Consider the following 57,671-nt stretch of genomic DNA (forward strand, 5'->3'; position numbering starts at 1 on the left):
CTCCTGCGCAGGCATCGGCGAACACTCGGGCGAAACGTTCGGCGGTTTGGCTCCAGACCCGATGCGCGCCGATCATCGCGGCGTGCTCGGCCCAGCGTTCCACCAGCTCCGGGCTGGCACACAGGTGGCTGATCTCGGCGGCCAGGGCCGCGACGTTGCCCTGGGGAAAGATCACGCCATTATCCTGCGCGACTTCCTCGGCGAACGAACGGGCATCGGAGGTGATGGCCCCGCGGCCGCAGGCCACGGCCCAGGACAGCGCTCCGCTGGTGCCGCGCAACTGCCCCAGGAGCTTGAGCTTGCTCGATTCGCGATAGGGCAGGACCATCACATGGTGGTCCTGGATGACTCGGGGGATATCACCGGCCGGCAGGTCCAGCTGCCAGTCGATGCTGTCCTGCAGGTTCAGGCGCTGGATGTGCTGACGTAGCTGGTCCAGGTAGCTGCCGGCAGTGCCGAAGGCCATTTCCGGCTCGCTGCCTCCGGCCAGGGTCAAGCGCAGGCGTTGGCGCAGGTCCGGTTGCTGGGTGAAGACCATGGCCAGGGCATCCAGCAGGTCCTCGATACCCTTGCCGCGATAGATGAAGCCGAAGTACAGCAATCGAAGTGGCGTCAGCGGCGGCAGCGGCCGGGCGGGGATCGCCAGGTTGCCATGGGGAATCACCACCATCTGCTCGGCGCGCAGCCCCATGCGCTGGCGCAGGCACTCACCGCCGGCACGGGTCAGGGTGATCAGCCGGTTCAGGCTGCGGGCCAGCTGTTTTTCCTCGTGCAGGCAGATCGGGTCGGCCAGCACCGTGGCCAGCTGAGGCATCGGTGAAGGCAGGCGTGCCGCCAGCGACAATGGCCAGGGCAGGGCGGCCCGGCGCCAGACCAGGCGCTCGGGGTCATGCACGGTGGCGCTCAGGGGCAGGCTGGGGAAGCGCTGGCGCAAGGCTCTCAAGGCATGGAACTCGGCCAGCCGGCCGCCGCCGAGCTCGGCGTGTACCAGGTCGATATCCTGCCAGTCGATCTGGGCCACGCGCTCGGTGGCCCGCTGCGGATCGTTGCCCAGGCCTTGCAGTGGTGTGCTGATCCGTATCCCTCGTTCCTGCAGGGCCGTGCGCAAATGCGCGGCATAGTCGGCGATGCCGTTCTGCTCGGGAGGCATGGGGGCCAGCACGGCGATATGCATCAGTGTGGGCTCCTGATCCGCGCCATGAAGCTGAGCACGCTTTCCGGAATACCGAAGCGCCGGCGGTTGAGGATGATGCCGTCGACGCGCTTGAAGGCGGTGTTGAGGATCGACAGGGCGTTTTGCAGGACCGGCACGGTGGTGGTCTCGGCCTCGATGATCAGGGCGATCAGGTCGGCTTCGCGCAGGCTGACGAAGGCCTCCTGGTTGGAGAAGAAGCCCGAGGCCTCCAGCAGTACGATTTCACCGGGCTGTGCGGTGGGGGCGCCGTTGACTCGCACGCCGTGGCCGCGCTCCTGCAACAGGTCGCGCAGGTGGCCGGTCACGAAGCTCACGCCTTCTCCGTGGCGGGCCGAGGTCAGGCCGATCACCAGGCCGCGCTCGGCCACCTGTTTCAGCGGCAGTACGCCATACAACCGGTACAGGCTGGCGGTGAAGGCGCTGTTGCGCTGCGGCAGGTGGCTGTCCAGGTCCTGCAGGCTGGTCCAGACCTTGACCCCGAAGCGCTCCTCCAGCTGGTCGGCGTCGTGGATGCGCTGGTCCAGCAGGTAGAAGAAGTACAGGGCCAGCAGACCCACCGCCAGGCTCAGGGGAATGGCCGCCAGCAGCATGGTCAGGCTCTTGGGGAAGATCCGGCTGGGCTGGAAGGTGGCGTCCTCGATGACCGCGATGTTGCTGATCTGGCTCTGGTCCAGCTCGCGGTCGATCCGCGCCTTCTCGGTGCTGTCGCTGTACAGGGCGAAGCTTTTCTCGGCGGCGCTGAGTTCGCGCTGCAAACGGGCCAGTTCAGGTTCCAGGTCCAGGGCATGGCGCCGGTCCTGTTCCAGCTTGAGCAGCTGGCTTTCCTGTTGGGCGGACTGGGTTTGCAGACGGCTGAGGCTGGCTTGCTGGTCGGCGAAGCTGTTCTGCAGGCGGGTGTAGACCGGGTTCGGCGCCAAGTTTTCGCTGCGCTGGACCGTGGCGTTTTCCGCCCGTAGCAGGGCCTGCAGGTTGGCGATCGCCGCATCCATGGCCCGGACCGGCGGGGCGCCCTCCTTGAAGGTACGGAGCATCTCCTGGCGCTCGATCTGCTTGGCGTTGATCCGCTGTTGCAGGTCCTGGCGGTCGGGGTTGAGACTCATCTGGCGCCCGATGCTGATTTCTTTCTTCATGCTGTTGAGCTGCTGCTGGATGGTGTCCAGGCCGCTCTTGGTGGAGGCCACCGCACGAGTGGTATTGAGGTGTTCGCCGCGCAAGTTGTTGAGGTTGCGCGAGATATCGTTCAGCCGCTCGTCGATGCTCACCGCGCCAAGCTGGTTGAGGTAGTCGGCGATCTGCTTCTTGTAGCCGAGGATGCGCTGGTTGGTGCTGGTGCTCTCGGTTTCATAGAAGGCGTACAGGCTCTTGCGCCCCAGGGTCTGTGCACGCTCTTGCTGGTACTGTTCGATCCAGCTCTTGACCACGGTCTGCGCCACTTGCGGATCGTTCCAGGTGAAGCTCACTTCGATCACCGAAGAGCCGGCGGCGTGGGTCACGCTGAAGTTCTTCAGCATGCGCTCGGTCAGGCGTTCGACCGGGGTTTGCTTCTCCACCAGGCCCACCAGTTGCAGCAGCCCGCGAAACAGGTCGGCGATACCTTCGACCGCGCCCTTGAGCGCGTTCTTGATGGTGCCCAGTACGCCGCCGGGCTGGGGCTGGCGCGACAGGTCGTCGAGGTACTGCTGCGCCACTTTGCGGGCGATCGGGGCGCCGGTGAGGATGCGCTCCTCGTCGAGGATCGGATCACGCTGGGCGCTGGGGATCACCACTGCCTGGCGGTCGGAAATCTCGATGGGCAGGGTGCTGGTGTCGCGACCCGGCTTGACCAGCAGCAGGGCGGTGGACTCGAAGCGGTTGGGCAGCAGGAAGGCGCCCAGCACGATGATGATGAACGTCACCAGGACGGTGATCTTGACCTCGCGCTTGAAGATGAAGAACAGCCGCAGCAAATCGCGAAAGGAACGGATATTGATCATATGGGCAGTCCTTGGCGATCAATTGGATTGGCGGTTGATTTCGTAGCTGGCCCCGATACCGATCGACTTGGTGAACGGAATCAGCTGGTTGAGGTACACGTCCACCCATTCGATGCCGTTGCCGACGCTGGACTTGGGCACGAACACCACGTCGCCGCGTTGCAGCAGTACCGGCGCCGCCCCGGCGTTCCCGGCGATCATGAACTTGCGGTAGTCGAAGAAGTAGGTCTTGTAGCGCCCGTCCTCGCCTTCGCGCAGCAGGGCGATGTTGCGGCTGTCGCCCACTGACAGCAGTCCCCCGGCACCGACGATGGCCTGTTCCAGGGTGGTGGTGACGGTCACCGGCAGGGACGCCGGGTTACGCACCGATCCACCGACGAACACTGTGTTGCCTGGTGCCTGGTTGATGTTCACGGTCAGCGCCGAGTCCTGGTAGACGTTCTTCAGCTTGCTTTCCAGGACCTGGGTCAGCTGTTGCGGGGTGAGCCCCGCCGCCTTGACCTGGCCGGCATAGGGATAGGAGAAGGTGCCGTCGTTGAGCACGGTGAACAACGTCAGTTCGTAGATCGAGTTGGCGGTGAAGGCCGAGATCGACGGTGCCTCGCCGGTATTGCGAACGATGCGCAGGGTGTCTCCCGGGCGGATTCGCTGCGGCGGCAGCGGCTTGCCAGCCAGGGCCTCGCCAGCCCGGTGGCCTTGTTCGAGGTCCTGCCCGGGAGGCAGTTCCACCTTGGCCGGTATGGAACAGGCGCACAGCATGAGAACACTGGAAATCAGCAGCAGTCTTTTCATCGAGCGGTCTTCCTGGCGTGCATAGTCACAACTCCCTGTCGGGCCAGATTCGGGGGCAGAGTGCGGTTTCAAGTCTTGGCAGGTTCGGCGGGAACCCGTCCATAAATATCGTTGAAGCGCACGATGTCGTCTTCGCCGAGGTACTCCCCGCTCTGTACTTCGATCATCACCAGGTCGATCACCCCGGGATTGACCAGGCGGTGGGTGCGGCCAGGCTTGATGAAGGTCGACTCGTTGGTGTTGAGCAGGAACTCGTCCTCGCCATTGGTCACCCGGGCCATGCCGCTGACGACGATCCAGTGCTCGCTGCGGTGGTGGTGCATCTGCAGCGACAACGAGGCGTCGGGCTTGACCATGATGCGCTTGATCTTGAAGCGCGGTCCTTCCTCGAGCACGGTGTAGGTGCCCCAGGGCCGGGTCACGGTGCGGTGCAGCTTGTAGGCGTCGTGGCCCAGGCGCTTGAGCTCCTGGGCGATCAGCTTGACGTCCTGGCTGCGCTTGCCATCGGCCACCAGCAGGGCGTCCGGAGTGTCGATGATGATCAGGTCGTTCAGGCCGACCCCGCCCACCAGGCGCTTGCGCGAGTCGATGTAGCAGTTGTGAACATCATGCAGCACGGTCTCGCCATTGCACTGGTTGCCGTGTTCGTCCGCCGGAGTCAGTTCCCGCACCGCCTGCCAGGAGCCGATATCGCTCCAGCCGAGCTGGCAGGGCACCACGGCGACTTTCTTCGAACGTTCCATCACGGCGTAGTCGATGGATATGTCCGCAGCCTGGGCGAAGCTGTCGCCGTCCAGTTCCACTTGCAGTTCGTGCTTGCCCTCCTTGCGATGGCTCAGCTCCAGGCAGCGTTCCACGGCACTGACCACTTCGGGCACGAATTCCCGCAGTTCCTGGAGGATTGCATCGGCGCGCATGCAGAACATGCCGCCGTTCCACAGGTGCAGGCCGCCATCGACATAGCGCTGGGCGGTGGCGGCGTCAGGTTTCTCGACGAAGCGGCTGACCTGGAAGCCATCGTTGTTCAGACCCTGGCCCTTTTCTATATAGCCGAAGCCGGTTTCGGCATGGGTCGGCACTATGCCGAAAGTCACCAGCCAGCCTTGCTCGGCCAGTTGCCGGGCACTGCCCACCGCAGCGGCGAAAGCGGCCAGGTCCTTGATCAGGTGATCGGCCGGTAGCACCAGCAACTGCGCGTCCTCGCCATACAGGCGGCTGACGTGCAGGGCCGCGGCGGCGATGGCGGGCGCGGTGTTGCGGCCGAAGGGTTCGAGGATGAAGTCCAGGTCGACCCGCTTCTTGTTCAGCAGGCGGTAGTCATCCAGGGTACGGAAGAACACGTCGCGGTTGGTCACGGTCAACAGGCGGCCGACGTCGTCCAGGGCCGTCGCTCGCTCGAAGGTCTTCTGCAGCAGGCTTTCGCCATCGGGCAGGCGCATGAAGGGTTTGGGCATTGCCTCGCGGGATACCGGCCACAGACGGGTGCCGGCACCGCCAGCGATGATGCAGGGAATGAGTGTGCTCATTCAGAAGGCCTCGCGGGTCATGATCACTGATGGAACGGTGCGGAACAGGATGTACAGATCGAACCAGACCGACCAGTTTTCGATGTATTCCAGGTCGAATTCGACACGTTTCTCGATTTTCTCCAGGGTATCGGTTTCGCCCCGGTATCCGTTGATTTGCGCCAGCCCGGTGATTCCCGGCTTGACCCGGTGGCGCGAAGTGTATTCCTTGACCGCCTCCTCGAAGAGAATGCCGGCGGCCTTGGTGGCCGTGGCGTGGGGGCGTGGACCGACCATGGACATGCTGCCGCCGAACACGTTGAACAACTGCGGCAGCTCGTCGAGGCTGGTCTTGCGGATGAAGCGCCCGACCCGAGTGATGCGTGGATCGCCACGGGTGGTCTGCTTCTCGGCGTTGGCATCGCTCATGTGCTGGTGCATGGAGCGGAACTTGTAGACCTGGATCAGCCGGTTGTTGTAGCCGTAGCGCTTCTGCTTGAACAGCACCGGGCCCCTGGAGTCGAGCTTGATGGCCAGGGCCACCAGCAGCATCACCGGGGACAGCAGCACCAGGGCGATGCTCGAGAGGATCATGTCCTCCAGGCGCTTGAAGAACGGCGACCAGCCTCGCAGCGGTACTTCGGAGGCGTTGAACATCGGCAGGTTGGCGACTTCGGTGATGCGGTTGTGCGCATGCCGGAAGGCCACCATGTCGGGTACCAGCAGCACGTTCACCGGCAGCCTGCGCAGTTCGCGGATCACGTAGGCCATGCGGTTCTCCGCCGACCAGGGCAGCGCCACCAGGACCTGAGTGACCTTTTCCTCGCGGATCAGGCGCTCCAGATCGCTGGAGTTGCCCAGCAGCGGCAGGTTGCACAGCACCTTGGGCAGGCGGCCGATGCGGTCGTCGATGAAGCCGGTGACCCCGGAGCGGATGTCCTGGTGCTGGGCCAGGTACTCGGCCAGGCGCTGGCCGTTCTCCGTGGCGCCGAGGATCACCGCGTTCTGCAGGAACACGCCGCGCTGCATCAGTTGCTGGAACAGGGTCAGGAGGATCAGGCGCTCGATGCCGAACAGCACGAAGCTGCCGAAGAACCACGCCAGCAGCCCGCGGTTGTCGATGGTATGGAACATCAACATCGAGTAATGCATGAACAGCAGCACGCAAAAGGATGCCGACCAGGCGAACAAGGTCAGTTGGAAGCGCAGCTGGTTGCTGAAGATGGATTCGGCATAGACCCCCAGGGCCTGGAAGATCAGCACGCTGATGATGCCGAAGAACACCAGGATGGTCAGGTCGCTCTTGAGCGCCGGGAGCTCGGGGTTCGCCAGCAGCAGGAGCAGGATCCCCGGAAGGATCGCAGTCAGTCCATGGACCACGCGGATGCCGAACAGGAAGTACTCGACCATGCTGGGTCGAGTCAGTAACAGGCTGTCTACAGGTTGCAACCGCATAAGATCAATTCCCTCGACCCAAGGCAAACCGGCGCCTCTGGAGGTTGGCCACCGGTCAAAAAATGCACCTTCGCATCGCGCAGTCCCGATACCGCACGAAACCAGGCAAACCAGCCCTGGTCTCGATCGCAAGCCATTGGGCAGGCAGGTGCACGCATCTGGGTGGGGCTCCTGGTACCGATCGACCCGATGGCTGCACTTGCTCATCTAAACGACTTGGCTGAGTAAAGCTCATGAAGCAGCGGCTGGCGAATCGAAAACCGACTGGCGATGAAAGATCTTTTGCGCTGTACCTTTAATCCCCTGCCAGCCCCTGGGAAGGGGGGCACCAGGGCGCTTGGAGGCAAAAAAAAACGATCCGGCAGATCTTTTCCGGCCGCAGGAGAGTCAACATCTCATCAGAACCCTATGACCGATGGGAGTCATCGTGATGAGTGAACGCAAGGCGCTCTTGATACTGCACGGCAAGCAGGCCCTGAACGAGCAGGTACGGGCCGCGGTGGAGGCCAGGCGCGCCGCCGGCTGGGAGCTGGCGGTACGCCTGACCTGGGAGGCAGGGGATGCCCAGCGCCTGGTTGGCGAGGCATTGGCCGCCGGTTACCGGCGGCTGGTCGCCGGCGGTGGCGACGGCACCCTGCGCGATGTCGCCCAGGCCCTGGCCGATGCCCAGAGCCCATGCAGCCTGGTGCTATTGCCCCTGGGCACCGCCAACGATTTTGCCCGCGCCGCCGGGGTGCCGCTGGAACCCGCAGCTGCCCTGGACCTGCTGGATGTGCCGGCCCGGCCGATCGATCTTGGGGAAGTGGACGGGGAGGTCTTCCTCAACATGGCCACCGGCGGTTTCGGCAGCCAGGTCACGGCCAATACTTCGGAGGACCTGAAGAAGGTCCTGGGCGGAGTCGCCTATCTGTTCACCGGGTTATCACGGTTTGCCGAGCTGAGTGCCGCCTACGGTGAGTTGCAGGGGCCGGATTTTCATTGGCATGGTGAGCTCCTGGCCCTGGGCATCGGCAACGGTCGCCGGGCAGGGGGCGGTCATGAGCTCTGTCCCCAGGCGCTGGCCGATGACGGCTTGCTCGATGTCAGCATCCTGCCGGCGCCCCAGGAACTGGTGGGAACCCTGAAGAACCTGCTGGCCGGGGGGATGGCGATCGACAAACTGTTCGTTCGCACCCGCCTGCCCTGGGTCGAGATAAAGGCCTCGCGAGGGCTGGATATCAACCTCGACGGCGAGCCCCTGCAAGGCGACCGGCTGCGTTTCGAAGTCCGGCCCGCGGCCTTGCAGGTGCATCTGCCTGCCGATTCACCGCTGTTGGGCGGCGCTGGTTGACTCAGTCGTCGAGGCTGATGATGCGCTCGCGTACGGCGAACAGCACCAGCCCGGCGACGTCGAAGATCTGCAGGCGCTTCATGATCTGGGAGCGATGGGTTTCCACGGTCTTGATGCTCAGGCCCAGCCCCTGGGCGATTTCCCGGGTGGACTTGCCGCGCACGATCAGGCGCAGGATTTCCAACTGACGGGCTGTGAGGTTGTGGTTGTCCGCCGGCGGCGGCTGGGTCTTCTGGGTGCGGGTCAGGGCCTGGGTGATCACGGTGTGGGCGATGGCCGGGCTCAGGTAGCGCTCGTCGTTGCGCAGTGCTTCGAGGGCGTGTTCCAGTTCGGTGGCGGTGGTGTCCTTGAGCAGGTAGCCATGGGCTCCGGATTCCAGCGCTTGCATGATCAGCGCCGGATCGGTGTGCATCGACAAGATCAGCACCTTGCTGTGTGGATGGGTGGCCTTGAGCTGTCGCAGGGCCTCCAGGCCGCCGGTGTGCTTCATCGACAGGTCCAGCAGGACGATGTTCGGCCGCAGCTTCTCGACCATTTCCAGCAGGTGCACGCCATCGTCGGCTTCACCGATCACGGCGTATCCGGGAATGTCCATGACCAGGGCACGCACGCCAGCCCTGATGAGCGAGTGGTCATCCACCAAAAGTAAATTACAGGTCAATGTAGAACCTTATTTGTACTGGCCCGCTCCAGGGTGCGAGGGGCCCAGGGAAAAAGTGCTTCGATCTGGGTGCCCTGGCCGGTCTCGCTGGTGACCTTGAGCAAACCGCCCAGTTGATTGATCCGCTCTTGCATCCCGGCCATGCCGCGCTGGCCTTGGGCGCCGGGGTTGGCGGCGGGGGAAAACCCCTGGCCGTCATCGCTGATGAACAGCGACAGGCCTTCGGGCAGGCGTTGCAGGCGCACCAGCAGGTTGTCCGCCCGGGCATGCCGAAGCGTGTTGGTCACCGCCTCCTGGGTGATGCGGAATGCGGCGACGGCCATTTCTTCCGGGATGCCCGACAGGCGCTGGTGGCATTCCAGGCTCCAGTGCACCGAGGTGTTCTCCAGAGTCTTGAGCAGGTGGGCGCGCAGGCTGGCCTCCAGGCCCAGGCTGGTCAATTGCCGGGGGTTGAGAATGGCGGAAACGTCGCGCACCTTGGTCAGGGTCTCTTCCAGGGTGGTGCCGAGCAGGGCGAAATGCTCCTGCAGGTCTTCCGGCAGGCGCCGCTTGAGCCAGTCGGCCTGCAACTTGGCGGCCGTCAGCAGTTGGCCGATGTCATCGTGCAATTCGCGGCTGAGCCGATGACGTTCGTTTTCCTTGACTTGCAGCAGGCGTTCGGCGAGCTCCTGGGGCTGGAAGCGGATGGACTTGCGCGAGTAGCCATACTGCCCCCAGATGCAGGCCAGTGCCGCAATGTTGAGAAGTACCAGTGGCAGGGGCAGGGAGTCCCCGAGGCAATAGACCAGCACGGTGCCCAGCGCCGAGCCTGAGCACAGCAACAGGCTGAGCCAGCGCAGGTGATCATGGGAGAGCGGCCAGGAGAAGAGTGACTTGAGACTGGCGTACATGACGGATGGAGCCAATGAATGTTCGCTGCGAAGAGCCAGGTCAGGAATGGATGGCCAGGCTTGTTTGAGAAACGGTGCTATTTGAATATCCGGCTTCAATCAACTCTGCCTGTATTTCTGCTAGAGGCTCGATAGTGATTGTCGACATTGGAATCAATGTGCCATTAAGTATGACCATTAGTGCGCCGCATAATACCACCGAAGATACTGCTGGTCGCGCCCAAGTGCCTTGGCATATATGTCCTGAAGGTCAGGAAAACCATGGTCGATCATTCCTGTCCCGGGTTGCCGGGGGGCTGTTGCAAGCAATGAATCCGGGGGAATCCGCTGCTGCAGGTACACGCAACTCCCCGTGACGATCAGTGCCGGGTTGGACGCAAGTTGAAATTGTTTTAGTGGCTGATGTCGTTCTTGGGTATGTGCTGTTCAATAACGACAGTAGATTGGATAGTTAGCCGCCTACTTATTTATCTTGTGCGGCTGGCCATCGTCGTTCGATGTTCTCTATCCGGCAGCTTGGCGGTTATTGCAACTTCAATGGCTGCAAGATGGGTGCGAGCAGGTGCAGTTCTGCGAGACCTTGTCGGCCAATTCCTCGATCAGCATCACTTGTTCGCTGTCATCCATGTTGAGCTGGCCGTCGCGCGGGTCGATCAGTTCCAGTTGCCAGGCCATCAGGGTCAGGCAGCTCTTGAGCGCTGCGAGGATCTGGTCGTTGAGGTCCAGTGGATGCTCTGGCCGCTTGAGCAGGCCGTGGATGTGCAGGGAAAACTCCGATAGCGGGCTGATGGCATGGCGTGCCGCGCACTGCGCCAGGCGCTGCAGGGTCACTAACAGGCAACTGATGGCCTCCTCGTCGTTCCTGATCAGGTGCAGGTGGCTCAGGCAGTCTTCCGATTTGGCCAGCAGTGTCTGGGCTTCAAGCAGGAATTCGGGCAGGGGCGTGGTGCACTCATGGCCGTCCTTTAGCATGCTTATCTCCATGACTTCGTTTCCGATGGCGGGATAGGGCGTTGGCTGAACGGGTTCGATTTGGGAGGCGTTTGGGGAATTTGAATATTAGACAAGTCTGGTGTTTTTTCAGCAGTCGCAACCGGGTGCGATGAACGGATTTCATCGTTTGCCGCTGGCAGCCGGATACCGCCCACAGCAAAGCAGCGCATGGACGCTGGGGTTCTGTGAGCAGCGGTATTTAGGCTTGAAAGGGGGCCGGGCCACCCTTTTGCGATCAAAAACAAAAGCCTGACTCCATTCATGCAATGAGAATGGCGTCACATTAATGGCTATTGGATATTGCGAATATCAGGCTGGTCCTGATTGTTGATAGGGGAATCCCCTAGACACGGGAACCTTCCGCCGAGATAGAGGTCTCGGCGGCGCAGCAGCAGTACTGCTGAATTGACCGCCGCAGTAAAGCATGATGTTAATGTGACATCAATGGCTTTGTGTGGCAATTTGCATACGGGTCAAGATACGGCGTACCTGGCCGATATCTGTCTTTAGTGAATTCATCAGTACAGCCCAGGAGTCATTAATGGCCGGCATTCTCGACACGGTAGATCAACGCACGCAACTGGTGGGTGAGAATCGACTGGAAATCCTCATGTTCCGCCTGGCCGGTCGGCAGCTGTTCGCGATCAACGTCTTCAAGGTCCAGGAAGTCCTGCAACTGCCGAAACTGACCCTGATGCCCCAGCGCCACCCCTTCGTCTGCGGCGTGGTCAACCTGCGTGGCCAGACCCTGCCGGTGATCGACCTGTCCCAGGCCATCGGCATGCGTCCGCTGGTTCCCGGGCCCAACAGCACCATCATCGTCACCGAGTACAACCGCTCGGTGCAGGCGTTCCTGGTGGGCGGCGTGGATCGCATCGTCAATATGAACTGGGAAGCCATCATGCCGCCGCCCTCCAGCGCCGGCCGCCAGCACTACCTGACCGCCATCAGCAAGGTCGATGACCAGTTGGTGGAAGTCATCGACGTCGAGAAGGTGCTGGCCGAGATCGTGCCGTACAACGCCAAGGTTTCCCGCGACAAGCTCGACGACCCGCTGTTGGCCCGTGCCCGCGGTCGCGAGGTGCTGCTGGTGGACGACTCCAACGTGGCCCTGTCGCAACTGCGCGATACCCTGGGCCAGTTGGGGGTGAAGATGCACATCGCCAGCGACGGCCTCAAGGCCCTGAAGATGCTCAAGGCCTGGGCCGACACCGGGGTCGACATGACCGAGAAGCTGCTGATGGTGTTCACCGATGCCGAGATGCCGGAGATGGACGGCTATCGCCTGACCACCGAGATCCGCAACGACCCACGCCTGCGCGGGCTCTACGTGGTGCTGCATACCTCGTTGTCGGGCAGCTTCAACGAATCCATGGTCAAGAAGGTCGGCTGCGATAACTTCCTCTCCAAGTTCCAGCCCGACAAGCTGGTGGATGTAGTGCGCCAGCGCCTGCTACTGGATGAAGCCGGCGCCTGAGCGCGGCGAGCCAGCGTCATGGATCTTTGTTTCACCGGGGCGCTGGTATAGGGTGGGCGTTTTTCCCCCGTAGGGAGCAGGACATGCGTCTTAGCGCGCTTTATCGGTATCCGTTGAAATCCGCCAGGGGCGAAACCCTGCAACATATCGGCCTGGACAAGCTCGGCCTCGAGGGGGATCGCCGCTGGATGCTGGTGGATGAGGCCAGCGGGCGCTTCCTGACCCAGCGTGCCGTAGGACGGATGAGCCAGCTCTCGGCGCTGTGGAATGCCCGGGGCGGCCTGACCCTCAGCGCCCCGGGCCATGCCACGCTGGAGGTGGCACTGCCGGATGAAACTGCGGCCCTGCGTGGCGTGACCATCTGGCAGGACAGCTTGCGAGTGCCCGATGCCGGCGACGAGGCCGGAGCCTGGGTCAGCGAATTCATCGGCAAGCCCACTCGCCTGGTACAGGTTCCGCTGGAGCGGGCGCGGACCACCGCTGCCGGCTATGGCAAGGATGATGACCAGGTGGCTTTTGCCGACGGTTTTCCCCTGCTGTTGATCGGCCAGACCTCCCTGGACGACCTGGCCAGCCGAGTTGGCCGGCCCCTGGAGATGCTGCGGTTCCGGCCCAACCTGGTGGTCGAGGGCAGCGAAGCGTTCGCCGAGGACAACTGGAAGCGGGTGCGTATCGGCGATGTCGAGTTCCGCGTGGTCAAGCCCTGCTCGCGCTGCATCCTCACCACCATCGATCCGCAGACTGGCGAGCGCAGTCCTGATCGTGAGCCCCTGGCGACCTTGCAGAAATACCGTGCCCGGGAGGATGGGGCGATGTTCGGCCAGAACCTGGTCAATGACGGGATTGGCCAGTTGCAGGTGGGCATGCCGGTGACCGTTCTCGAATAGCCTTGGGGCGGCGAAAAAAATGCCCGTCTCCTGCCGGGGGACGGGCATTTTTCATGCTCTGGTGCAAGCCGGGGGAGGGATCAGCCGCGATATTCGCACAGGTAGGCGGTGTCCACCGCGACCTTGAGCTGGAACTTGCTGTTGGCCGGTACGTTGAAGTGGTTGCCGGCAGAGATGGTCTGCCACTCGTCGCTGCCTGGCAGCTTGACGGTCAGGGCGCCGGAAACCACATGCATGATTTCCCGTTGCGCGGTGCCGAATTCATATTCGCCCGGGGCCATGACGCCAATGGTGGCAGGACCTTCGGCCGTGCCGAAGGCAATCGACTTGACGGTGCCGTCGAAGTACTCGTTGACTTTAAACATGGGCGATTCCTCAAGAGTGGGTCAAAAAGGCCGGCCAGTATGCACAAGCCCCGAAGGGCCGTCACCTGTCGCCATCAAGGAAGCACCAGCGGCAGCAGGCGCGCGGTATTGCGGGCATCTTCCAGGGCCCGATGCTGCTGGCCATTGAACTGCATCCCGGCCAGTTGCAGGGCGGTATTCAGCCCCAGGGGGCGCTCCAGGCGCCGGGCCTTGGCGAAGCGCTGCTTGAGGTTCATGTGCGGTACATCGGCGAGCAAGCTCTGCAACTGCTGGTTGTGCCATTCCTGCTGCAACTGCTTGCGATCGTAGTCGCCCCAGCTGGCCCAGCCCTCCAGGCGCGGTCGATGCTGGGCCAGCCAGCGCTCGAACAGGGGCCAGACCTCGCTCAAGGGGGCGGCGCCGTCGATATTGGCCTGGGTGATATGGGTCAGCTCGCGGCAGAACGGCGTCAGCATCGGGCGCCTGACGGGCCGGACGAAACGCTGGAAGTGGTCCTGTTCCCGGCCCTCTCGGTTGACCAGGGTGGCGCCGATCTCGATGATTTCCATCTCGCTCACCGGCCAGCCCCCTTCATCGGTCGTGGCTTCCAGATCTATTACCAGCCAGTGGGGCATCACGAATTCCAGCCTTCAACCATCTCGATGACGCTTGAGCGTAGCCAAAGCCGGGGAATCCGCCTAGGGGGGAGCGCCGGGCGGGATAGGACCTGTAGGGTTATTCCACCTCCAGCAGCACTTGGCGGTTCTTCACCTGGTCGCCGAGTCCGACCTGGACCCGGGTGATCGTCCCGTCGATCCCGGCCTTGAGCGGATGCTCCATCTTCATCGCCTCCAGCACCAGCAATAGCTGGCCCTTGGTGACGCGCATACCCTCGCTCACCAGCACGTCGACGATGGCGCCATCCATCGGCGCCTTGAGCGTTCCCGAATGGGCGCCCGACTGGCTCTGGACCGGGGCATGGGTCCGGTCCTGCAGGTGCAGGCTGCCCTGTCGGCTGTGCAGCCAGAGCTCCTGGTTTTCCAGGTGGTAGGCGTAGTGCCGGCGGATGCCGCCAAGCTCCAGGATGGCCCGGCGACCGTCGGCGCTGCAGACCTTCAGCTCCATTAACTGCCCAGCCTGCCGGACCTGTACCTGGCCGGCGGTCCCCGGGCTCAGTTGCAAGGACCAGTGCCGTTCCTCCTGTCCCAGGCAGTAGTGCAGCGCTACACCGGCGTTATTGCGCCAGGCGGCGAGCGGCCCGGCATGGGCCTTGGCGCCGTGGTGATGAAACAGCGCGGCGGCGATGGCCAGTTCCTCGTGGCCGGGAAGCTGCGGTTGCAGGCTCGGATCCTCGGCAAAGTGTTCGGCGATGAATGCCGTGCTGAACTGGCCGCTGGCGAACACCGGGTGCCCGAGCAGGTTGGCCAGCAGGCGCCGGTTGCTTTCCAGGCCCAGCAACACGCAATCCTCCACTGCGCGCAGCAGCTTGCGCCGGGCCTCCTCACGGGTGGCGCCGTGGGCGATCAGCTTGCCCAGCATCGGGTCGTAGAAGGGGCTGACCCACTGGCCTTCCTGCAAGCCATGGTCGGTGCGGATACCCGGCGCCGGCTCCCAGCGCAGCACCTGGCCGGTCTGTGGCAGAAAACCTTGGGCTGGGTCCTCGGCATACAAGCGCACTTCGATGGCGTGGCCGGACAGGCGTACCTGTTCCTGCTTCAGCGGCAGTGGCTCGCCGGCAGCCACCTGCAGTTGCAGGGCCACCAGGTCCAGGCCAGTGACCAGTTCGGTCACCGGGTGCTCCACCTGCAGGCGGGTGTTCATTTCCAGGAAGTAGAACTGCCCCTGGGCATCGAGCAGGAACTCCACGGTGCCGGCGCCGACATAGTCCACCGCCCGTCCGGCCTTGAGCGCTGCTTCACCCATGGCCTGGCGCAGTTCTTGGGTCATGACCGGGCAGGGCGCCTCCTCGACGACCTTCTGGTGGCGGCGCTGGATCGAGCAGTCGCGCTCGCCGAGGTAGATCAACTGCCCGTGATGGTCGCCGAAGACCTGGATCTCCACATGGCGAGGCTCGACCAGCGCTTGTTCCAGGATCAGCTCGTCGCTGCCGAAGGCGTGCAGCGCCTCGGAGCGCGCGGTACGAATCTGCTCCAGCAGTTGCCCGGGCTCCTGCACCAGGCGCATGCCGCGCCCACCGCCACCGGCACTGGCCTTGATCATCAACGGATAACCGATGCGCTGGGCTTCGCGCTGCAAGGTGGCGTCGTCTTGTTCTTCGCCCTGGTAACCCTGGATGCAGGGCACGCCGGCCTCGAGCATGGCGATCTTCGAGCGACGCTTGCTGCCCATCAACTCGATGGCGGCGGCGCTGGGGCCGATGAAAGTGATGCCGGCAGCCGCGCAGGCCGCGGCGAACTCGGCATTTTCCGAGAGGAAACCATACCCGGGATGGATGGCATCGGCGCCGCTGCGCCGGGCCGCATCGAGGATCGCGGCGCTGTCCAGGTAGGACTGCTGGACCGGCGCGGGGCCTATGCGCACGGCTTCGTCCGCCATGCGCACATGGGGCGCCTCGGCGTCGGCGTCGCTGAATACGGCGACGGTGCGATAGCCCAGTTGCTGGGCGGTGCGCTGGATCCGGCAGGCGATTTCGCCACGGTTGGCGATCAGGATCTTGGTGAACGCGGGCATCGTAGGCTTCCTGTGTCTGTGTGGGGCGTCAGCCGGCCCAGGACGGTTGGCGTTTCTGCACGAAGGCCAGGGTGCCTTCGGTCCCTTCCTCGCCGCCGACGGCCTGGGCGAAGGCGTCGGCAGCCTGGTCCAGCAGCGGCCCCAGGGGCTGGTCGACGCTGGCCAGCAGCAGGGCCTTGGTCTGTGCATTGGCCCCGGGGGCGCAGCGCAGGACCTGCGCCACCTGCTGCTCCAGGCGTTCCTGCAGCGCCGTGGCGTCGTTCTCGACGAAGTGCACCAGGCCCAGTTGCCGGGCCTGTTCGCCATCGAAGCGGGCGGCGGTGAGCGCCAGGCGCCGGGCCTGGGTCAGGCCGATGCGCCGGACCACGAACGGGGCGATCTGCGCCGGCAGCAGGCCGAGGCTGGTTTCCGGCATGCCGAACTGCGCCGAGTGCTCGGCGATGGCGATATCGCTGACGCAGGCCAGGCCAAAACCGCCGCCGAGAACCGCGCCCTGCAGTACGCAGACCAGCACCTGGGGGACTTTCTGCGCCTCTTCCAGCAACGCACCGAAGGCCCGGTTCAATTCACGGTAGGCCGCATTGCCCCGGGCCCGGGCGCCGGCCATGTCCTTGAGGTCGCCACCGGCGCAGAAGTGTCCGCCAGCGCCCTGCAGCACCAGGGCCCGGATGCTGCGGCGCTCGTTCACGGCGGCCAGCACCGCGCGCAATTCCGCCACCATCTCAAGGCTCATGGCGTTGCGGCACTCGGGGCGGTTGAGGGTGATGAACAGCACGCCGTCGCGGGATTCCAGCAACAGTGTCTGGCAACTCGGCAACAGGCTCATTTCTTCTTCCCGGGCAGGATGCCCATGAGTTTGCAGATGATCCCCAGCATGATCTCGTCGGCACCACCGCCGATGGACACCAGGCGCACATCGCGATAGGCCCGGGCCACCGGGTTGTCCCACATGAAGCCCATGCCGCCCCAATACTGCAGGCAGCTGTCGCTGACCTCGCGGCCCAGGCGCCCGGCCTTGAGCTTGGCCATGGAGGCCAGGCGGGTCACGTCCTGGCCACGCACGTACTGTTCGGTGGCCTGGTACACCAGGGCTCGCAGGCACTCGATCTCGGTGGACAGCTCGGCCAGGCGGAAGTGGATCACCTGGTTGTCGATCAGCGGGTTGCCGAAGGTCTTGCGCTCCTTGCAGTACTCGATGGTGCTGTCGATGCAGTACTCCAGGCCCTTGATCATGTTCGCCGCGCCGAACAGCCGTTCTTCCTGGAATTGCAGCATCTGCATCATGAACCCGGCGCCTTCGTGGCCGATGCGGTTACGCTGGGGCACCCGCACGTTGTCGAAGAACACCTGGGCGGTTTCCGAGCTGCGCATGCCGAGCTTGTCCAGGTTCGGGCTGAGGCTGATGCCAGGGGTGTCCATCGGCACCATGATCAGCGACTTGTTGACGTGGGGCTTGTCGTCCGAGGTATTGGCCAGCAGGCAGATGAAGTCGGCGCTGGGGGAGTTGGTGATCCACATCTTGCTGCCGTTGATCACGTAGTCATCGCCGTCCTTGCGGGCGTGGGTCTTGAGCCCGGCTACGTCGGAGCCGGCACCGACCTCGGAAACGCCGATGCAGCCCACCTGCTCGCCGCTGATGGCCGGGCGCAGGAACTGATCGCGCAGTTCATCGGAGCCGAAGCGCGCCAAGGCCGGGGTGCACATGTCGGTCTGCACGCCGATGGACATGGGAATGCCGCCGCAGCGGATGGTGCCGAACTCCTCGGCGGCAACGATCGAGTAGCTGTAGTCCAGGCCCATGCCGCCGAACTTCTCCGGCTTGGAGATTCCCAGCAGGCCCAGCTCGCCGGCCTTGCGGAAAATCTCGTGGATGGGGAAGCGCCCGGCTTCTTCCCATTCATCGACATGGGGGTTGATCTCGCGCTCGACAAAATTGCGCACCGTGCGCCGCAGTTCTTCGTGTTCCTGGGTGAAGATCATTGTTGTTGTCCTTCTCAAGTTGAGTGACGTCACCAGCGGATCGTTGTGGCCCACTACCTGCGGACCGTTCTGCGCGATCAGAACCGCGCCACACCAAAGCTGTTGGGTTGCAGCGGGCGCACCTGGGCTTCATGGCAGATGTCCAGCAGCAGGCCCAGCAAAGTGCGCGTGTCACGCGGGTCGATCAGGCCGTCGTCCCACAGGTTGGCGCTGCCGTACAGTGCGGTGGACTGGCTGTCGAGCTTCTGCGCGGTGACCTGCTCCAGCATGTCGAGCATCTTCGGGTCGGCCTCCTGGCCGTTCTTGGCGTGCTTGGCCTCGGTGACGATGCGCAGCACCTTGCCGGCCTGGGCGCCGCCCATCACCGCGGTACGGCTATTGGGCCAGGCGAAGATGAAACGCGGGTCCAGGCCGCGGCCGCACATTGCATAGTTGCCGGCGCCGTAGGAGCCGCCGACCACGATGGTCAGCTTCGGCACCCGGGCGTTGGCCACCGCCTGGATCAGCTTCGAGCCGTGCTTGATCACCCCTTGCTGCTCGGATTCGGTGCCGACCATGAAACCGGTGGTGTTGTGGAAGAACAGCAGCGGGGTCTGGCTCTGGTCGCAAAGCTGGATGAACTGCGCGGCCTTGCTCGCGCCCTGGGGGGTGATCGGGCCGTTGTTGCCGATGAAACCGCAGGCCCGGCCCTGGATCTGCAGGTGGCCGCAGAGCGTCTGGGCATCGAACTCGCCCTTGAATTCCAGGAACTGCGAACCGTCCGCCAGGCGCGCGACGATTTCCCGGGCGTCGTAGGGTTTTTTCGGGTCGTCGGGAACCAGCCCCAGCAGTTCCTCTATCGGATACAGCGGTTCGCTCCAGGTCCTGGGCGGCGGTGCCGGCAGTTGGGCATTCCAGGGCAACAGGCTGACGATCTCGCGAACGATGCGGATGCCGTCGGCATCGTTTTCCGCCAGGTACTCGGCGGTACCGGCAACCTGGGCATGCATTTCGGCGCCGCCGAGCTGTTCGTCGGTGGCCACCTCGCCGGTGGCGGCCTTGAGCAAGGGCGGCCCGGCGAGAAACAGCTTGGCCTTGCCGCGCACCACCACCACGTAGTCCGACAGCCCGGGCTGGTAGGCACCGCCGGCGGTGGCCGAGCCATGCACCACGGTGATCTGCGGCAGGCCCATGGCCGACATCCGCGCCTGGTTGGCGAAGCTGCGTGCGCCCTCGACGAAGATCTCCGCCGCGTAGTTGAGGTTGGCGCCGCCGCTTTCGGCCAGGGTCACCACCGGCAGTTTGTTTTCCATGGCGATCTGTTGCAGGCGCAGGGACTTGTACAGGCCGCTGGGGGAAATGGTGCCGCCCTTGATCGCGCTGTTGTTGGCCGCCACCAGCACGCGCACCCCGCAGACGTAGCCGATGCCGGCGATCAGGCCGCCGCCGGCCTGGCTGCCGTCCTTGTCGTCGTGCAGCTTGTAGCCGGCCAGGCCGGCCAGTTCGAGGAACGGCGCGCCCGGGTCCAGCAGCAGGTTGAGGCGTTCCCGGGGCAGCAACTGCCCGCGTTGTTCGAACTTGGCCTTGGCCTCGGCGGCCTTGTCCAACTGGTGTTGCTGGATGTCGCGCAGCTGTTGCAGGCCGGCCAGCATGGCTGTTTGGTTCTGGGCGAATTGCGCGCTGTGGGGGTCGAGTTGGGATTGGATCACCGGCATGGCTTATTCCCCGTCCTTGAGCACATCGGGCAGGTAGGCCCGATGAAAACCGTTGTACGAGTGGCTGTTGCGCGCCTTGCCCAGGGGCCAGGCGCGGCTGCCGAGGCTGGCGGCGCCGTCGATGCGCAAGGTACTGCCGCTGATGAAGGCCGCGCCGGGGCTGAGCAGGAACACGATGGCTGCGCTGACTTCCGATTCGCTGCCGATGCGCTTGAGCGGCACATGCTCGCGCAGGGTGGGGATCACCGCCTTGAAGGCGCCTTCGTAGGTGTCCATGCCGCTGGAGGCGATCCAGCCCGGGGCCACGGCGTTGACCCGGACCCCGGCATGGCCCCATTCGTAGGCGGCGGTCTTGGTGAAGTTGTCCATCCCCGAGCGCGCGGCGCCGGAATGGCCCATGCCGGGCATGCCGCCCCACATGTCGGCGAGCATGTTGACGATGCTGCCGCCGTGCTTGCTCATGGACTGGTTGAACACTTCCCGGGCCATGAGGAAACCACCCACCAGGTTGGTGCGCAGCACGGTCTCGAAGCCCTTCTGGTTGATCGAGGCCAGGGGCGCCGGGTACTGGCCGCCGGCGTTGTTCACCAGGCCATGGATCGGGCCAAAGCGCTCGATCAGCTCACCGACCAGGGCCTTGACTGCATCCTCGTCGCGAATATCGCAGGCTTGCCAATCCACCAGCCCACCGTCCTCGGCGATCTCGCCGGCGACCTGCTGGAGTTTTTCCGCCTTGCGCCCCACCAGCAGCACCCGGGCACCCAGGGCTGCCAGTTCATGGGCGGTGCAACGGCCGATGCCACTGCCGCCGCCGGTGACGAGGATGGTCTGGCCGGCAAACAATTGCGCTTTGAAGATCGAGTCGTACACCACGGCAGCTCCTTAATTGACTGCGTCGGCGATGCGCTGGGGCACCGGGATCTGGATTTCCAGCAGTTGCTGGGCGAAGGCCTTGCCCTGGGGGTCGATGCGCAAGCTGGCGACGCCACCGCCGCCCAGGGCGTTTTCCAGGAGGAAGTTGAGGCTGTGGGTGCCCGGCAGGTACCAGCGCTGGACCCGGCCATGGACCGGGTCCAGCACATGGCTCATCCAGTCCACCAGGACTTCCGGGGCCAGGGCCTCGGCGATCCACGGCAGGTAGTCGGGGTGGCGGGCCATGACCCCGATGTTGCTGTGGTTGCCCTTGTCGCCGGAGCGGGCCACCGCCAGCTTGACCAGAGGCACGCTGGCATCGGCCTGGCCCTGGGGCTTGGGCAGCGGGTGGGGAACGGGCAGGGCGCCTGGGTCCAGCGGGTCGGGCTCAGGCAGGGAGCAGGCATGGCGCTGGTCGGCGAAGTCGATTTCCAGGTGGCAGCGGTCCTTGTCCAGCAAGAATGAGAACAGGCGGATCACCGGGTACACCGTCGGCCGTCCGCCGACGATGCCGGTCAGTCCCGGGGCCATGCCGGTGGCGGCCTGGGCGATCTCCCGGGAGAACAGCACCAGGGCCGCCTTGTTCGGATGGCGCACGGCCAGCTTGATCACCACTTCGCGGCTGTCCTGGCGCTGGCCGTGGGGGCCGTAGGTGGCCTCGCTGCCCAGCAGTTCGATGTTCACTTCGGTGTAGGGTCCCCAGCCACGCTGGCTGAACATCTCGCTGGTCTTGTCGATGATCGCCTGGCTCACCCGACGGGCCTTGGCCACCGCGTCGATGCCGGCCAGCAGGCAACTGGCGGTGCAGCGGAAGCCGTCCGGGTAGGTGGCGCTGACCTTGTATTGATGGCTGGGAGGCATGCCCCGGGCGCCCTGGACGCTGACTTCGTCGGGGGCCTTTTGCTGCAGTTGGACCTGGGAAAAATCGCAGGTCACGTCCGGCAGCAGGTAGGCCTGGGGGTTGCCGATCTCATACAGCAGTTGCTCGCCCACCGTCAGCGGGCTGACCAGGCCGCCGGTCCCCGGTGCCTTGCTCACCACGAAACGGCCGTCGGCCTGGACCTCCACCACGGGGAAACCTATGTGCTCGTAGTCCGGCACGTCGCGCCAGTCGGTGAAGTTGCCACCGGTGCACTGCGCGCCGCACTCGATGATGTGCCCGGCCAGGGCGGCCTGGGCCAGGCGATCGTAGTCATGCCAGGACCAGGCGAACTCATGCACCAGGGCGGCGCTGACCACGGCGCTGTCGACCCCGCGCCCGGTGATGACGATGTCCGCTCCCAGTTCCAGGGCGGCGACTATTCCCGGGGCGCCGAGGTAGGCGTTGGTGGACACGCACATGGGTGGCAATGGGGCGCCGGTGAACATTTCCACGATTGCGGCGCTGGCCAGCTCCCTGGACTGTGGTTGCAGGTCGTCGCCCAGCAGCACGGCGACCTTCAGCGGCACCCCGGCCTTGGCGCAGGCGGCGCGCAGGGCGTCGGCACAGGCCTGGGGATTGACCCCGCCGGCATTGCTGATGACGCGGATGTTCTGGGCGTGGATCGAGCCCAGCAGCGGGGTGAGCACTTCGACGAAGTCCGTGGCGTAGCCCGCCGCCGGGTCCTTCATGCGGGCCCCGGCCATGATCGACAGGGTGATCTCGGCCAGGTAGTCGAATACCAGGTAGTCCAGGCTGGCGCCTTGCACCAGTTGCGCGGCGGCGCTGCTGGTGTCGCCCCAGAAGGCGCTGGCACAGCCGATTCGTACGGTCTTGGTCATGGCGGGGCTCTCGAGAAAAGAACTGCACGGAGGCTACCAAGCAAGCGCTTGGTTTGTAAATGCCTTGATCTATTCTTCTACCCAAGCGCTTGCTTGGGGACGGTAGGGAGCTTAAATTGCGCGCGCCGTGCCCGCTTTTAGCAGGCCGTTGAAAACGTCGGCGAGGCAGCCAGCGCAAGGTAAAAACAGGCGAAAAAGCGCAGTTTACGAGTGGTAAATGAGCATTTTGACCGGGCTGGCGCACCAGCCTGTTTTTAACGCAGCGATGGCAACGCAGGTAGTTTTTCAACGGCCTGTCAGGGCGCGGCGCCAGAGTGATCGATGAAGTGAAGTAGGAGAACACCGGTGGACGAGCAAAAAGCCTTGCAGGTGGTGCGCGAGCTGATCGCCAGCGGGCAAGTGACCGATCCCGAGAGCGCCCGGGGCAAGCTGTTGCGCACGGCTGCGCATCTGTTTCGCAACAAGGGCTATGAACGCACCACCGTGCGCGACCTGGCCGGCGCGGTGGGGATCCAGTCCGGCAGCATCTTCCACCACTTCAAGAGCAAGGACGACATCCTGCGGGCGGTGATGCAGGAGACCATCCACTACAACACCGTATTGATGCGCGCCGAGCTGGCCGAGGCCGGCAGCGTGCGTGAGCGGGTGCTGGCGCTGATCCGCTGCGAGCTGCAGTCGATCATGGGCGGTAGCGGCGAGGCCATGGCGGTGCTGGTCTACGAATGGCGCTCGCTATCGGCCGAGGGCCAGGCGGCGGTCCTGGCCCTGCGCGATATCTACGAGCAGATCTGGCTGCAAGTGCTGGGCGAGGCCAAGGAAGCCGGTTTCATCAGGGGCGATGTGTTCATCACCCGGCGCTTTCTCACCGGCGCCCTGTCCTGGACCACCACCTGGTTTCGCGCCGAGGGCAGCATGACCCTGGAACAGTTGGCGCAAGAGGCCTTGCTGCTGGTACTGAAGGATCACTGAAGCGCCGATTAATTATCGCTTGCCAGATTGTCGAAGCGTCCGAAAACGCCTAGCTTTACGGCATTCCCATTCTCTTGCCCGAGGTGTGTTGCCTTGATGTCCCTGCCTTTGCGGCCAGCCTTGCGAATGCTTTTGCTGGCTCTGGCAACACTTTGGGTCGCTCCGGCCTCCTCGGCGCAACTGGTGCGGGTCGCGGCGGCCCATTTCCCTCCTTACACCGTACGCCCTGAAACCGGGGCCGACACTGGCCTGCTGCCGCAACTGGTAGAGGCGCTGAACCAGTCCCAAAGCGATTACCAGTTCGTCCTGGTGCCCACTTCGATTCCCCGGCGCTTTCGCGATTTCGAACAGGGGCGCGTGGACATGGCGATCTTCGAGAACCCCGCCTGGGGCTGGCAGGACATCGAACACACCAGCGTCGACATGGGGCTCGAGGATGCGGAGATCTTCGTCGCCCAGCGCCAGCCCGGGCGCGGCCAGGAATACTTCGCCGACCTTGCGGGCAAGCGCCTGGCCCTGTTCAGCGGTTATCACTACGCCTTCGCCCAGTTCAATGCCGATACCCGCTACCTGGCCGATACCTTCAACGCCACGCTGACCTATTCCCATGACAGCAATTTGCTGATGGTCTTGCGCGGCAGGGCGGATATCGCCCTGGTGACGCGTTCCTACCTCAGCGACTTCCTGGCCCGCAACGTCGACAGTACCGATCGCCTGCTGGTCTCCGAGCGCATCGACCAGGTCTACCACCACTACAGCCTGATCCGGCCCAAGGCGCCCATCAGCGCCCCGGATTTCGCCGGGTTGTTGCAAAGGTTGCGGGACAACGGCCAGATGCTGAAGATCTTCGAGCCTTATCGCATCGTGGTCACGCCCGTTCCCCACGCTTGAGCCCGTTTCCGGCCCGGTTCACGGCGGGCTAAATTTTTCCTGGCGGCCCACGTCACTTGCTTGAATGCCCATTCGACGGTGACCTTGCCATGGCCCTTGTGAATCCGCTGAGCGTTGAATCCCCAGGCACTGGCGTCATGCTGGGCATCGACGAGATTGCCGCACGGCGGATGCTGTTCCAGGCATTGCATGTCGAGGGGCAGGAGTCCGGGGCCGTGGATGCGCAGGCCATGGAGGCGGCCCGCCAGGACCGCCTGGCGTTCTGGCTGTCGGCCCAGGTGCATGCCTTGTACCTGGACCCACCGGGTTGCGAGCGCCCCCCGGTTCCCAACCACGAGCCAGCGTGTGCCGGGCCTGACCGTTGTCGGTATTGCCAGCAGGAATTCGATCTGTTGCACAAGCGTGCGGCGTTGCTGGTCCTGGGCCGGAGCGGCCTGCTCGAGAGCTGAGCCCGAGCGGTTCTGGTGCTAGGCGCCACGGCCCGGCACCGGTCGCGGGTCAGCGACGGGCGAAGGTGTCGGGACGGTTGCCCGAGACTTTGCGGCAATGCACCAGGGCATCGCGGATCATGAAGTTCACCAGGGTCGGCGAAACGCCCAGTTCCTTGGCGATATCTTTCTGTGGGACACCATGCAAGCGATACATCTCGAAGGCATAGCGAGTGCGCGAGGGCAGCTCGGTCAGTGCTTCGGCAATGTTTTCCAAGGTGGAGAAGTTCATGTGGGAAGTTTCAGGTGAGGCGCCATGGACGACGACGTTCAAGCCTTCCTCTTCGGTGCCCGAGTACTTCTGCTCCAGCGCCTGCTTGCGATAGTGGTCGATGGCCAGGTTGCGCACGATCTGGAACAGATAGCTGAGCTGGGCCTTGAACGATGAGGTGATCTGCGGTGCCGATTGCAGCCGGAAGAAAGCGTCCTGGACGACGTCCTCGGCCCTGGACCGGCAGCCGGTGATGCGTGCTGCAATCTTGACCAGGATCAGGCGGTTATCGACAAAAGCCTGGAGTAACGGTGAATCGCACCTGCTTGTGGATACTTGTTCCGTCATGGAAATCACCTTGTTGCAAAGAGGGTAGTGGGACTACTGCGGGGTCAGATTCGTCCTACACATCGAGCGACAAATTAGGCTGAATGATAATGATTGTCAATTGAGAAAAAGAACTAATGCTCTCCTGATTTACAGATTGCGAACGGGCGCGCATTAGCGGTCCTGAGCAGGGCTTGCCAGGCAGCATGCCGCAGGGTCTGTTCCCGTTTGGTGACAGCGCGCGACGAAGCCGTGCAAGCCCCGGGGCAGACGCCCGGCGGCAAACGGCGCCAGCAGCTAATTATTTTCAGGCGTCATCCGTTCCCATTGGAGAAAGATTCCGGGTAGCAGACCCGGCCACGGCGCCCTCCGGATGCCCGCGGCCCACGCATGACCTTTCGATCCGTCGATGGTCAACAGGGCACGGCAGCGCAGGGCCCGATCTCCATTGCATGCACAATCCTGGCAGGAAACCCCATGACGGACGCGTTCGAACTCCCCAGCACCCTGGCCCAAGCCCTTCAACGCCGGGCGGTCCTGGCCCCTGATCAAGTGGCGCTGCGCTTTCTCGCCGAAGAACAGGAGCAGAGCGTGGTCCTCAGCTACCGGGACCTGGACCTGCGGGCGCGCACCATCGCCGCGGCCTTGCAGGCCAATGCCGAGTTCGGCGACCGGGCGGTGCTGCTGTTCCCCAGTGGCCCGGACTACGTCGCGGCGTTTTTCGGCTGCCTGTATGCCGGGGTGATCGCGGTGCCGGCCTACCCGCCAGAGTCGGCCCGGCGCCATCACCAGGAACGGCTGATCTCGATCATGGCCGACGCCGAGCCACGGCTGCTGCTGACCAGCGCCGGGCTGCGTGAGGCGCTGTTGCAAATGGACGAGCTCAAGGCCGAGGGTGCACCGCAACTGTTGTGCGTCGATACCCTGGACAGCGCCCTGGCCGAGGGCTGGCAGAGCGTCGAGCTGGCGGACGATGACATCGCCTTCTTGCAATACACCTCCGGCTCCACGGCCTTGCCCAAGGGCGTGCAAGTCAGCCACGGCAACCTGGTGGCCAACGAGATGCTGATCCGCCGTGGCTTCGGCATCGACCTCAATCCGGACGACGTGATCGTCAGCTGGTTGCCGCTGTACCACGACATGGGCCTGATCGGCGGCCTGCTGCAACCGATCTTCAGTGGCGTGCCCTGCGTGCTCATGTCCCCGGCCTACTTCCTGGCCCGGCCCCTGCGTTGGCTGGAAGCCATCAGCGAATACGGCGGCACCATCAGTGGCGGCCCGGACTTCGCCTACCGCCTGTGCAGCGAACGGGTCAGTGAGTCGGCCCTGGAGCGCCTCGACCTGAGCGGCTGGCGCGTGGCCTATTCCGGTTCGGAGCCGATCCGCCTGGACACCCTGGAGCGCTTTGCCGAGAAGTTCGGTGCCTGCGGTTTCAGTGCCGATAACTTCCTGGCGTCCTATGGCCTGGCCGAAGCCACACTGTTCGTCGCCGGTGGCGTGCGCGGCCAGGGCATCCCGGCCTTGCACCTGGACGAGCAGGCCCTGGCGCAGAACCGTGCCGAACCGGGGCAGGGCAGCGCGATGATGAGCTGCGGCTTCAGCCAGCCGGAACACGCGGTGCTGTTGATGGATCCGCAGCAGCTTCACGAGCTGCCGGACAATCGCATCGGCGAGGTCTGGGCCGCCGGACCGAGCATCGCCCATGGCTACTGGCGCAATCCCGAAGCGACCGCCAAGACCTTCGTCCAGCACGCCGGCCGTACCTGGTTGCGCACCGGCGACCTGGGTTTCATGCGCGATGGCCAGCTGTACATCACCGGGCGCCTGAAGGACCTGCTGATCGTGCGTGGGCACAACCTGTATCCCCAGGACATCGAGAAGACCATCGAGCGCGAAGTGGAAGTGGTGCGCAAAGGCCGGGTGGCGGCCTTCGCCGTCACCGACCAGGGCCAGGAAGGCATTGGCATCGCCGCGGAAATCAGCCGCAGCGTGCAGAAGATCCTGCCGCCCGAGGCACTGATCAAGGCCATTCGCCAGGCGGTCGCCGAGGCCTGCCAGGAAGCGCCCAGCGTGGTGGTACTGCTCAACCCCGGGGCCTTGCCCAAGACTTCCAGCGGCAAGCTGCAACGCTCGGCCTGCCGTACCCGCCTGGCCGATGGCAGCCTGGACTACTACGCGCTGTTCCCGGATGCCTCGACGCCGAGCCAGGACGCCACCGGCGAAGCTCCAGGCAATGAGTTGCAGGCCCTGATCGGGCGTATCTGGCAGGAGCAATTGCAATGCGCTGCGGTGGCTGCCGACGATCACTTCTTCCTGCTGGGCGGCAACTCCATCGCCGCCACCCAGGTCATGGCCCGCCTGAGCCAGGAGCTGGGCCTGGAACTGGGGCTGCGCCTGTTGTTCGAGGCCCCGACCCTGGCGGCGTTCACTGCCCAGGTCGCGCGCTTGCAGCAGGACGGTGGCACAGCCCAGGGCGCGATCAACGCCCTGTCGCGCCAGCAGCCGTTGCCGCAATCCCTGGCCCAGAACCGCCTGTGGATCACCTGGCAGCTGGACCCATGCAGCAGCGCCTACAACATTCCCGGTGGCCTGCGCTTGCGTGGCGAACTGGACGAGGACGCCCTGCGCGCCAGCTTCCAGCAACTGCTCCAGCGCCACGAAGCCCTGCGCACGCGTTTCTTCGAACGGGACGGCCAAGCCCTGCAACAAGTGGATGAGCCCTGCGAATTCAACCTGCAACTGATCGATATCAGCGACCTGCCACCGGCCGAACGCGAAGCCCGGGCCCGGCAGATCCGCGAGGATGAGGCCCGCACCCAGTTCGACCTGGAGAAGGGCCCCCTGTACTGGGCGACCCTGGTGCGCCTGGATGATGAAGAACATCAACTGTTGCTGACCCTGCATCACATCATTGCCGACGGCTGGTCGCTGAACCTGCTGATCGACGAGTTCTCGCGCCTGTATGCGGCCTTCGCCCAAGGCCAGGCCCTGGAGCTGGCGCCACTGGCCCTGCAATACGCCGACTATGGCAGTTGGCAGCGCCAATGGCTGGCCCAGGGCGAAGGCCAGCGCCAGCTGGATTACTGGAAGCAGCAGCTGGCCGATGAAGTCCCAGCCCTGAGCCTGGCCACCGATCATCCACGCTCGGCCCAGGTCCGGCACAGCGCCGCGCGCCACGGCCAGCGCTTGAGCGCGAGCCTCAGCGAGGCCGTGCGCCAGGCGGCCCAGGCCCAGCAGGTGACGCCATTCATGCTGCTGCTGGCAGCCTTCCAGACCCTGCTGTACCGCTACACCGGCCAGGGCGATATCCGCGTCGGGGTGCCCAATGCCAACCGCCCGCGCCTGGAAACCCAGGGCCTGCTGGGCTTCTTCATCAACACCCAGGTCCTGCGCGGCCAGTTGCATGGGCGCCAGTCCTTCGCCGAGCTGCTGCAACAGGTTCGCCAGGCAGCCCTGGGCGCCCAGGCCAACCAGGACCTGCCGTTCGAACAACTGCTGGAAGCCTTCCCCGAGGCCCGCGAGCAAGGCCTGTTCCAGGTCATGTTCAACCACCAGCAACGCGACCTCAGTGCCCTGCGTCGCCTGCCCGGGTTGCTGGCCGAAGAGCTGCCGTGGCACAGCCGCGAGGCCAAGTTCGACCTGCAACTGCACACCGAGGAAGATCGCAACGGACGCCTGAGCCTGGCCTTCGACTACGCCGACGAGCTGTTCGAGGCGGCGACCATCGAGCGCCTGGCCGGACACTTCATCAGTCTGTTGGAACACGCCTGCCAGCAACCTGAGGCGGCCCTGGGCGACCTGCCGCTCTTGAGCCAGGCACAGGCCGTGCAACTGCAGCAGTGGAGCGTGGCTCCCTGTGCGCCGGCCGAGCGCTGGCTGCCGGAACGGCTGCATGAACAATGGCAGCTGACCCCGGAACGCACCGCGCTGGTGTGGGAAGGTGGCCAGTTGAGTTTTGCCGAGCTGCATATCCAGGCCAACCGCCTGGCCCACTATCTGCGGGACAAGGGCGTCGGCCCCGACGTGTGCGTGGCCATCGCCGCCGAGCGTTCGTCGCAACTGCTGATCGGCCTGCTGGCCATCGTCAAGGCCGGCGGCGCTTATGTACCCCTGGACCCGGACTACCCCGCCGAGCGCCTGGCCTACATGCTCGGCGACAGCGGTGTCGAGCTGCTGCTGACCCAGACCCACCTGCTCGAGCGCATGCCGGTCACTGCTGGTGTCAGCGCCATCGCCATGGACAGCCTCAAGCTCGACAACTGGCCGAGCCAGGCCCCGGGCCTGCACCTGCATGGCGACAACCTGGCCTATGTGATCTACACCTCCGGTTCCACCGGCCAACCCAAGGGCGTCGGCAATACCCACGCCGCGCTGATGGAGCGCCTGCAATGGATGCAGGACAGCTACCAGTTGCAGGCTGATGACGTGCTGATGCAAAAAGCCCCGATCAGCTTCGACGTATCGGTATGGGAATGCTTCTGGCCGCTGATCACCGGCTGCCGCTTGCTCATTGCCGCTCCCGGCGAGCATCGCGACCCGCACCGTATCGCCCAGTTGGTGCAGGAGCACGGCGTGACCACGCTGCACTTTGTCCCACCGCTGTTGCAGCTGTTCGTCGACGAGCCGCTCAGCGCCGGCTGCCATAGCCTGCGCCGGGTGTTTTCCGGTGGCGAAGCCTTGCCCGCCGAGTTGCGCAACCGCCTGCTGGAGCAACTGCCGGGCGTGCAACTGCACAACCGCTATGGCCCGACCGAAACCGCGATCAACGTCACCCACTGGCACTGCGCGGTGGCTGACGGCGAGCGTTCGCCCATCGGTCGTCCCTTGGGGAATGTGATCTGCCGTGTGCTGGACGCCGAACTCAACGTGCTGCCGGCTGGAGTGCCCGGCGAGCTGTGCATCAGCGGCCAGGGCCTGGCCCGGGGCTACCTGGGGCGTGCGGCCCTGACTGCCGAACGCTTTGTGGTGGACCCGTTGAGCGAGGAGGGCGCGCGCCTGTACCGCACCGGTGACCGGGTGCGCTGGTGCGCCGATGGGGTGCTGGAATACCTCGGTCGTCTCGACCAGCAGGTCAAGCTGCGGGGCTTCCGGGTCGAGCCCCAGGAGATCGAAGCGCGCCTGCTCGCCCAGGACGGCGTGGCCCAGGCCGCGGTGCTGGTGCGTAAGACCCAGGCCGGCGCGCAGTTGATCGGCTACTACACGGCCCATGCCGACGATGAAGATGAACAACAGCAGAGCGCGCGCCTGAAAACCGCCCTGGCCGCCGAGCTGCCCGAATACATGGTACCGGCGCAGCTGGTGCGCCTTGAGTCCATGCCCCTGAGCCCCAGTGGCAAGCTGGATCGGCGGGCGCTGCCCGAGCCGCAATGGCAGGTGCGCGAGCATGTGGAGCCCGGCACCGAGCTGGAGCAGCAGATCGCGGCTATCTGGCGCGAGGTGCTGGGCCAGCCGCGCATCGGCCTGACGGACGATTTCTTCGCCCTGGGCGGCCATTCGTTGCTGGCCACCCAGATCATTTCCCGCACTCGCCAGGCCTGTGATGTGGAGCTGCCCCTGCGCGTGCTGTTCGAAGCCAGCGAGCTGGGGACCTTTGCCGAACAAGTGCGACTGATCCAGGAGACCGGGGCGCACAACCAGCAGCCGCCGATCGCCCAGGTCGATCGCAGCCAACCGGTGCCGCTGTCCTATTCCCAGCAGCGCATGTGGTTCCTCTGGCAGATGGAGCCGGACAGCCCGGCCTATAACGTCGGCGGCATGGCGCGGCTGAGCGGTGTGCTGGATGTCGGGCGTTTCGAGGCGGCCTTGCAAGCGCTGATCCTGCGCCACGAAACCCTGCGCACCACCTTCCCCAGCGTCAACGGCGTGGCCCGCCAACAGGTGCATGCCGATACCGGCCTGCGCATGGCCTGGAAGGATTTCTCGGCCCTGGCCCCCGAGGCGCGGCAACACCGCCTGCAGCAGCTGGCGGACAGCGAGGCGCACCAGCCCTTCGACCTGGAAACCGGCCCTTTGCTGCGGGCCTGCCTGGTCAAGGCCGGCGATCAGGAACACTACTTCGTCCTGACCCTGCACCACATCGTGACCGAAGGCTGGGCCATGGACATCTTCGCCCGTGAGTTGGGAGCGCTGTACGAAGCCTTCCTCGACGATCGCGATTCGCCCCTGGAGCCGCTGCCGGTGCAGTACCTGGACTACAGCGTGTGGCAGCGCCAATGGCTGGAATCCGGCGAGCGCCAGCGCCAGCTGGACTACTGGACAGAACAACTGGGCCGTGAGCATCCATTGCTGGAGCTGCCCAGCGACCGGCCACGGCCGGCGGTGCAGAGCCACCAGGGCGAGCTCTATCGCTTCGACCTTGGCGACGCACTGGCGGCCCGGGTCCGGGCCTTCAATGCCGAGCACGGCCTGACCCTGTTCATGACCATGACCGCCGCCCTGTCGGTGCTGCTGTATCGCTACAGCGGCCAGACCGACCTGCGCATCGGCGCGCCAGTGGCCAACCGCATCCGCCCGGAAAGCGAAGGCCTGATCGGCGCCTTCCTCAATACCCAGGTGCTGCGCTGCCAACTGGATGGACAGATGAGCGTCGGCCAGTTGCTGGAGCAGGTACGCCAGACGGTGATCGAGGGCCAGTCCCACCAGGACCTGCCGTTCGACCATCTGGTGGAAGCCCTGCAACCACCGCGCAGCGCCGCCTACAACCCGCTGTTCCAGGTGATGTGCAACGTCCAGCGTTGGGAGTTCCAGCAGAGCCGGCAACTGGCGGGCATGACCGTGGAGTACCTGGTCAACGATGCCCGGGCCACCAAGTTCGACCTCAACCTGGAAGTCACCGACCTGGACCAGCGCCTGGGCTGCTGCCTGACCTACAGCACCGACCTGTTCGACGAGCCGCGCATCGCGCGCATGGCTGCCCACTGGCGCAACCTGCTGGAGGCGTTGCTGGGCGATCCGGCACAGCGCCTGTGCGAACTGCCATTGCTGCAGCCGGACGAGCAGCGTCAGCTGCTCGATAGCCTGGGCAGCGAAGCCGGCGAGCAGCGCCTGGACCAATGCATCCAGCAGTTGTTCAGCCAGCAGGCCCGGGCACGCCAGGATGCCCCGGCACTGACCTTCGCCGGCCAGACCCTGAGCTACAGCGAACTGGACAGCCGCACCAATCGCCTGGCCTGGATGCTCCGCGAACGAGGGGTGGGCCCGCAGGTGCGGGTCGGCCTGGCGCTGGAGCGCTCGCTGGAGATGGTGATCGGCCTGCTGGCGATCCTCAAGGCCGGCGGCGCCTATGTGCCGCTGGACCCGGAATACCCCCTGGATCGCCTGCACTACATGATCGAGGACAGCGGCATCGGCCTGCTGCTCAGCGATGCGCGGATGTTCCAGGCCCTCGGCGAACTGCCGGCAGGCGTGGCGCGCTGGTGCCTGGAGGAGGACGGCGCGCTGCTGGCCGACTACCCGGCCAGCGAATTGCCCTTGGTCAGCCTGCCGCAACACCAGGCCTACCTGATCTACACCTCCGGTTCCACCGGCCTGCCCAAGGGCGTGGTGGTGTCCCATGGGGAAATTGCCATGCATTGCCAGGCGGTGATCCGCCGGTTCGGCATGCGTGCCGACGATTGCGAACTGCACTTCTATTCCATCAATTTCGATGCCGCTACCGAGCGCTTGCTGGTGCCGCTGCTCAGCGGTGCCCAGGTAGTGTTGCGGGCCCAGGGCCAGTGGGACGCCGAGGAAATCTGCCAGCTGATCCGCCAGCATCGGGTCAGCATCCTGGGCTTCACCCCCAGCTATGGCAGCCAACTGGCCCAGCACCTGGCGACCCAGCAGCAAACCCTGGCGGTACGCATGTGCATTACCGGTGGCGAAGCTTTGACTGGCGAGCACCTGCAACGCATTCGCGCGGCCTTCCAACCGAGCCTGTTCTTCAATGCCTACGGTCCGACCGAAACCGTGGTCATGCCATTGGCCAGCCTGGCGCCGGAGCAGTTGGCCGAAGGCGTGGCCAGCGTGCCCATCGGCAGCATCGTCGGCGCGCGGGTGGCCTATATCCTCGATGCCGACCTGGCGCTGGTGCCCCAAGGCGCGACCGGTGAGTTGTATGTCGGCGGCGCGGGCCTGGCCCAGGGCTACCATCGTCGCCCGGGCCTCAGTGCCGAGCGTTTCGTCGCCGACCCGTTCAGCGGCGCTGGCGGTCGCCTGTATCGCACCGGCGACCTGGTGCGCCAGTGCGCCGACGGCCAGGTGGAATACATCGGCCGGGTCGACCATCAGGTGAAGATCCGCGGCTTCCGTATCGAGTTGGGGGAAATCGAATCCCGCTTGCTGGATCATCCTGCGGTACGCGAAGCGGTGGTGCTGGCGCTGGAGGCGCCATCGGGCAAGCAACTGGCGGGTTACCTGGTGACCGAGGTCGCGGGACACAACGAGGTGGCGCAGGCCAATCTGCGCGAAGCCCTCAAGCAGCAATTGAAGACCCAGTTGCCGGACTACATGGTGCCGACTCACCTGATCCTGCTGTCCAGCATGCCGCTGACCGCCAACGGCAAGCTCGATCGCCGGGCCTTGCCGGTGCCGGATCCGGAGCTCAATCGCCAGCAGTACGTGGCCCCGAGCAACGAGCTGGAGCAGAGCCTGGCGCGTATCTGGTGCGATGTGCTGAACGTGCAGCAGGTCGGCCTCAACGACAACTTCTTCGAACTGGGCGGCGATTCGATCCTGTCGATCCAGGTGGTCAGCCGTGCGCGCCAGTTGGGCATCCATTTCACCCCGCGTGACCTGTTCCAGCACCAGACCGTGCAAACCCTGGCGCGGGTGGCCAGCCGCAGCCAGCGCATCAGCGCCGAGCAAGGACTGCTCAGCGGCGAGGCGCCGCTGACCCCGATCCAGCATTGGTTCTTCGATAGCCGCATCCCGCAGCCGCAACACTGGAACCAGGCGCTGCTGCTGGAGCCGGTGGCGCCCCTGGATGCCCAGCGCCTGGAGCAGGCACTGCTGGCGGTGGTGGAACAACACGACGCCCTGCGCCTGCGCTTCAACCAGGGCAACGAACAATGGCGCGCCGAGTACTTGCCGCTGTCCGATGCGCCGTTGCTGTGGCAGGTACGGGTGCCGTCCATGGCCACCTGCGAAACCTTGTTCGCCGATGCCCAGCACAGCCTCGACCTGGAGCATGGGCCGCTGCTGCGTGCGGTGCTGGTGGACGGTCCGGAGGGTGAGCAACGGCTGCTGCTGGCCATCCACCATCTGGTGGTGGACGGCGTGTCCTGGCGGGTTCTGCTGGAGGATCTGCAGAACGTCTATCGCCAGCTGGAGGCCGGCCAGGCCGTGCAGTTGCCGGCCAAGACCAGTGCCCTGCGCGACTGGTCGAGCCGCTTGCAGGCCTACGCCGGCAGTGAGTCGCTGCGCGAGGAACTGGCCTGGTGGCAACAGCAACTGGCCGGCCCGGCAGCGCAAATGCCAGGGTTGCAGCCGGACGGTGGCCAGCAACACCAGCATGCCCGCAGCCACAGCGTGACCCTGGATGCCGAGCGCACCCGTCAACTGCTGCAACAGGCCCCGGCGGCCTATCGCACCCAGGTCAACGACCTGCTGCTCACCGCCCTGGCCCGGGTGCTGTGCCGCTGGAGCGGACAGCCTTCGGCACTGGTGCAACTGGAAGGCCACGGCCGCGAGGCATTGTTCGACGAGATCGACCTGACCCGCACCGTGGGCTGGTTCACCAGCGCCTATCCGCTGCGCCTGACGCCGTTGCAGGTGGAAGAAGCCGCCGGGCAGGGCGCCTCGATCAAGGCCATCAAGGAGCAATTGCGCGGTGTGCCGCACAAGGGCCTGGGCTATGGCGTGCTGCGCTACCTGGCCGATGACGCCTGCCAAGCGGCCCTGGCGGCGCTGCCGCTGGCGCCGGTGACCTTCAACTACCTGGGGCAGTTCGACCAGAGCTTCGGTAGCGATGCGCTGCTGCGTCCGCTGGACGAGTCAGCCGGCCCGGCCCATGCCCTGGAGGCACCGCTGCCCAACGAGCTGAGCATCGACAGCCAGGTCTACGGCGGTGAACTGGTGCTGCGCTGGACCTACAGTGCCGAGCGCTTCGACTCCGAGCTGATCGCCGAGTTGGCGGCGGCCTACCTGGGTGAGCTGCAGAGCCTGATCGCCCATTGCCTGAAGGACGATGCCGGTGGCTTGACGCCGTCGGACTTCCCCCTGGCGCGCCTGACCCAGGCCCAGCTCGATGCCCTGCCAGTACCGGCGGCGCAGATCGAGGATGTCTACCCGCTGACGCCGATGCAGGAAGGCATGTTGCTGCACACCCTGCTGGAGCCGGGCACCGGCCTCTATTACATGCAGGACCGCTACCGCATCAACAGCGAACTGGACCCCGAGCGCTTCGCCCAGGCCTGGCAGGCCGTGGTGGCCCGGCATGAAGCCCTGCGCGCCTCGTTCTGCTGGAACGTGGGCGAGGACATGCTGCAGGTTATCCACAAGCCGGGCAGCACCCCCATCGAGTACCTGGACTGGAGCGATGTGCCGGAGGCCGAACAGGAGGTCGAGCAAGAAGCCAGGCTGCAAGCCCTGCACAAAGCCGAGCGCGAGGCCGGTTTCGATCTGCTCAACCAGGCGCCGTTCCACCTGCGGCTGATCCGTGTCGGCGCCGCGCGCTACTGGTTCATGATGAGCAACCACCACATCCTCATCGATGCCTGGTGCCGCTCGTTGTTGATGAACGACTTCTTCGAGATCTACACCGCCCTGGGCGAAGGCCGCGAGGCGCAGTTGGCAGTACCGCCGCGCTACCGCGACTACATCGGCTGGCTGCAACACCAGAGCCTGGCCGAGGCGCGCCAGTGGTGGCGGCAGAATCTCGCGGGCTTCGAACGCACCACGCCGATCCCCAGCGACCGGCCGTTCCTGCGCGAGCATGCCGGCGACAGCGGCGGCATGATCGTCGGCGACTGCTACACCCGGCTCGATCCACGGGACGGTGCGCAATTGCGCGAGCTGGCGCAGCAGCACCAGTTGACCGTCAACACCTTCGCCCAGGCGGCCTGGGCCCTGGTGCTGCGGCGCATGAGCGGCGACCGTGACGTGCTGTTCGGGGTCACCGTGGCCGGGCGGCCGGTGGACATGCCGCAGATGCAGCGCACCGTCGGCCTGTTCATCAACAGCATCGCCCTGCGGGTCAAGCTGCCCGAGGATGGCCAGCGTTGCAGCGTGCGCCAATGGCTGGGCCAGTTGCTGGACAGCAACATGCAGCTGCGCGAGTACGAGTACCTGCCACTGGTGGCGATCCAGGAAACCAGCGAGCTGCCCAAGGGCCAGCCGCTGTTCGACAGCCTGTTCGTGTTCGAGAACGCCCCGGTGGAGGTCTCGGTACTGGACCGGGCCCAGAGCCTGAACGCCAGTTCGGACTCCGGCCGCACCCACACCAACTTCCCGATCACGGCCGTCTGCTACCCGGGGGACGACCTGGGGCTGCACCTGTCCTATGACCAGCGCTACTTCGAGCAGGCGACCATCGAGCGCATGCTGGGCGAGTTCAAGCGCCTGCTGCTGGCGCTGGTGCAGGGCTTTAATGGCGACATGGCCGAGCTGCCGTTGCTGGGCGAGGAGGAGCGTGATTTCCTGCTGGCCGGTTGCAACCAGAGCCAGCACCAGTACCCGCTGGAGCGCAGCTACGTGGAGTTGTTCGAGGCCCAGGTGGCCGCGCATCCGCAGCGTATCGCCGCCAGCTGCCTGGAACAGAGCCATAGCTATGCCGAGTTGAACCTGCGCAGCAACCGCCTGGGCCATGCCCTGGTGGCCCAGGGCGTGGATTTTGACCAGCCGGTGGCCCTGCTGGCCGAGCGTGGCCTGGAGCTGTTGGGCATGATCATCGGCAGCTTCAAGGCCGGGGCCGGCTACCTGCCCCTGGACCCGGGCCTGCCGGGCCAGCGCCTGGGCCGCATCATCGAGCTCAGTCGCACGCCGATCCTGGTCTGTACCCGGGCTTGCCGTGAACAGGCCCAGGCCCTGCTGGACGAGTTCGGCTGCGCCGGTCGTCCGCGCTTGCTGGTCTGGGAAGAAGTCCAGGCCGGGGCTGGGCGCGAGGACAATCCCGGACGCTACAGCCGTGCGGACAACCTCGCCTACGTGATCTACACCTCCGGTTCCACCGGCCTGCCCAAGGGCGTGATGGTGGAGCAGCGCGGCATGCTCAACAACCAGTTGAGCAAGGTGCCGTACCTGCAACTGAGCGAGGCCGATGTGATCGCCCAGACCGCCTCCCAGAGCTTCGATATCTCGGTCTGGCAGTTTCTTGCCGCGCCGCTGTTCGGCGCTCGGGTGGACATCGTGCCCAACACCATTGCCCACGATCCCCAGGGGCTCCTGGCCCATGTCCAGGAGCAGGGCATCACCGTGCTGGAGAGCGTGCCGTCGCTGATTCAGGGCATGCTGGCCCAGGATGCCATCGCCCTGGACGGCCTGCGCTGGATGCTGCCCACCGGCGAGGCCATGCCACCGGAGCTGGCGCACCAGTGGCTGCTGCGTTATCCACAGATCGGCCTGGTCAACGCCTACGGCCCGGCGGAGTGCTCCGACGACGTGGCCTTCTTCCGCGTGGACCTGGCCTCGACCCGGGGCAGCTACCTGCCCATCGGCACGCCCACCGACAACAACCTGTTGTACCTGATGGACGAAGCCCTGGAGCTGGTGCCCCTGGGTGCGGTGGGCGAGCTGTGCGTGGCCGGTACCGGTGTCGGCCGTGGCTACGTCAGCGACCCGTTGCGCACTGTGCAAGCCTTCGTGCCCCATCCGTTCGGTGCTGCGGGCGAACGCCTGTACCGCACCGGCGACCTGGCACGCCGGCGCAGCGACGGCGTGCTGGAGTACGTCGGGCGGATCGACCATCAGGTGAAGATCCGTGGCTACCGCATCGAACTGGGCGAGATCGAAGCGCGCCTGCACGAACAACCGGAGCTGCGCGATGCCGCGGTCGGGGTGCAGGAGGGCGTCAATGGCAAGCACCTGGTGGGCTACCTGGTCGCCAGCGATTCGGGCCTGGGGCAAAGCGAACGCCTGGAGCGGATCAAGCCGCGCCTGCGCGCCGAGTTGCCGGAGTACATGGTGCCGCTGCACTGGCTGTGGCTTGCGCGCCTGCCGCTCAACGCCAACGGCAAGCTCGATCGCAAGGCCCTGCCGGCCCTGGAGATCGGCCAGTTGCAGAGCCAGGACTACCTGGCCCCGAGCAGCGAGCTGGAGCAGACCCTGGCGGACATCTGGGCCGAAGTGCTCAAGGTGGAGCGAGTGGGGGTGCGCGACAACTTCTTCGAGTTGGGCGGGCACTCGTTGCTGGCTACCCAGATCGCCTCGCGGGTACAGAAGACCCTGCAACGCAACGTGCCACTGCGGGCGATGTTCGAATGCAGCACGGTGCAGGAGCTGGCGGCCTATATCGACGGACTGGAGGCCAATGAAATCAGCGAGGAGAAGGTTGATCGCCTGAGCGACCTCATGGCCGAGCTGGAGGGCTTGTGACCCAAGGGTGACGGGGCCTTGTTCGCTGACCAGCCAGGTTCTGTTGGCCAATAGCCCCTCAGGCCCTCTGTTATGATCGCGCCCGGCCCAGGTCCAAGCACCTGCGCCGGGCGTTTTCATTCAAGGACCGGAACCATGGCAGAGCAGCTTTACTGGCACGATATCGAAGACACCCTGGGCCGCTGGAGCGGCCTGGGCGTCGAGGTCGAACCCGGCGCCACGGACAAGCCGCCGCTGTACCTGCGCACCGGCGCCAATGCCCGGTTCAAGCTGATGCACCACGACACACCGCTGTTCTGGGCCACCATTGCCCGGGACCATGGCGGTGTCTGGCTGGTGCGCAAGCCGCTGGCCGAGGGCGCTGAATGCCGGTTGCTCGCCCCCATCGACTCACCCACCGTCGAACAGCACGCGGCATTGGCGCCCGAGCTGCGGATCAAGGCCTGGAGCCGCTATTTCGTCAGCCGTCTGGGCGCCAGTGCCCGGCACTTCCTCACCCCTGGCTATTGGCTGGCCCAGGGCCTGGTACCGGAACCGTCCAGTACCGGCCACGGCCTGGACAAATGGCGCTTCACCTCGAGGGTTGACCCGTTGACCCACGTGCCCAGCTGGTTCCTGTATGGCGAGGACTTTCTCGACAATCTGCAACCCCAGACCCTGGAGTGGATCGACTGGTGGCACGGCGGCGGCAAGCTCATCGGCCTGCATCGCGTCGACCCACTGGCGGGGCGGCTCAAGTGGTGGCGCAAGAAGGCCCGGGAGGGCAGCCTGCCACCGGTGCTGTTGTGGTACGTCGGCGGACTGGCGTCCTACCTGGTGATCGATGGGCACTACCGTTTGCAGGCCGCCATCGCGGAAAATCTCGCGCCGTCCTTCATCGTCCTCAGTGCTACCCGCGCGCGCGACTTCACGCCGAGCCTCGAGCATCGGCAACGGGTCATGGATTCGCTGCACAAGCGTGGCGATGCGGCGCCGCGCAACAAGGCCTTGAGTACCGAGAACCTCAACCGGGTGCTGATCCAGGCTTTCGACGATCGGCCGCACTACGTCAGCGCGACCCAGGCCTGGGCCGGCAATGAACCCCAGGAACAGTGGTGCGATGAGGTGCGCCAGTGCCTGATCGGGCAGGGGCTTGAGTGCGAGGTGGACGCAGTGATTGCCCGGCGTGGCTGACGGGGCCTCTGTTATAGTCGCGCCCGCGCGCCACAGGGCAGGGGATTAGGGACGATGGTGGAACAGGTTTTCTGGCGGGATATCGAGGACCTGGCTGGCAATTGGAGCGGCCTTGGGGTGGACGTCAGGCACCCGGCCAACGGCAAGCCGAACCTGCGCCTGCTCAGTGGCGACAACCGGCGCATGCAGTTGGTCGTCGGAGGCCAGACGCTGCTGTGGGCCACCATGTCGCGCTGTCTCTATGGGGTGTGGCTGGTGCGCAACCAGCTGCCTGGGCAACTGCCGCAAACCCTGGTCGAGCCCATCGATTCGCCCCAGGTGGAACAACATTCGCGTCTCGCCCCGCCCCTGCGGCTCAAGGCCTGGAGTCGGTTTTTCGTCCAGCAGTTGCTGCGACATCAAGCGGATTTTCTCTACCCCGGCTATTGGTTGGTGCGGACCCTGCAGCCTGCTGCCCACCCCTATGGGCGATCACTGCCCAGCGGCATCGACCAGTGGTACTTCAAAGGCGGCGAAGATGCCCTGAGCCATATGCCGCAGTGGACCATTGACGGCCGCAACATTCTCGACAACCAACGGCCTGGCCCGGCGCGTTGGGTCGAACTCTGGGAAGGGGGCGGCGCGGTGGTTGGCCTGCGTGGCGTCGATCCGCTGGCCGGGCGCCTGAAGTGGTGGCGCAAGAAGGCCCGTGAAGGCAGCTTGCCGCCGATCCTGTTGTGGTATGTCAGCGGCCTGAACAGCTACCTGGTTCTTGACGGGCATTACCGTTTGCAGGCCGCCATCGATGAGAACCTGCCGCCGCAGTTCCTGGTGCTCAGCTCGCCGCGGGTGACGGCCTACGCCCCGAATCCGCAGGAGCAGCAGAAGGTACTGGGGGCGCTGCAGGTGCAGATCCAGCGCAAGAACCTGGAGACTGCGCGCTTGAACCAGCTGCTCATCAGCACCTTCGACGACCGGCCATATCACGGCTTCGGTAGCCAGTCGTGGGCGGGGATCGCTTCGGAACAAGTGTGGATCGATCAGGTGAGGGGTGTTCTTGAGGAACGTGGGGAGGCTGGCGAGCTGGACGCTATCCTGGCTCGCGAAGCCCCCGAGCATGATTGATCCCACTCGCCGTTGCCGAGTCCCGCAGGCGCAGCGTGTTCTGGCTGATTACTTGGGACCCAGGATCTGCGCCAGCTTGCCCGGGGCCGGGGCGCCTTGCTGTTGTTGCAGCTCGCCTTTGTCGTCCAGGTAGAAGATCGCCGGGGTGGCCGACAGCTCCAGTTCCTCCATGAGCTTCATGTTGGCGTCGAGCTTGGCCTGGATCGCTTTGGGGATGCTTTGCAGGGGTTTCAGGCTGCTGCCCTTGCCGGCCTTCTCGTGATCCTGCAGGGCCTGGCTCGGGTCCTTGGCGGCCAGCAGGGCGGCGGATTTGCCCGGGCTGTCCTCGCGGATGATGCCGACCATGATGTGCCGCAGTTGCACCTTGCCGGCCTTGACCCAGGGCCGGGCCTGTTCCCAGAACATGTTGCAGTAGGGGCAGTTGGGGTCGCTGAACAGGTAGACGATACGTGGCGCATCGGCCTTGCCGTCGGCGATCCAGTCGCTTTTCTCCAGGTTGCCCCAGACTTCCTTGGCCATCGGTGCATAGACCAGTTTCTGCAACGGTTCGGCGCTGAGGTCCTTGCCGTCGGCGTCGTACAGGTTGCCCAGCAGCACGTGCTGGCCATCGGCGGTCAGGTACAGGGTCATGCCGCGGTTCTGGTACTGCGCGGCATAACCCTTGAGGCCAGCCGGAGCGTCGAAGCTGCCGATGATCTTGGCGCCCTTGGCTTCGATCTTGCGGATCGGCGCGGGCAGTTCCTCGGCATGCAGCAGCGGGACATTGAGCAGTGCCGCGCCCAGGGACAGGCTCAGCAGGTGGCGGATGAAGGGCATGGGGGTTTCCTTGAGGGGGCGACCGGAGTCGGATGGATGCCGTCGAAGTTCTCCAGGGCGCGGGCCAGGCTGGCCTCCGAGAGTTCCCCGAGGTGGCTGCCCAGCAGGCGGCCGTCGGCGCTGTAGAACAGGGTGGTGGGCAGGGCCATGGAGCCCACGGCCTTGCCCAGGCGGCCACTGCCATCGAACAGTACGTTGTCCAGGTTCAGCTCCTGGGTGGCCAGGAAGGTGGCGACGCTCTGCATGCTCTCGGCCTGGTTGACGAACAGGAAGGTCAGGTCCGGGCGCTGTTGCTGGGCTTTTTCCAGCACCGGCATTTCCCGTCGGCAAGGTGGGCACCAGGTGGCCCAGAGGTTGATCACCAGCGGCCCGCCCTGGTAGTCGGTGAGCTGCACGGTGTCGCCGTTGGCGTTGCGCAGGGCCACTTCCGGCAGGCGCGTGCCCTGGTCGTAGAGGCTCAGGGACAGGGTCGCCAGCAGCCAGAACGCCAGGCCGGTGGCGATCCCGGCGCCCAGGGGGCGGCGCAGGGCCGGGCGCTTCCAGCCCCAGGCCAGGGCTGCCAGAAGCATGACCAGCACCCCGGGCCAGGCCAGGAAACCGCCGTCGCGCAGGTCGATGGTCATCCACAGGTCGTCCCGGTAGTGCCTCCAGTAGGCGATGACGAAACTGACCCGGGCGGCGAGCATGCCGATCAGGAACAGCGAGAACAGCACCGACTCCGGGTTGTCACCGCCGCGCTTGGCCACGCGCCAGCCCACCAGCGTGGCCAGGGCCAGGGCGCTGATCAGCAGCAGGTGGTTGAGGGCGATGGCGAAGGTGCCGATGGTAAAGGTCAGCATCAGCGGGCTTCCAGGGTCTGGGTCCAGCGTTGCAGGAAGGTCGCGGCATCCACTTCGCCGGTGATGCGCTGGCTGCGGCGCTCGCTGCCATCCGGGCCGATCCACAGCATGCTGGGAGGTCCCGGCACCTTGTAGCGGCCGAGCAGTTCGCGGCCGTCGGCATTATCCAGGGTCACGTCCAGGCGCAGCAGGCGCACGTCCTTCAGGGCCTCGAGGATCTGGGATTGGCCGAATACGGTCTTCTCCATGATCTTGCACGACACGCACCAGTCGGCGTAGTAGTCCAGCAGCACCCACTGGCCCTGGGCCTGGGCGCTGTCCAGGGCGCCTTGCAGCTCGGCAGGGGTCTTGACCGTGATGAAGGCGTCGTGGGCACTGGCGTTGCTGGCGGGGGCGCCGCCGCTATAGACCTTCAGCGGGTGCAGCAAGTCGTCGCTGCCGCCGGCGGCGCCCACCAGCAGCACGCTGCCCCAGATGCCGAACAGCAACGCACCGGCACCGAACAGGTGCAGCAGGCGCCCGGCGATCGCCCGTTGCTGCCAGGCGCAGTAGGCCAGTACCAGGGCCAGGGCACCCCACAGGCCGATCCACAGGCTGGCGTTCAGCACCGGCCGCAGCATGTAGATGGCGGTGCCGAGGAAAAGGATGCCGAACACGCCCTTGAGCAGGTTCATCCAGGGGCCGGGCTTGGGCAGGAAGCGGTTGCCCAGGGTCACCAGCAACAACAACGGCAGGCCGATGCCCAGGCCCAGGGCGAACAGCGCCAGGCCGCCAAACAGGGCATTGCCGGTCTGGGCGATATACAGCAGGCCGCCGGCCAGGGGCGCGGTCATGCACGGGCCCACCAGCAGCGCGGACAGGGCGCCGAGGACCCCGCAGCCGATCAGGCTGCCGCCCTGGCGCTGGCGGCTGGCGCCTTCCAGGCGATCGCGCAGGAAGGCCGGCATCTGCAATTCGAAGAAACCGAACATCGGCAAGGCCAGCAGCACGAACAACGCGGCGAAGCTGCCCAGGACCCAGGGTTGCTGCAGCCAGGCCTGCAGGTTGCTGCCCAGCAGGGCGGCGATCACGCCCATGCCGGCGTAAACCAGGGCCATGCACAGCACATAGCTGGAAGCCAGGGCCAGGCCCCGGCGCGGGCTGGCGCCGCTGCCCACCACCATGCCGGCGAGGATCGGCAGCATCGGCAGCGAGCAGGGCGCGAAGGCCAGCAGCAGGCCGAAGCCGAAGAACGCCAGCAGGCCCAGGCCCCAGGATTTCTGTTGCAGGTCGTTGGCCAGCAACTGGTCTTGGGCCGCTGCGGTGCTGCCCTGGGCGCTAGCGTTGGCCGCTGCGACCGGAGCTCCGCCCAGATCCACTTCCAGGGTTTGCGGTGGGTAGCACAGGCCGGCGTCGGCGCAGCCTTGCCAGCCCAGCTTGACCTTGCCCGTGGCGGTTGTCGGCAGCTTCACCTCCAGGCCCTGGCGGTACACGGTCTGGTCGCCGAAGAATTCGTCGCTATGGGCTTCGCCCGCCGGCAGGCTCGGCTGCTGCTCCGGTGGCAGGCCGTCGAACTTCAGGCGTTTCTGGTACAGGTAGTAGCCGTCGGCGATCTGCCAGAACAGCTGGGTCTCGCCCGAGGGCAGGCGCTCGGAGCTGAATACGAACGCCTGGCCCACCGGCAGGAAGTCGGGCTTGACCTCGAACGGATTGTTGCCGGCTTGCGCCAGGGTGGTGAACAGCATGAACAACAGGATGAACAATCGACGCATGGTCAAGCCTTAAACCGGTGCAAGTTGCGAGCACAATGGCCGGCCCTGATTAACCGATGATTAAACCGCGCCTTGTGGCCCGGGGCGGGCGGGCATAATGTCCGCTTAATCCGCCGCTTGCTTAATCAACGCCCTTTGTACAGGACCGACCATGCACGTACTTGTCTGTGAAGATGATGAGCTGATCGCCAGCGGGATCGTCGCCGGCCTCACGGCCCAGGGCCTGACGGTCGAGCATGTGGCCACCGCTTCGGCGGCGCGGGCCATGCTCGGCGTGGCCGATTTCGACGTGATGGTACTGGATCTTGGCCTGCCGGATGAAGATGGCCTGAAACTGCTCAAGCAACAGCGCCAGCAGGGCCTGGAGATCCCTGTGCTGATCCTCACCGCCCGGGACGCGGTGACCGACCGGGTCGACGGCCTGCAGGCCGGGGCCGACGACTACCTGCTCAAGCCCTTCGACCTGCGCGAACTGGCGGCGCGCCTGCATACCCTGTTGCGCCGGGCGGCGGGGCGCAGCGTCAACCTGATCGAGCACGGGCGCCTGACCTACGACCCCAGCACCCGCGAGACCCTGCTCGGTGGGCAGCCGGTGGACCTGTCCCGGCGCGAGCAGTCGTTGCTCCAGGCCTTGCTGCACAACCGCGGCCGGGTGCTGTCCAGCGAGCAGCTCAAGGACAGTGTCTATGGCTTCAACGACGAGCTGGAGAGCAACGCCCTGAACGTGCACATCCATCACCTGCGGCGCAAGCTCGGCAATGGCATCGTCGAGACCGTACGGGGCCTGGGCTATCGCCTGGGGCCGGCGGATGGCGAGGAGAGTCGCTAAGTGAGGAGCCTGCGCCTGCGCCTGAGCGTGACCCTGGGCGCTGCCTTCATCCTGATCTGGACCCTGGCCGCGGCCTGGATGCTCAGTGATCTACGCAACCAGATGATGTTTTCCCTGGACCAGCGACTGGTGGCTTCGGCGCGAATGGTCGCGGGCCTCTTGGAGCAGATGCCGGCATTACCGTCCCATGGCCCGCACGATCACATCGACAGTGGTGCCCTGAGCATTCCCGGCGGCATGGCTTGCCAGGTCAGCTCCCTGCGCGGACAGATCCTGGCCCGTAGCCACAGCACCCCCGATCACCCGCTGGAAGCGGAGAAGCTGGGGTTCCACGACCAGATGATCGACGACGCACCCTGGCGCACCTTCACCCTGGTGCGCGGCGACCTGCGCATTACCACCGCCGACCGCCAGGTGGAGCGCGAGGCCCTGAACTTGTCGATCCTGTTGGCGGCTTCGGTGCCGGTGGGCGTGGCCCTGCTGGGGTGCCTGTGGCTGTTGTGGCTGGGGATCGGCCAGAGCCTGGCGCCGCTGAACCGCATCCGTGATGCCCTGATGCGGCGCAGCGCCGACTCCCTGGAGCCGCTGCAGATCCAGCCCATGCCCAGCGAGTTGCGCCCGCTGCTGGAGACCCAGAACCAGCTGTTCCAGCGCATTGCCCGGACCATCGAGCGCGAGCGGCGGCTGACCGGCGATGCCGCCCATGAACTGCGCAGCCCGCTGACGGCGATCAAGACCCACCTGCAAGTGGCGCGAATGACCGAGGGCGCGACCCACGACCAGGCTCTGGCCCGGGCCGAGGAGGGCGCCGATCGCATGCATCGGACCCTGGAGCAGCTGTTGTTGCTGGCTCGCGTCGAGGGCAGCCTGTCGTTCGATGACGGTGTGCTGTGCACGGCGGAGCAGGTGGCGCGCCTGGCGATCCAGGACGCGGTCGTCGGCGCTCGCCAGCGGGTCCAGTTGAATCTGGAGCCGACAGCGGCTGGCGCTGCGGTGGATATGCCCTCGACCCTGGCCATCGCCGCCTTGCGCAACCTGCTGGACAATGCCCTGCGCCATACGCCCGAAGAATGTCCGGTGGAACTGAACCTGGAGCTGGTCGCCGGCCGTGTGCGTTTCCAGGTACGGGACCACGGCCCGGGGATTCCCGAGGCAGACCTGCAGCACCTGACCCAACGCTTCTGGCGTGACAGCCAGAGCAGTGGTTGCGGCCTGGGGCTGGCGATCGTCCAGGCCATCGTCCAGCGCTGTGGCTGCGAGCTGCATTTCGACAGCCAGCCCGATGGCCTGCGGGTGGAACTGACCCTGCCTGCCCGGCCCGCTTGAGCCGACCTGGCCCGGGACGGGCCTTTGGGCAATTTCCCCGATCCAAGGTGTAAATCCCGACGCTGCTGGTGCGTTTTCAGAACAGGAAAACCTGTCAATGCGCACCCCCTCTCGGCTGCGCATCCGGCCGGTGGCCGTTTTGCTCAAATTGCAGCGTGAGGGTTCCACAGATGTCAGCCGTTACCAGCCTTATGGAAGATCAGCCGGTGGGGCTTGCCGCCCCGGTGGCCGAGACGCTCTACCAGTTCGACGAGTCGCCTCTGCTGGCTCGCCAGAATCGCCAGGAGTCCAATGCCCGCAGTTATCCGCGGCGCATCCCCCTGGCCCTCAAGCGCGCCAGCGGTATCCACGTCGAGGATGTCGAGGGACGGCGCTTCATCGATTGCCTGGCCGGTGCCGGGACCCTGGCCCTGGGCCACAACCATCCGGTGGTGATCGCGGCGATCCAGCAGGTACTGGCCGATGAACTGCCGCTGCTGACCCTGGACCTGACCACGCCGGTCAAGGACCAGTTCGTCCAGGACCTGTTCGGCCTGTTGCCCGAGGCCCTGGCCGCCGAGGCCAAGATCCAGTTCTGCGGCCCCACCGGCACCGATGCGGTGGAAGCGGCCCTGAAGCTGACCCGGACCGCCACCGGGCGCAGTACAGTGCTGTCGTTCCAGGGTGCCTACCATGGTATGAGCCAGGGTTCGCTGAGCCTGATGGGCAGCCTGGGACCCAAGCGGGCGTTGGCCGGGCTGTTGAACAACGGCGTGCAGTTCCTGCCGTTCCCCTATGACTATCGTTGCCCGTTCGGGCTCGGTGGCGCCGCCGGGGTCAAGGCCAACCTGAACTACCTGGAGAACCTGCTCTGCGATCCGGAAGCCGGCGTGGCGTTGCCGGCAGCGGTGATCGTGGAGACGGTACAGGGCGAGGGGGGCGTGATCCCGGCCGACCTGGAATGGCTGCGCGGGCTGCGCCGTATCACCGAGAAGGCCGGGGTGGCGCTGATCGTCGACGAGATCCAGAGCGGTTTCGGACGCACCGGCAAGATGTTCGCCTTCGAGCATGCCGGGATCATCCCGGATGTGGTGGTGCTGTCCAAGGCCATCGGTGGCAGCTTGCCGCTGGCGGTGATGGTCTATCGCGACTGGCTCGATACCTGGCAGCCCGGCGCCCATGCCGGCACCTTCCGTGGCAACCAGATGGCCATGGCCGCAGGTTCCGCGGTGATGCGCTATCTCAAGGAACATCGGGTGACCGAACACGCGGCGGCCATGGGCGAGCGCCTGCGCGAGCACCTGCTGATCCTGCAGCGCGACTACCCGCAACTGGGCGACGTTCGTGGCCGGGGCCTGATGCTGGGGGTGGAACTGGTGGACCCGCAAGGTACGCCGGACGCCCTGGGGCATCCGCCGCAACATCAACGCCTGGCGCCGCTGGTGCAGCGCGAGTGCCTCAAGCGCGGGCTGATCCTGGAGCTGGGCGGGCGCCATGGCAGCGTGGTGCGCTTCCTGCCGCCGCTGGTGATCACCGCGGCGCAGATCGACCAGGTGGCGGAGATATTCAGCAAGGCGGTGGCCGCCGCCGTGGCCGGCCTCTAATTTTTCGCGGCCCTGGTTCGTTACTTCTACACCATCGCCGCGCCTGGGCGCGCCGACACTCATTCAGTGATGGAGACAAGCAATGACTTCCGTATTCGACCGCGACGACATCCTGTTTCAGGTAGTGGTCAACCATGAAGAGCAATACTCGATCTGGCCTGACTACAAGGCTGTGCCGCAAGGCTGGCGCACCGTGGGCAAGAGCGGCTTCAAGAAAGACTGCCTGGCCTATATAGAGGAAGTCTGGACCGACATGCGCCCCTTGAGCCTGCGCCAGAAGATGGATCAGCAAGCGGTTGCCGGTTAAGCCGTCGCTGCCATGAAAAAGCCCGCTGGACGTTCGGTCCAGCGGGCTTTTTCGTTCCTGGGGCTCAGGCTCGCTTGACGGCCTGCAGGGTGTAGCTCAGCGGCAGGCGCCAGGGTGCATGCTTGAGTCGATATTCGCCGTGTTCGTCGACTTCCATCTGCCCGGGCAGGGCTTCCCATGGAATGCTCTGGTGCTCCACCAAACCGGTGATTTCCAAGCCCTGGCCCAGCAATGCGCTGATGATCTCGCCCAGGCCATGGTTCCATTCGTGGGTGACCGTGGCCTCAAGCTCCTTGTCGGTCTCCACGTAAGTACTGCTGTCATCCCAGACCAAGGGTTCGCTGCGTTCGAAGTAGGACAGTTCCACCCGTAGCGAATCGCTGTGATCTTCGTTGATCGCCCAGAGCATCGGGTGCCCTTCGCGGATGAACAGCCGGCCACCGGGCTTGAGCAGCGCGCCCACGGTCCGGGCCCATTGCTCGATGCTCGGCAGCCAGCACAGGGCGCCGATGCCGGTGTAGACCAGGTCGAAGCTGGCGGCCGGCAACACTTCGGCCGCCTTGAATACATCCGACTCGTGGTAATCGATGGCGGTGTCGCAGCGCTGGGCCAGGGTACGGGCCTCGGCGAGGGAAGCGGGGGAGAAGTCCAGGCCGCTCATCTGTGCGCCCAGGCGAGCCAGGGACAGGGTGTCGGTGCCGATATGGCATTGCAGGTGCACGCCGCGCAGGCCACGGATATCCCCCAGCAGCGGCAGGTCGAAACGCACCACGTCGGAGAGGTATTGCGGGTCGTCGATGAAGCGCTGCACGCAATAGTCCGGCGAGGCGGCATGCAGGGGGGCGCGCTCGTCCCAGTTGGTCTTGTTGAGGTTTACGTAATCGCTCATGGCGCTGTTCCTGGCGTCTATTTAGGCGAGGCGCAGACTAGCACCGGGAAATGAGCGCGATCTTGAGGAAATATGTAAGCGCCGCGGCATCACTTGTAGCCGTTGCCGAGCTTCCAGGTCATGGACGCATTGCAGCCCTGCGACGGGGTACCGCCCAGACCGTTTTCAGCTTCGGCAACGGTTACAGGCTCAGCTTTGCGGGGCCAGGGCCTGGATGATCTTCTGTTGGTTGGTTTCCAGCTCGCCAGCTGGGTCGGCGCTGTCGGTTTCCAGCACCAGCAACTGACTGCCGCCGGCGCTGATGGCGGCCTTCAGTGCTTCCGACGGCTGGCGGTGATGCAGGACCAGGGCCACGTCGTTGTCCTTGAGTCGAGCCTGCAGTTTTTTCAGGGCTTCGGGCGTCCATTCGTTGTCGGCCCGGGCGTCCACCTCCAGCAACTCCAGGTTCAGGCCGCCGATCAGGTAGCCGAAATGCTCGGACAGGCTCAGTACGCTGAGGTTGTCGGCTTCGGCCAGGCGCGCCTCGCTGGCGGCGCTGAGCTTGAGCAGGCGCTGTTTCAAGTTGGCCAGGTTGCTCTCGATCTGCGGTTTGGCCGCGGGAGCCAGGCGCACCAGGTCGGCCGCCAGTACGTCGGCCATGCGTCCCAGGTTATTGCTCGACAACCATGGCTGGGCGTTCAGGCCGTCGCTCTTGCCCGGTTGCAGGGCGACGCCGGGCAGGGCGCCATCCACCGGTCGTGCGGCATCGATTTCGACGATGCGGATATTGCTGCGCCGGGCGTTGGGATACAGCGGGTCGTCCGGCCAGATCGAACGCAGGCCGATCACCGCGTCGGCACCCTGGGCCAGCTTGCCCAGGGCCGGGGCACCGCGCCCGGTGAAGTAGGCGGTCTGCCGCGAGCCCGGCAGGTTGGCCGGGGCGGCCCGTTCGAGCTTGACATCGGTGCCTTGCAGCAGGATTTGCCCCAGGCCGAAGGTCACCGGCAGCGAGGCCAGCACCGTCAATGGCTGCTGGGTGGCGGCGGGTGCCGGTTGGCGCTGGCGGACATTGTCCGCTGCCGACAGGGTCGGGGCATGGAGCAGGCCGCCGAGAACCAGGACCAGGGCCAGGCGCGGCAGTGACAGATTGGGTGATGAATTGTGCATTTATCCGATATTCCCTTTCAGGCTGGGGACGGTGCCGCGGGCGATGGCGGCGAGGGCGAAGCAGATGCCGGCCACCAGGATGATCGCGGCGCCGGAGGGGACCGGCAGGTCGAAGACGATCGGCAGCAGGATGCCGCACAAGGTGCAGAGGGTGGCGATGCTCACCGAGATCCAGAAGAACCCCTTGAGCGACTGGCTGAGCAGGCGCGCCGCGGCGGCCGGGATCACCAGCAGGGCGCCGACCAGGATCGCGCCGATGACTTTCACTGCGGCCACGGTGATCAGCGTCACCAGGATCACGAACAGATAGTCCAGGGTCTTCACTGCCACGCCGCGTACCGCTGCCAGCTGCGGGTTGAAGCTGGCCAGCATGATGCGGTTGTACAGCGGCAGGCTCAGGCCCAGGACCAGGCTACCGACGACCAGCAGCACCAGCAGGTCGTCGCCATTGACCGTGAGCACCGAGCCGAACAGTACGTTCTCGAGAATGTGCACGTTGATCTTGCCGGCCAGGATCAGCAGCAGGCTGGCGCCCAGGGCCAGGGACACCGAGAGGAACACTCCGATCAGGGTGTCCGGGGCCAGGCCGGTGCGATTGCGCAGGTAGTTGAGCAGGATGCCGAACAGCAAGCAGTAGCCGAACAGGCTGCCGTAGGGGCCGGTGTAGGGCTCGCCCAGGAGGATGCCGATGGCCACCCCGGTCAGGGCTGCGTGGCCCACGGCTTCGGAGAAGAAAGCGAAGCGCTTGACCACGACCAGGGTACCCAGGCCGCCGAGCACCGGGCCGATCAGCAGGCCGGCGAGCAGGGCATTGACCACGAAACCGTAGGCCAGGGCTTCCGGCAGGTAGCCTGAAGAGGCCCAGCCCTGGACCATCAGGCGGAAAGCTTCATAACTCATCAGGCAGCGCTCCCGGCGGCTCGTGGATGGGTGGAAAACAGGCTGAGCAGGCGTTCCGGCGTCAGGGTCTGCTGCGCCGGGCCGTCGAACAGCACCCGGCGATTGAGACCGGTGACCCGGTCCGCCAGGCGGCCCACGGCTTCCAGGTCGTGCTCGATCCACAACAGAGTGATGCCGCGCTGGCGCCAGTCCTGGAGCAAGCGCTCGAAGACCTGGATCCCGGCCTCGTCCAGGGCCGACATGGGTTCGTCCAGCACCACCAGTTGCGGTGCCGGAATCAGGCCCTGGGCCAGCAGCACCCGTTGGCGCTCGCCGCCGGACAGGGCGCCCATGCGCCGCTTGCGCTTGTCCTGCATGCCGACTTGCTCCAGGGCTTCGCCGATGGCCTTGGCGTAATGCCGGCTCAGGCCGAGAAACGCCGGCCGGCGCTGGCACATGGCGGCCATGAAATCGTCCACGGTCATCGGCAGGCCACGATCGAACTCCAGGGCCTGGGGTACATAGCCGATGGTGCCCGGGGCGTCCGGCCACTGCAGGCGCAACTGGCCCTGGTGGGGCATCTGTCCCAGCAGGGTCTTGATCAGTGAACTCTTGCCGCCACCGTTGGGGCCGACCAGGGCGTGCAGGCTGCCGGGCTGCACCTGGAACGTCACCTGGTCGAGGATGGTGGTGCGGCCCAGGACCAGGCTGACCTGGTCGAACTCGATGGCCGGGCCCCGCAGCAGGGTCTCGATGGCGGTCATGCCCCGGCCTCCTGGATGGCGCGGACCACGGTATCGAGGTTGCCCTTCATTTCCTTCTCGTACTTGTCGGCGCTGTAGTCGCCGTAGGAAATGTGCGAGAGCGGGTAGAGCTTGACCCCGGATTCACGCTGGATGGTATCGACGTAGGTGGAGGGGAAGTCCATTTCCGAGAAGATCACCTTGACGTCCAGTTCGCGCAGCTGGTCGATGGTCTTCTTCAACTGGCTGGGGCTGGGCTCGATGCCGTGGGCCGGCTCGACCACGGCGGTGACTTCCAGGCCGAATTCGCGCAGCAGGTAGTCGTAGGCGGCGTGCACCGTGGCCACCCGCAGGTCGGCGTTGGGCGCCTGGGTCAGCTTGGCCAGGGCATCGGCGCGCATCTGCCGCAGGCGCTTGCCGTAGGCGCGGGCGTTCTGGGTGTAGGTCTTGGCATTGGCCGGGTCCATCTTGCCCAGCTCCCGGGCGATGTTGTTGACCTGGGCGATGGAAGCACTGATGGACAGGAAGGTATGCGGGTTGACCACCTTGCCGGCGCCGCGGGCGGCGATCCCGGTGGCGGCCAGCAGCGGTACGTTCTCGTTGGCCTCGATCACTGGGATGTCCGGGCGCTCGCTGGTGGCGATCATGCGATCGGCGAAGTCGTCGTGGCCCACGCCGTTGAGCACGATCACGTCCAGGGTGCCGATGCGCTTGATGTCCTCGGCGCGAGGTTCGTAGGCATGGGGGTTGAAGCCGGCCGGGATCAGCGGCACCACGTCGGCCTTGTCACCGACGATGTTGGCCACATAGCTGTAGTAGGGGTGCAGGGTGATGCCGATGCGCAGGCGCTTGGCCCCATCGGCGCTGGCCAGGGGGCTGAGGAGGAGGGCCAGCAGGCTGACCAGCAGCACCTGCAAGAATGGACGACGTGGAGATGAAATGGGCATGGGCTAGTGTTCTTCTCTCGGGGGGAATGCGTGGGCTCAGTGGCGGTGCTGGCGGGTCACTCCGGCATCGAATTGCACCACCACCTGCTGCCAGCCGGCGGCGATCAGCTGTTGCTGGCCGAGGTCGCGGGGGGCGCTGGCCGAGGGACTGCGGTTGAGCCAGATATCCACCTGGGCGTCATCCTCTGGGGCGATACGCATCAGGAAGGAGCCGGCCACCTGTGGGTTCTGGCTCAGCCCCAGGTAGGCCTGGTCCAGCACCTGCCAGGCATGTCCGCCACGGCTGACCGAGCTGGCGTCCTGGGCGAAGGGTGCGAAACCTTCCTCGGCCAGTTGCGCGGGACTGGGCAGGGCCTGGCCTTCGGTTTGCAGCAGGCGGATCTCGTCGAGGGTCACCCGCAAGTCGGCATAGATCCCTTGTTCGCCGGCGCTCAGGTCGCGGCGGGCATCCAGTTGATGGGCGGCGATGGTGTTGCTGGTGTCCGCCTCGCTGTGCCACAGCACCACGCTGGCGGCTGCGCAAAGGATCAGCAGGCACAGCAGCAGGACATACAGGGTTTCATGACCGGCGCCGGCGGGGCGCACGACCTGGGTGGTGGCAGGAGTCATGGGGTCTCGATATCCGCTTGGTCGATCTCGACGACGTGGCCGGGGCCGGCATCGAACAGGACGTAGAACTCGCTGGTGGGTTTCTTGAAGGTCAGGGTCGAGTCGGTTCCCAGCTTGCCGGGCACCAGGATGGTCTCGTCGTAGCCGATCACGTCCAGGGTCACGCCTGGGGCGCCGCTACCATCGGAAAAGCCCCCGGTGCAGCGGATCTGCTCGGCGTCGATGGCCTTGCATTCGCACATCGGGTTATGGGCCAGGGCGCTGTGGCTGAATGCTGCGCCAGCGAGCAGCAGGAGCGTGGCGCCGAAGCGTCGGGTGAAGAGTGCGCGGATCATGGTTTGCCTCCTTGTTTTTCGAGCCAGGCCACGGTGGCCGGCGAGGCCTGGCTCAGGGGAATGGCCGCCTGGTGCATGCTGCCGTCCCAGCCTTCCATGGTGATCCACAGCTCGGCGTCGGCCTTGGTCTTTTCCGGAATTGGCAGGCTGGCGCCCATGCGGTACGGGCTGCCGAAGAAGATCACTCCGGCGGCCCGCAGGCTGCGAGGCTTGCCGATGCGCAGGTAGGTGGCCTTGACCGGCTCGATGCAGGCCTGGCACAGGGCGGCATTGAAGCGTTTCAGATAACCGGCGGGGCCGTCGCTGCGCGGTGGCTCGATGCGCATCTCGGCCAGGCGCAGGCTCCAGGGTCCGACCTGGACTTCGCCGATCTCCCGTTCGCCCAGGCCGCTATCACCGCGAAACAGCGCGGCATCGGCGAAGTACTTGGGCATGAATCCCAGGGGAATCAGCACCAGGAGGATATTCAGGTGAAAGCGCCACTTGTGCCAGAAGCGGCTCAGGGATGAATCCGCGGTGGCGGTTTGGGTCTGGCTCACAGGGGACTCTCCGAGGTTTCCCGGCCCAGGGCCGGGGCGGGATTGCGGGCAGGGCGGGCACGGGCGGCCTTTTCCTCGCGCTTGAGGGCGTTGGCGGTGGCCAGGGCGGTGCGTTTGGTCCAGATCAGCAGGCCGCTGAGCACCATCATGCTCAGCACCAGGCCGAAGAAGAACCAGACCAGCTTGATCCAGATCCCGCCGAAGTCCCCGGTATGCAGGGGGCGCATGGATTCGGTGACGAACTCCAGGGTGGAGCGGTCGCCCAGCAGGTACGAGGAGTCCAGGGAGCCGGTGTAGGGGTTGATGTTGGCGGTCTGGAACATCAGCGGATACCAGCCGCGCCCGCCCACGTACAGGTGGCTATAGGCATTGCTCGGCAAGCTGACGAAGCTGATGTCGAACCCGGGAATCTTCTGGGTGGCGGTGCCGATGGCCTGTTCCAGGCTGATCATCGGCGCGGGGCTGCCGTCGGTGCTGACCGGAACCTGCTCCCGGGCGATCACCGGGACTATGGGTTCGCTGGAGATGCTGATGTGGTTGTCGCCCAGGATTGCGCGAATGAGAAACCAGATACCGGTGATGGAAATCACCGCGATGAACCAGATCGACCAGATGCCGCTCAGGCGATGGAAGTCGCCCCAGAAGATCCGCGCGCCATGGCGCAGGCGCAGGGTCGGCTTGAGAAAGCCCTTCCAGAACTTCTTGTAGACCACAAGGCCGGTGATCAACGAGATCAGCATCGGTACGCCGAGGAACGATACGAGGTACCAGCCCCAGCTATAGCCGTTGGTGAAGGGCACCAGCCACCAGCCATGCAGGGCGCGGGTGAAGGCCTGGAAGTCGAAGTCCGGGCTCGCGCCCTGGATCGCTCCGGTATAGGGGTTGACGTACAGCGTGGGCGAGCGGCCGTCCGGATAAGTGACGTTGACGCTCAAGGCAAAATGGCTTTCATCCGGGGTGATGATGGTGTCCACCCGGGTCTGGGGTTCGGCGCGCTTGATGGCCTGGACGATCTGGTCGTAGTTCAGGGGTTGGGCGTCGTCCGTGGGTTTGCTGGCACGGACATCGGGGTTGGCCAGCCAGACGATTTCCTGGCTGACCACTGCCAGGGTGCCGGTGACGCAGACGATCAGCACGAAGAACCAGATGGGCAGTGCCAGCCAGCTGTGCACTAGAAACCAGATTTTTGAGCGGGATTTCTTCGACATTGAATGGGCGTCTTGATTCGAGGAGTGGAGCGGCGCTGGAACTCCGGGCTGGCCCTGATGTGGTTCTCGCTGGGCATAGCCATGGCCAACGCGGCCTGCTGCATCTAGTTAAGACGAATGAGAATCGTAAATCCCGAAGCCGGATATGAAAGTAAATGTTACAGAGCCTTCCTGGGCCCAGGAATCAGGATGATGTGTGGATCGGCTGATGCCGGCCCGCTGGCGTTGAGGAGGGATTGCCGACCACCGGGGCCGGCAATCCGCTGGCGCCAGCGGCGAAAGGTGAAGGCGCTGGGGGGATCACTGCGACTGTTGCTGGAACAGCTCTACGGCGCGCTGCTTGATCTCCTCGACCGTCAGGTTTTCCTTGCGGGTGGCGATGAACCAGACATGCCCGAAAGGATCGCGCAGGGCACCGCTGCGGTCACCATAGAACTGGTCCTTGATCGGTTCCGCTTCGCTGGCACCGGCGGCAATCGCCCTGGCGAAGTAGCTGTCGACATCTTCGACGTACAGATGCAGGCCCACCGAGGTCTTGTGGGCTTCGGGACTGCCCATCGGCGTTTCCTCGCAAGGGCTGCCGAGCATGATGGGCGCGCCGCCGATAAGCAGCTCGGCATGGCCGACACTGCCATCGGGCATGTCCAGGCGCATGGTTTGCTCGGCGCCGAAGGCCTTCTTGTAGAACTCGATGGCTTCGGCGGCCTGGCGGATACCCAGGTAGGGAGTGACGCCAATGAAACCTTCGGGAATGGGTTTGACGCTCATGATGGGGCTCCTTGCTCTTGTTATGGGAGGTGGATCGAGCACTTTCACTCTATACCCCCAATGTTGCAGGACCGGGATGGGCCGACGAGGTGCAGTTCGGGCAGCAGCCTTCGGCGATTTGCCCAGGGATCTGGCCCAGCAGTCCCCATGAGCCTTGAGGGCGGATCTTTCGGTTCGACGGTTGCCGTCTCGACATGCCTAAGGTGCCAGGTCATCGCTGGGCGCATCGGGTTCCAGCAGGCGGGCGCCCTGGCCGGTTTCCCCGAGATAGTCGCCCTGGTTGCGCAGCGGACAGCCTTGCATCGACAGGCAGCCGCAGCCGATGCACAGGTTCAGGCGTTCGCGCAGCAAGGTGAGCTGCTGGATGCGGGCGTCCAGCTCGCGGCTCCATTGCTCCGACAAGCGCTGCCAATCCGCGGCGCTGGGCGCCCGGTCATCAGGCAGGGTGGCCAGGGCCCGGCCAATCTCCGCCAGGGGAATGCCCAGGCGCTGGGCCACCTTGATCAACGCCACCCGGCGCAGCACCGAGCGTGGATAGCGGCGTTGATTGCCCTGGTTGCGCTGGCTCTTGATCAGCCCCTTGGTTTCGTAGAAATGCAGCGCGGTGACCGCTACTCCGCTGCGGGCGGCCAGTTGGCCGACGGTGAGTTCCTTGTGGATGGTGTCGTGATCGATCATCGAGGGCGCCAAAAGTGAAAAACGGGCTTGACCTTTACTTAACTAGAGGTTTTACCCTGCCGCATATCCAACCGCAAGATCCTCTTCCGCAGTAGGGAATGACCCATGAGCGCCTTTGAAAGACATCGCAGCTTCACCCAATTGATCGAGTTCGAGATCGAGCCTCGCCAACAAGAGGCGCTGGTATCGGCCCTGGCAGCGCAGAGCGAACGGCTGGCCCAGGGCTACGGCGGTTTCCTCAGTGCCAGCGTGCAAGCCAGCGACGAT

General features: G+C 65.3%; 45 protein-coding genes (2 of these 45 running past the window's edge). 14 read left to right on the forward strand and 31 right to left on the reverse strand.

The features are described 5' to 3' along the window. From AC3WK8_RS12890 to AC3WK8_RS12910, 5 genes are all read right to left on the reverse strand, one after another. Nucleotides 1–1,174 carry the 5' portion of a glycosyltransferase gene (locus AC3WK8_RS12890; RefSeq protein ID WP_103324943.1) on the reverse strand. Its footprint begins 23 nt before the window's first position, so the window shows 1,174 of its 1,197 coding nt (coding positions 1–1,174); its start codon is at nt 1,172–1,174; its stop codon lies beyond the left edge, outside the window. Continuing rightward, nucleotides 1,174–3,168 carry a GumC family protein gene (locus tag AC3WK8_RS12895; RefSeq protein ID WP_103324944.1) on the reverse strand — a complete coding sequence of 665 codons (1,995 nt, stop codon included), beginning with the start codon at nt 3,166–3,168 and terminating at the stop codon, nt 1,174–1,176. Before AC3WK8_RS12895 ends, AC3WK8_RS12890 begins: the two co-directional genes overlap by 1 nt. 18 nt (nt 3,169–3,186) lie before the next feature. Further along, nucleotides 3,187–3,960, reverse strand: coding sequence for a polysaccharide biosynthesis/export family protein (locus AC3WK8_RS12900; protein WP_022640001.1), 774 nt, complete (start codon nt 3,958–3,960; stop codon nt 3,187–3,189). Nucleotides 3,961–4,028: 68 nt separating this feature from the next. Beyond that, nucleotides 4,029–5,486 carry a mannose-1-phosphate guanylyltransferase/mannose-6-phosphate isomerase gene (locus AC3WK8_RS12905; RefSeq protein ID WP_103324945.1) on the reverse strand — a complete coding sequence of 486 codons (1,458 nt, stop codon included), beginning with the start codon at nt 5,484–5,486 and terminating at the stop codon, nt 4,029–4,031. Next, a complete protein-coding gene (locus AC3WK8_RS12910; protein ID WP_103324946.1) occupies nt 5,487–6,920 on the reverse strand; it encodes an undecaprenyl-phosphate glucose phosphotransferase in 1,434 nt (477 codons plus the stop codon). It abuts the gene before it with no gap. Between the two features lie 430 nt (nt 6,921–7,350). On the opposite strand from AC3WK8_RS12910, the gene yegS reads away from it, so the two are divergent. Further along, entirely contained in the window at nt 7,351–8,250 is a 900-nt protein-coding gene (gene yegS, locus AC3WK8_RS12915) for a lipid kinase YegS (RefSeq protein WP_103324975.1), read from the forward strand. Between the two features lies 1 nt (nt 8,251). On the opposite strand, the gene AC3WK8_RS12920 is transcribed toward yegS, so the two are convergent. From AC3WK8_RS12920 to AC3WK8_RS12930, 3 genes are all read right to left on the reverse strand, one after another. Then, on the reverse strand, nt 8,252–8,911 hold the full coding sequence (locus AC3WK8_RS12920; protein WP_085596706.1) for a response regulator: 660 nt from the start codon (nt 8,909–8,911) through the stop codon (nt 8,252–8,254). Further along, entirely contained in the window at nt 8,908–9,801 is an 894-nt protein-coding gene (locus tag AC3WK8_RS12925) for a sensor histidine kinase (protein WP_085596705.1), read from the reverse strand. The genes AC3WK8_RS12920 and AC3WK8_RS12925 overlap by 4 nt, the downstream gene beginning before the upstream one ends. 534 nt (nt 9,802–10,335) lie before the next feature. Continuing rightward, nucleotides 10,336–10,773, reverse strand: a complete 438-nt coding sequence (locus AC3WK8_RS12930; RefSeq protein ID WP_103324947.1) for a hypothetical protein — start codon at nt 10,771–10,773, stop codon at nt 10,336–10,338. Between the two features lie 562 nt (nt 10,774–11,335). Between AC3WK8_RS12930 and AC3WK8_RS12935 the strand changes: the two genes are divergently transcribed. Both AC3WK8_RS12935 and AC3WK8_RS12940 read left to right on the forward strand, forming a co-directional pair. Beyond that, nucleotides 11,336–12,271: a chemotaxis protein CheV gene (locus AC3WK8_RS12935; RefSeq protein WP_022639993.1), complete on the forward strand. Its 936-nt coding sequence runs from the start codon at nt 11,336–11,338 to the stop codon at nt 12,269–12,271. Between the two features lie 83 nt (nt 12,272–12,354). Next, a complete protein-coding gene (locus AC3WK8_RS12940; protein ID WP_103324948.1) occupies nt 12,355–13,158 on the forward strand; it encodes an MOSC domain-containing protein in 804 nt (267 codons plus the stop codon). An 80-nt stretch (nt 13,159–13,238) separates the two neighbouring features. Here AC3WK8_RS12940 and ppnP read toward each other — a convergent pair whose 3' ends face one another. The 8 genes from ppnP to AC3WK8_RS12980 all read right to left on the reverse strand — a co-directional run bounded on the left by ppnP (nt 13,239) and on the right by AC3WK8_RS12980 (nt 22,540). After that, nucleotides 13,239–13,523, reverse strand: coding sequence for a pyrimidine/purine nucleoside phosphorylase (ppnP, locus tag AC3WK8_RS12945; RefSeq protein WP_022639991.1), 285 nt, complete (start codon nt 13,521–13,523; stop codon nt 13,239–13,241). Nucleotides 13,524–13,597: 74 nt separating this feature from the next. Further along, nucleotides 13,598–14,137, reverse strand: a complete 540-nt coding sequence (locus tag AC3WK8_RS12950) for a 3'-5' exonuclease (RefSeq protein WP_022639990.1) — start codon at nt 14,135–14,137, stop codon at nt 13,598–13,600. Nucleotides 14,138–14,237: 100 nt separating this feature from the next. After that, nucleotides 14,238–16,193, reverse strand: a complete 1,956-nt coding sequence (locus AC3WK8_RS12955) for an acetyl/propionyl/methylcrotonyl-CoA carboxylase subunit alpha (protein ID WP_103324949.1) — start codon at nt 16,191–16,193, stop codon at nt 14,238–14,240. Nucleotides 16,194–16,221: 28 nt separating this feature from the next. Further along, entirely contained in the window at nt 16,222–17,019 is a 798-nt protein-coding gene (locus AC3WK8_RS12960) for an enoyl-CoA hydratase/isomerase family protein (RefSeq protein WP_085596701.1), read from the reverse strand. After that, nucleotides 17,016–18,173 (reverse strand): citronellyl-CoA dehydrogenase, encoded by a 1,158-nt coding sequence (gene atuD / locus AC3WK8_RS12965; protein WP_103324950.1) that lies wholly within the window; start codon nt 18,171–18,173, stop codon nt 17,016–17,018. The genes AC3WK8_RS12960 and atuD overlap by 4 nt, the downstream gene beginning before the upstream one ends. Nucleotides 18,174–18,250: 77 nt before the next feature. Further along, nucleotides 18,251–19,867 (reverse strand): geranyl-CoA carboxylase subunit beta, encoded by a 1,617-nt coding sequence (atuC, locus tag AC3WK8_RS12970; protein WP_103324951.1) that lies wholly within the window; start codon nt 19,865–19,867, stop codon nt 18,251–18,253. A 3-nt stretch (nt 19,868–19,870) separates the two neighbouring features. Then, a complete protein-coding gene (locus AC3WK8_RS12975; RefSeq protein ID WP_053133048.1) occupies nt 19,871–20,740 on the reverse strand; it encodes an SDR family oxidoreductase in 870 nt (289 codons plus the stop codon). Between the two features lie 9 nt (nt 20,741–20,749). Next, nucleotides 20,750–22,540, reverse strand: a complete 1,791-nt coding sequence (locus AC3WK8_RS12980) for an acyclic terpene utilization AtuA family protein (RefSeq protein WP_207245152.1) — start codon at nt 22,538–22,540, stop codon at nt 20,750–20,752. Between the two features lie 345 nt (nt 22,541–22,885). Here AC3WK8_RS12980 and AC3WK8_RS12985 point away from each other — a divergent pair, with 345 nt between their 5' ends. The 3 genes from AC3WK8_RS12985 (at nt 22,886) to AC3WK8_RS12995 (ending at nt 24,849) form a co-directional block, all read left to right on the forward strand. Next, nucleotides 22,886–23,509, forward strand: a complete 624-nt coding sequence (locus AC3WK8_RS12985) for a TetR/AcrR family transcriptional regulator (protein WP_103324953.1) — start codon at nt 22,886–22,888, stop codon at nt 23,507–23,509. Between the two features lie 96 nt (nt 23,510–23,605). Next, nucleotides 23,606–24,400, forward strand: coding sequence for a substrate-binding periplasmic protein (locus AC3WK8_RS12990; protein ID WP_085596695.1), 795 nt, complete (start codon nt 23,606–23,608; stop codon nt 24,398–24,400). A gap of 89 nt (nt 24,401–24,489) precedes the next feature. Further along, nucleotides 24,490–24,849 (forward strand): pyoverdine biosynthesis protein, encoded by a 360-nt coding sequence (locus tag AC3WK8_RS12995; RefSeq protein ID WP_103324954.1) that lies wholly within the window; start codon nt 24,490–24,492, stop codon nt 24,847–24,849. A gap of 49 nt (nt 24,850–24,898) precedes the next feature. Here AC3WK8_RS12995 and AC3WK8_RS13000 read toward each other — a convergent pair whose 3' ends face one another. After that, nucleotides 24,899–25,447, reverse strand: coding sequence for an RNA polymerase factor sigma-70 (locus AC3WK8_RS13000; RefSeq protein WP_022639980.1), 549 nt, complete (start codon nt 25,445–25,447; stop codon nt 24,899–24,901). 456 nt (nt 25,448–25,903) lie between these two features. Here AC3WK8_RS13000 and AC3WK8_RS13005 point away from each other — a divergent pair, with 456 nt between their 5' ends. The 3 genes from AC3WK8_RS13005 to AC3WK8_RS13015 all read left to right on the forward strand — a co-directional run bounded on the left by AC3WK8_RS13005 (nt 25,904) and on the right by AC3WK8_RS13015 (nt 41,212). Further along, nucleotides 25,904–38,935: a non-ribosomal peptide synthetase gene (locus tag AC3WK8_RS13005; protein ID WP_103324955.1), complete on the forward strand. Its 13,032-nt coding sequence runs from the start codon at nt 25,904–25,906 to the stop codon at nt 38,933–38,935. A gap of 135 nt (nt 38,936–39,070) precedes the next feature. Then, nucleotides 39,071–40,108: a hypothetical protein gene (locus tag AC3WK8_RS13010; protein ID WP_103324956.1), complete on the forward strand. Its 1,038-nt coding sequence runs from the start codon at nt 39,071–39,073 to the stop codon at nt 40,106–40,108. A 54-nt stretch (nt 40,109–40,162) separates the two neighbouring features. Next, nucleotides 40,163–41,212 carry a hypothetical protein gene (locus tag AC3WK8_RS13015; RefSeq protein ID WP_103324957.1) on the forward strand — a complete coding sequence of 350 codons (1,050 nt, stop codon included), beginning with the start codon at nt 40,163–40,165 and terminating at the stop codon, nt 41,210–41,212. Nucleotides 41,213–41,260: 48 nt separating this feature from the next. Here the strand turns inward: AC3WK8_RS13015 and dsbG are convergent, their stop codons facing one another. From dsbG to dsbD, 3 genes are read right to left on the reverse strand one after another with little or no spacing between them, the layout of a single operon-like run. Then, nucleotides 41,261–42,028, reverse strand: a complete 768-nt coding sequence (gene dsbG / locus AC3WK8_RS13020; protein WP_103324958.1) for a thiol:disulfide interchange protein DsbG — start codon at nt 42,026–42,028, stop codon at nt 41,261–41,263. Then, nucleotides 42,004–42,867: a TlpA disulfide reductase family protein gene (locus AC3WK8_RS13025; protein ID WP_022639971.1), complete on the reverse strand. Its 864-nt coding sequence runs from the start codon at nt 42,865–42,867 to the stop codon at nt 42,004–42,006. Before AC3WK8_RS13025 ends, dsbG begins: the two co-directional genes overlap by 25 nt. Next, complete coding sequence (gene dsbD, locus AC3WK8_RS13030) at nt 42,867–44,618, reverse strand: protein-disulfide reductase DsbD (protein WP_103324959.1); 1,752 nt, start codon at nt 44,616–44,618, stop codon at nt 42,867–42,869. Before dsbD ends, AC3WK8_RS13025 begins: the two co-directional genes overlap by 1 nt. Before the next feature lie 151 nt (nt 44,619–44,769). On the opposite strand from dsbD, the gene AC3WK8_RS13035 reads away from it, so the two are divergent. From AC3WK8_RS13035 to AC3WK8_RS13050, 4 genes are all read left to right on the forward strand, one after another. Continuing rightward, entirely contained in the window at nt 44,770–45,447 is a 678-nt protein-coding gene (locus tag AC3WK8_RS13035; RefSeq protein WP_022639968.1) for a response regulator, read from the forward strand. Then, nucleotides 45,448–46,773 carry an ATP-binding protein gene (locus AC3WK8_RS13040; RefSeq protein WP_103324960.1) on the forward strand — a complete coding sequence of 442 codons (1,326 nt, stop codon included), beginning with the start codon at nt 45,448–45,450 and terminating at the stop codon, nt 46,771–46,773. 170 nt (nt 46,774–46,943) lie between these two features. Then, nucleotides 46,944–48,356 carry an aspartate aminotransferase family protein gene (locus AC3WK8_RS13045; RefSeq protein WP_085596686.1) on the forward strand — a complete coding sequence of 471 codons (1,413 nt, stop codon included), beginning with the start codon at nt 46,944–46,946 and terminating at the stop codon, nt 48,354–48,356. Between the two features lie 82 nt (nt 48,357–48,438). Further along, nucleotides 48,439–48,663, forward strand: coding sequence for an MbtH family protein (locus tag AC3WK8_RS13050; protein WP_022639965.1), 225 nt, complete (start codon nt 48,439–48,441; stop codon nt 48,661–48,663). Between the two features lie 64 nt (nt 48,664–48,727). Here AC3WK8_RS13050 and AC3WK8_RS13055 read toward each other — a convergent pair whose 3' ends face one another. The 11 genes from AC3WK8_RS13055 to soxR form a co-directional block, all read right to left on the reverse strand. Continuing rightward, complete coding sequence (locus AC3WK8_RS13055; RefSeq protein WP_053133010.1) at nt 48,728–49,552, reverse strand: class I SAM-dependent methyltransferase; 825 nt, start codon at nt 49,550–49,552, stop codon at nt 48,728–48,730. Between the two features lie 189 nt (nt 49,553–49,741). Then, nucleotides 49,742–50,698 (reverse strand): metal ABC transporter solute-binding protein, Zn/Mn family, encoded by a 957-nt coding sequence (locus AC3WK8_RS13060; RefSeq protein WP_085596684.1) that lies wholly within the window; start codon nt 50,696–50,698, stop codon nt 49,742–49,744. Further along, nucleotides 50,699–51,598 carry a metal ABC transporter permease gene (locus AC3WK8_RS13065; protein ID WP_022639961.1) on the reverse strand — a complete coding sequence of 300 codons (900 nt, stop codon included), beginning with the start codon at nt 51,596–51,598 and terminating at the stop codon, nt 50,699–50,701. Next, a complete protein-coding gene (locus AC3WK8_RS13070) occupies nt 51,598–52,341 on the reverse strand; it encodes a metal ABC transporter ATP-binding protein (RefSeq protein WP_053133004.1) in 744 nt (247 codons plus the stop codon). The genes AC3WK8_RS13065 and AC3WK8_RS13070 overlap by 1 nt, the downstream gene beginning before the upstream one ends. Then, on the reverse strand, nt 52,338–53,267 hold the full coding sequence (locus AC3WK8_RS13075) for a metal ABC transporter substrate-binding protein (RefSeq protein WP_103324961.1): 930 nt from the start codon (nt 53,265–53,267) through the stop codon (nt 52,338–52,340). The genes AC3WK8_RS13070 and AC3WK8_RS13075 overlap by 4 nt, the downstream gene beginning before the upstream one ends. A 36-nt stretch (nt 53,268–53,303) precedes the next feature. Continuing rightward, nucleotides 53,304–53,876: a DUF6162 family protein gene (locus tag AC3WK8_RS13080; protein ID WP_103324962.1), complete on the reverse strand. Its 573-nt coding sequence runs from the start codon at nt 53,874–53,876 to the stop codon at nt 53,304–53,306. Further along, the gene (locus tag AC3WK8_RS13085; protein ID WP_103324963.1) at nt 53,873–54,211 is read right to left on the reverse strand and encodes a hypothetical protein; all 339 of its coding nucleotides are present in this window, start codon (nt 54,209–54,211) and stop codon (nt 53,873–53,875) included. Before AC3WK8_RS13085 ends, AC3WK8_RS13080 begins: the two co-directional genes overlap by 4 nt. Continuing rightward, nucleotides 54,208–54,750, reverse strand: a complete 543-nt coding sequence (locus tag AC3WK8_RS13090) for a PA2404 family protein (RefSeq protein WP_085596680.1) — start codon at nt 54,748–54,750, stop codon at nt 54,208–54,210. The genes AC3WK8_RS13085 and AC3WK8_RS13090 overlap by 4 nt, the downstream gene beginning before the upstream one ends. After that, a complete protein-coding gene (locus tag AC3WK8_RS13095; RefSeq protein ID WP_031320230.1) occupies nt 54,747–55,958 on the reverse strand; it encodes a PepSY-associated TM helix domain-containing protein in 1,212 nt (403 codons plus the stop codon). Before AC3WK8_RS13095 ends, AC3WK8_RS13090 begins: the two co-directional genes overlap by 4 nt. Before the next feature lie 300 nt (nt 55,959–56,258). Beyond that, nucleotides 56,259–56,726 carry a VOC family protein gene (locus AC3WK8_RS13100; protein WP_085596679.1) on the reverse strand — a complete coding sequence of 156 codons (468 nt, stop codon included), beginning with the start codon at nt 56,724–56,726 and terminating at the stop codon, nt 56,259–56,261. A 198-nt stretch (nt 56,727–56,924) separates the two neighbouring features. Beyond that, nucleotides 56,925–57,404, reverse strand: coding sequence for a redox-sensitive transcriptional activator SoxR (gene soxR, locus AC3WK8_RS13105; RefSeq protein WP_022639954.1), 480 nt, complete (start codon nt 57,402–57,404; stop codon nt 56,925–56,927). 105 nt (nt 57,405–57,509) lie between these two features. On the opposite strand from soxR, the gene AC3WK8_RS13110 reads away from it, so the two are divergent. Then, on the forward strand, nt 57,510–57,671 hold the 5' portion of the coding sequence (locus tag AC3WK8_RS13110; protein ID WP_103324964.1) for an antibiotic biosynthesis monooxygenase. Its footprint extends 204 nt past the window's final position; only the first 162 of its 366 coding nucleotides appear in the window; its start codon is at nt 57,510–57,512; its stop codon lies off the right edge, out of view.

This window comes from Pseudomonas sp. FW507-12TSA (assembly GCF_058781435.1).

Bases quoted from the DNA above. Each gene is read 5' to 3' on its own strand.
- AC3WK8_RS12910 (WP_103324946.1), bottom strand. From the start codon at position 6,920: ATGCGGTTGCAACCTGTAGACAGCCTGTTACTGACTCGACCCAGCATG.
- AC3WK8_RS12935 (WP_022639993.1), top strand. From the start codon at position 11,336: ATGGCCGGCATTCTCGACACGGTAGATCAACGCACGCAACTGGTGGGT.
- AC3WK8_RS13065 (WP_022639961.1), bottom strand. From the start codon at position 51,598: ATGAGTTATGAAGCTTTCCGCCTGATGGTCCAGGGCTGGGCCTCTTCA.
- AC3WK8_RS13080 (WP_103324962.1), bottom strand. From the start codon at position 53,876: ATGACTCCTGCCACCACCCAGGTCGTGCGCCCCGCCGGCGCCGGTCAT.
- AC3WK8_RS12940 (WP_103324948.1), top strand. From the start codon at position 12,355: ATGCGTCTTAGCGCGCTTTATCGGTATCCGTTGAAATCCGCCAGGGGC.
- AC3WK8_RS12905 (WP_103324945.1), bottom strand. From the start codon at position 5,486: ATGAGCACACTCATTCCCTGCATCATCGCTGGCGGTGCCGGCACCCGT.
- AC3WK8_RS13050 (WP_022639965.1), top strand. From the start codon at position 48,439: ATGACTTCCGTATTCGACCGCGACGACATCCTGTTTCAGGTAGTGGTC.
- AC3WK8_RS13055 (WP_053133010.1), bottom strand. From the start codon at position 49,552: ATGAGCGATTACGTAAACCTCAACAAGACCAACTGGGACGAGCGCGCC.
- AC3WK8_RS12900 (WP_022640001.1), bottom strand. From the start codon at position 3,960: ATGAAAAGACTGCTGCTGATTTCCAGTGTTCTCATGCTGTGCGCCTGT.
- AC3WK8_RS13000 (WP_022639980.1), bottom strand. From the start codon at position 25,447: ATGACGGAACAAGTATCCACAAGCAGGTGCGATTCACCGTTACTCCAG.
- AC3WK8_RS13045 (WP_085596686.1), top strand. From the start codon at position 46,944: ATGTCAGCCGTTACCAGCCTTATGGAAGATCAGCCGGTGGGGCTTGCC.
- AC3WK8_RS12990 (WP_085596695.1), top strand. From the start codon at position 23,606: ATGTCCCTGCCTTTGCGGCCAGCCTTGCGAATGCTTTTGCTGGCTCTG.
- AC3WK8_RS12895 (WP_103324944.1), bottom strand. From the start codon at position 3,168: ATGATCAATATCCGTTCCTTTCGCGATTTGCTGCGGCTGTTCTTCATC.
- AC3WK8_RS13035 (WP_022639968.1), top strand. From the start codon at position 44,770: ATGCACGTACTTGTCTGTGAAGATGATGAGCTGATCGCCAGCGGGATC.
- ppnP (WP_022639991.1), bottom strand. From the start codon at position 13,523: ATGTTTAAAGTCAACGAGTACTTCGACGGCACCGTCAAGTCGATTGCC.
- AC3WK8_RS13015 (WP_103324957.1), top strand. From the start codon at position 40,163: ATGGTGGAACAGGTTTTCTGGCGGGATATCGAGGACCTGGCTGGCAAT.
- soxR (WP_022639954.1), bottom strand. From the start codon at position 57,404: ATGATCGATCACGACACCATCCACAAGGAACTCACCGTCGGCCAACTG.
- dsbD (WP_103324959.1), bottom strand. From the start codon at position 44,618: ATGCGTCGATTGTTCATCCTGTTGTTCATGCTGTTCACCACCCTGGCG.
- AC3WK8_RS12925 (WP_085596705.1), bottom strand. From the start codon at position 9,801: ATGTACGCCAGTCTCAAGTCACTCTTCTCCTGGCCGCTCTCCCATGAT.
- AC3WK8_RS12995 (WP_103324954.1), top strand. From the start codon at position 24,490: ATGGCCCTTGTGAATCCGCTGAGCGTTGAATCCCCAGGCACTGGCGTC.
- AC3WK8_RS12950 (WP_022639990.1), bottom strand. From the start codon at position 14,137: ATGCCCCACTGGCTGGTAATAGATCTGGAAGCCACGACCGATGAAGGG.
- AC3WK8_RS13060 (WP_085596684.1), bottom strand. From the start codon at position 50,698: ATGCACAATTCATCACCCAATCTGTCACTGCCGCGCCTGGCCCTGGTC.
- AC3WK8_RS13085 (WP_103324963.1), bottom strand. From the start codon at position 54,211: ATGATCCGCGCACTCTTCACCCGACGCTTCGGCGCCACGCTCCTGCTG.
- AC3WK8_RS13095 (WP_031320230.1), bottom strand. From the start codon at position 55,958: ATGTCGAAGAAATCCCGCTCAAAAATCTGGTTTCTAGTGCACAGCTGG.
- AC3WK8_RS13070 (WP_053133004.1), bottom strand. From the start codon at position 52,341: ATGACCGCCATCGAGACCCTGCTGCGGGGCCCGGCCATCGAGTTCGAC.
- AC3WK8_RS13010 (WP_103324956.1), top strand. From the start codon at position 39,071: ATGGCAGAGCAGCTTTACTGGCACGATATCGAAGACACCCTGGGCCGC.
- AC3WK8_RS13025 (WP_022639971.1), bottom strand. From the start codon at position 42,867: ATGCTGACCTTTACCATCGGCACCTTCGCCATCGCCCTCAACCACCTG.
- AC3WK8_RS12960 (WP_085596701.1), bottom strand. From the start codon at position 17,019: ATGAGCCTGTTGCCGAGTTGCCAGACACTGTTGCTGGAATCCCGCGAC.
- atuD (WP_103324950.1), bottom strand. From the start codon at position 18,173: ATGATCTTCACCCAGGAACACGAAGAACTGCGGCGCACGGTGCGCAAT.
- dsbG (WP_103324958.1), bottom strand. From the start codon at position 42,028: ATGCCCTTCATCCGCCACCTGCTGAGCCTGTCCCTGGGCGCGGCACTG.
- yegS (WP_103324975.1), top strand. From the start codon at position 7,351: ATGAGTGAACGCAAGGCGCTCTTGATACTGCACGGCAAGCAGGCCCTG.
- AC3WK8_RS12955 (WP_103324949.1), bottom strand. From the start codon at position 16,193: ATGCCCGCGTTCACCAAGATCCTGATCGCCAACCGTGGCGAAATCGCC.
- AC3WK8_RS13100 (WP_085596679.1), bottom strand. From the start codon at position 56,726: ATGAGCGTCAAACCCATTCCCGAAGGTTTCATTGGCGTCACTCCCTAC.
- AC3WK8_RS12930 (WP_103324947.1), bottom strand. From the start codon at position 10,773: ATGCTAAAGGACGGCCATGAGTGCACCACGCCCCTGCCCGAATTCCTG.
- AC3WK8_RS13075 (WP_103324961.1), bottom strand. From the start codon at position 53,267: ATGCCCATTTCATCTCCACGTCGTCCATTCTTGCAGGTGCTGCTGGTC.
- AC3WK8_RS12980 (WP_207245152.1), bottom strand. From the start codon at position 22,540: ATGACCAAGACCGTACGAATCGGCTGTGCCAGCGCCTTCTGGGGCGAC.
- AC3WK8_RS13005 (WP_103324955.1), top strand. From the start codon at position 25,904: ATGACGGACGCGTTCGAACTCCCCAGCACCCTGGCCCAAGCCCTTCAA.
- atuC (WP_103324951.1), bottom strand. From the start codon at position 19,867: ATGCCGGTGATCCAATCCCAACTCGACCCCCACAGCGCGCAATTCGCC.